The following is a 52,670-nucleotide window of genomic DNA, read 5'->3' as shown; positions in this document are numbered from 1 at the left end:
GTCGGCGCCGGCCACTTCGCCAAGATGGTCCACAACGGCATCGAGTACGCCATGATGCAGGCCTACGCCGAGGGCTGGGAGCTGCTGGAGAAGGTCCACTCGGTCACCGACGTGCGCGAGGTGTTCCGCTCCTGGCAGGAGGGCACCGTCATCCGCTCCTGGCTGCTGGACCTGGCCGTCAACGCCCTGGACGAGGACGAGCACCTCGACAAGCTCAAGGGCTACGCGGAGGACTCGGGCGAGGGCCGCTGGACCGTCGAGGCCGCCATCGACCAGGCCGTGCCGCTGCCCGCGATCACCGCGTCCCTCTTCGCCCGCTTCGCGTCCCGCCAGGACGACTCCCCGCAGATGAAGATGATCGCCGCGCTGCGCAACCAGTTCGGCGGCCACGCCGTCACCACCGCGGCCGACAAGGCCTAGTCACCGCCGGAGCCCGCGCCCGTCGGCGCGGGCTCCGCACATTCCCACCCGCACCGCCACCCCCACTGCCTCACCCGCACCACCCCTCCTGCTCCGTGCCGAAAGTGGATGAACGACCATGGGCGACCTGCTCCTGCTCCGCCACGGCGAGACCGCGTGGACCCTGTCCCGGCAGCACACCAGCCACACCGACCTGCCCCTGACACCGCACGGCGAGGGCGAGGCCGCCCGCGTCGCCCACCTGCTCGGCGCGCACGACATCGCCCTCGCCCTGAGCAGCCCCCTGCGCCGCGCCGTACGCACCGCCGAACTGGCCGGGGTGTCCGGCGCCGAGATCGACCCGGACCTGAGCGAATGGGACTACGGGGGCTACGAGGGGGTCACCACCGCGGAGATCCACCGCGCCCGCCCGTCGTGGAACCTGTGGACCGACGGTGTGGCCCCCGGCCCCGCGGACCATCCCGGGGAGAGCCCCGAGGACGTCGGCCGCCGCGCCGACCGCGTGCTCGCGCGCGTGGAGCCGCTGCTGCGCGACCCCGGTGCGGGCGACGTTCTGCTCGTCGCCCACGGCCACATCCTGCGCGTCCTCACCGCCCGCCGCCTCGGACTGCCGCCGTCCGCCGGCTCGCTGTTCGCCCTGGACACCGGCACCGTCAGCCGCCTCGGCACCGAGCACGGCCGCCCCGTCATCAAGGCCTGGAACACCACGGGCGCCCGTGCCGCGGGAGCCCCGTCCGGCACCGTCCCCCGGCAGCGGCGCCCCGCTCACGACACGTTCCCGGGCTGACGGGGCGCCGCCCCGTCAGGGCCCGCCGAGGACGGCCGGACCGAACCCGGGCCCCCCGCGCCGCTGCTCGCACGACTCGCGCGGCTCAGTGGAGTCGCTGTCGGGTCCAGACAGTGAGGTCGCTGCTGGTGGCGACGGCCAGGGTGCGGCCGGAGGGGGAGAACCCGGCGGTGCGAAGTTCTGAGTGCTCCGAGTGGAAGACATGCCACCATGCCTCTCCCGCCGGGCCTTTGCGGGTCCCGCCGTCAGCGGAGAGGATGACGCGGTCGTGGGGCCATTCCGGGCTGACGACGTCCAGCGTCCAGCCGTCGGGGGTGGTCCTGTGGAGGCCGCCGCCGAAGAGACCGGCGATGCGGATCTGGGTGCCCTCGATCGGCCCGAGACCGGGGCAGGCGAGGTCCGGGTGGGCGTCGGGGGTGCTGGTGGCGGGGTCGGGGTCCCGGTCGCGGGCGATCTTCTCGCCGGTGACCGCGTCGAAGAGCCCGTGGCCGTCGCCGGAGACGACCATGACGAGGTCGTGCCCGCTGTCGGGGTGGGCGGCGAAGCCGATGCCGAGCAGGCCGCCGATGGGGGTTCCGCGGTCGAGCACCGGCTGCCACGGTTCCGGGGCCGGCATGACGGGGGCGCCGAGGTAGCGCTCGCGCAGCCTCTGCTGGTACTCCGTGATCAACTCGTCTCCTCGGTGGGATTCGCGTCGAGGATCTCTCGCGCGGCGGCCCAGGTCGACTCGAATTCGTGCCGGGTGGTCTCGGCAGGGCCGTCAACGTCCTGCCACCCGTGCGGACTGCCCTCCGCGAGGACTCGGTACGGCAGCCGCAGCCGCCACGACTCCGGGCTTTCTCCCGTGCCTTCGACGTTTCCGGGAAGGGACGGGGCCACCGGCCGTGCGGCTGCCCTACGGTGGGGCAGGTGAAGGTCCTCATCGTCGGCGGCAGCGGCTTCCTCGGCAGGGAACTCGTGCGGCAGGCCGTGGCCGCGGGGTTCGAGACGGTCGCGACGTACCGCTCCCGTCGCCCCGGCGGCGTTCCCGGCGTCCCGTGGCACCACCTCGACCTCCGCGCCCCCGGCGATCCGGCCGAGGTGCTGGCCGAGGTCGCCCCCGACACCGTCGTCAACGCCACCAGCGGGTACAGCGACTGGGAGGTCACCGCCGACGGATCGGTCCGGGTGGCGCTGGCCGCGGCGGAACGCCGCTGCCGCCTGGTCCACGTCTCCAGCGACGCCGTCTTCTCCGGGGCCCGGGTCCACTACGACGAGACCTGCCTGCCCGATCCCCTCACCCCGTACGGCGCGGCGAAGGCCGCCGCCGAGACCGCGGTGCGGCTGCTGGTGCCGTCGGCCGTGGTCGCGCGCACCTCGCTGATCATCGGCGACGGCGGATCCGTCCACGAGCGCCTCGTCCACGACCTGGCCGCCGGGGTGCGCGACGGCGGCCTGTTCACCGACGACGTGCGCTGCCCGGTGCACGTCGTGGACCTCGCCGCCGCCCTGTGGGAACTCGCGGTGTCCGACGCGTCCGGGGTGTTCCATCTCGCCGGGGCGGACGCCCTCAGCCGTCACGAACTCGGCGTACTGATCGCCCGCCGCGACGGACTCGACGCCACCGCGCTGCCCACCGGGCGCCGCGCCGACGGCCCCGTGCCCGGGCCCCTCGACGTCCGCCTCGACAGCAGCGCCACCCAAAGGCTCATACGGACACGTCTGCGCGGCGCCCGGGAGTTCCTCGGCCCCCGGTAGGGCGCGGGCCCGACGGCCCATCGGATGGAAACGGACGGCGCGCGGGCCGTGTCGCCGGGAACGGCGGCCACCCGGGGGCCAAGCTGGTGTGCCAGTCGTCCCGGCACACGAAAGGGCACACCATGGAGGGCATCGCCGACATGGGGGGCACCGAGGGATGGGGCCCCGTCCGGCCGCCGCGACCCGGCGAACCGGTCTTCGCGGAGCCCTGGCAGGCGCGGGCGTTCGCGCTCGCGCTCCTCTCCATCCGGGTGTCCGGCTACAACGTGGACGCGTTCCGGCACGCCACGGAACGCCTGGACCGGGCCGCCTACCTGGACGAGGGCTACTTCGGCCGGTGGCTGAACGCCGCGGAGCTGGTGCTCACCGAGACCGCCGTCCTCGCTCCCACCGCCGTCGAGACCCGTGCCCGCAACCTGCGCGGCGAGCACGCCGCGGAGCCCCCGGCGCCCGAACCGGTCCGCCCCGACTACGCCCCCACCGCCCCGGGCTCGCTCCGCACCGTCGACACCCCCGCGGCCTTCGCCGTCGGCGAGCGGGTCCGGGCGAGGGACATGTCCCCACCCGGGCACACGCGGCTGCCGGGCTACCTGCGCGGACGCAGCGGCGTCGTGGAGCTCGTGCAGCCCTCCGCGCTGCTGCCCGACACCAACGCGCACTTCCTGGGCGAGAACCCGCAGCACGTCTACTCGGTCCGGTTCGACTCCCGCGAACTGTGGGGCCCCGGCACCGAACCCTTCTCCGTCACCGCCGAGCTGTTCGAGAGCTACCTGGAGACCCCCTCATGACCCCCACCAGCGGTCCCGACGACCGCCTCGCCCCGGCCCTGCGCACCGAGGCGCTCGAGCAACTGCTCACCGAGCGCGGCCTGATCGACCCGGCGGCGATGGACGCGATCATCGCCACCTACGAGACCCAGGTGGGCCCGCTCAACGGAGCCAAGGTCGTCGCCAGGGCGTGGACCGACCCGCAGTACAAGAGCCGGCTGCTCCAGGACGGCACCGCGGCCATCGCGGAACTGGGCTTCACCGGCCCCCAGGGCGAGCACATCGTCGTCGTGGAGAACACCCCCACCACCCACAACGTGGTGGTCTGCACCCTGTGTTCCTGCTACCCGTGGCCGGTGCTCGGCCTCCCGCCGAGCTGGTACAAGGACCCCGCCTACCGCTCGCGCGTGGTGCGGGAGCCGCGCGCGGTGCTCTCCGAGATGGGACTCGACCTCGCCGACGGCGTACGGATCACCGTCCGCGATTCCACCAGCGAGGTGCGCTGGCTGGTGCTGCCCGAACGCCCTGCCGGAACGGAGCACTTGACCGAGGAGGAACTCGTGCCGCTGGTGACCCGGGACGCCATGGTCGGCGTGGCGAAGGTGACGGCGCCGTGACCGCGCCCCTGGACGTCGACGGACCGGCCGCCCCGCCCCGTTCCAACGGCGAGCTGGTCTTCGCCGAGCCGTGGGAGAGCCGCGCCTTCGGCATGGCCGTGGGCCTGCACGAGGCGGGGGCCTTCGCCTGGCCGCGGTTCCAGGCCGCGCTGATCGCCCGGATCCGGGCCTGGGAGGACGGGCGGGCCGCGAACGAGCCCTGGGACTACTACCGGCTCTGGCTGGCCGCCCTGGAGGACGTGCTCACCGAACAGGACGTGATCCGGGCGGACGAGGTCACCACGCGCGCCCGGTCCCTGGCCGCCCGCCCCGCGGGCCACGACCACGGCGACCACGGTGATCACGGCGACCACCACGACCACGACCGTCCGCGCTGACGGCCGGCCCGCCCGCTCCTGGCCGGACCCGTCAGTCGTCAGCCCTCCAGGATGGGCAGGTCCAGCGAGACGGTCTTCCCGCGGCCGTTGGGCGAGGTGTTCCACTGCCCGGCCAGGGCCTCCACGATGAGCAGGCCCCGGCCGTGCTCGGCCTCGGCGTTCCGCTCCGCGTCCAGCGCCAGCGGCGAGGGGACGGGCGGGTTCCCGTCGGAGTCCCGCACCTCCAGCCGCACGTGGTCCTCGAACGCCCGCAGCCTGACGTCGACGTCGCTGCCCGCGTGGACGAGGGCGTTCGTCACGATCTCGGACGCGATCAGCTGCAGGGTCTCCGACAGGCCGGTCAGCTCCCACGAGCGCAACTGCCGGTCGACGAACGCGCGGGCCGCCTTGACCCCGTGCAGATCGCGGCGCTGCACGTGCAGGCTCGCCGTCCGCGGTGCGCCCCTGCCCACGGCGCCCTCGTAGCGGGCCAGGAGCAGCACGGCGTCGTCGCGGCGCCACCGTGCGCCGGAGACCTCGGCGACCAGACGGTCGGCCAGCCGTTCCAGGTCGGCCCCGGCCTCTCGGCCGCCGGCGCGGAGCAGGTCCTCGGCGCAGGTGCCGGGGTCGCGGGTGGCGGAATCGGTCAGGCCGTTGGAGTAGAGCATCAGCACGGATCCGGGCGACAGCGTGTGCTCACAACTCTGGTAGGCGTGCCGGGCGGTGACGCCCAGGGGGAGGTTCGCCGGCGCGTCGAGGGTGCCGACGCCTCCGTCGGGCCGTCGTACGAGCGGCGCGGGATGGCCGGCGAGGGCCACCTCGGCGGTGCCGTCGCCGGTGTCCAGGGCGACCACGCAGCACGTCACGAGCTGCTCCGTGCCGAGTCCGGCGAGCAGCCTGCCCGTCCGGTCGATCACCACGGCGGGCCGGTGGCCCTCGGTGGCGTAGGAGATCAGCGCCGTGCGCGCCTGGCCCATGACGGCGGCGCTGTCCAGGTCGTGGCCCTCCACGTCGCCGACGACGAGCACCATCCGCTCGTCCGACACCTTGATCACGTCGTACCAGTCGCCGCCCACCTGGACGGTGGTCACGGCGGGCCGGTAGCGCGCGGTGGTGGCGAGCCCCGGCAACTCGGAGAGCCCGGACGGAAGCAGCCTGCGCTGCAGGTGCTCCGCGACCTCGCGCTGCCTGGTGCCCAGTTCGACGCGCTCCACCGCCGCTCCCAGCATGCCGGCCATCATGCTGAGCACCGTCCGCTCCTCGGGCGGGAATTCGCGGGGTCCCGCGAACTCGAGGCAGCACACGCCGACGACGTGCGGGTGCACCTCGGATGCCACCGCGACGGACCTGCCCCCGACGACGAGCGGCAGGTAGGCCTCGCCCGGCGGCCCGGCATCCTGCCCGCCGGAGCCCGCCTCCGGCGGCGGGCCCCCCGGCAGGAAGAGCGCGTGCCCGCGGACGGCCTCCACGGCGGGAGTGCGCGCACCGAGCCGGGTGCCGTGCAGGGCGCGGACCATCTCGGAGGACGGTCCGCTGTGCCCCAGCACCCACAGCCGCCCCGCACCCACCGAGGCGAGCACCAGGGCCCGGGCGCCGAACGGGGACATGATGGAGTCCCGGGCCGCCGCGATGAGGTCGTCCACCGTCGTGGTCTGGTTGAGCCGCTCGGCGAAGTGACGCAAGGGGTACATCAGGCTGGCGCCGGCCGAGCCGGGGACACCGCGCACTCCCCAGCCGGGGGTGCGGATGCTCGAGTGGAACACCGGCACGAGGGCGGGTGTGGCGCCGGCCATGACGGCGGTGCCGGCGCGTGCGAGCCCGGCGAGGTCCGTCGCCAGTGCGTCCGCGATCTCCTGCAGCACCCTGCGGTCGGTGGGACCGAAGCCGCCGTGGCTCTCCAGGCGCAGCACGGTGAGCGCGCCGAAGCGGCGCCCTCCGGCGGTGACCGGGGCGGCCAGCGCCGCGTAGGGATACGGCAGCGCGTACGTCTGGTCCTCGTCGGCCGGATCGGGATCGGGCAGGACCGCCACCTTGCCCGTGGCGACGGCGCGGGTGGAGGCCCGAGGCATGTCCATGCTCATCCGGCAGGGCATCGTGAAGCAGGAGGGCGGGCTCCCGGCGATCATCGCCGCCCGTACCTCGGAGGCGTCCCGGCTCAGCAGGTAGACCGCCGCGGACACGGCGTCCATCCGGAACAGGGCCTCACGGACAACACCGTGCAGGACCTCCTCGAGACCCCTGCCGTCGGTCCGTGCGGGCCCGCCTTCGCGGCGGTGTTCTCCGAGCGCGCTGTTGCTCGTCATCGAACGGCTCCCTCTTCGCGAGTATAGGTGCGCGGGAGGCCGGTCGCCCTTGGGCGGGACACGGCGCCCGCGGGTACGGAGGCGGCCCGCGCCGCAGGCGGCCGCCTTGCCGCCCGGGCAGATAGGCGCATATGCTCGTAATTGATCGGATGGCGGCGCCGCCCCTCGGCGCCGCGTGCGCCACGGGCCCCCGGGGCCCCATCCGTCACCTCGAAACCAGCCAACCCAGAAGGAGGCCGCCCAGATGGCTGCCGGCAATCTCGTCCTCGTCACCGGTGTCGGCGGCGTGGGCCGTACCGTCCTCGAACTCCTGCGTGCGCGGGACGTACCGGTGCGCGCGATGGTCCGCCGCGACGATGAGCGGGCGGACGCGCTGCGCGCGCTCGGCGCCGAGGTGGTCATCGGCGACCTGACCCGGCCCGAGACCGTGGCGGCGGCGCTGGAGGGCGCGCGGCGGATGTACTTCGCCATGCCCGTCTCGCCGGACCACCTGGTCGCGGCGACCGTGGTCGCGAGCGTCGCCCGCGAGTACGGGCGGCTGGACGCGCTGGTGGGCATGTCGCAGATGACGGTGTCGCAGATGACCGCGACCAGCGCGGGGGAGTCCTACCAGCAGCGGCTGCACTGGCTGGCGGAGCAGGTGCTGGACTGGTCGGGCCTGCCGGTGGTCCACGTCCGACCGACCTCCTTCCTGGACAACCCGCTGTTCACCGCGCTGGCCGCACGGTCCATCCGGGAGAACGGCACGATCGCGCTGCCGTTCGGCACCGGGCGCACCTCGCCGGTGGCCGTGGAGGACGTGGCCCGGGTCGTCGCCACGGTGCTGCGCGACCCGGGCCCGCACGTCGGCCGGGTCTACGAGCTGACGGGACCGCGCACGGTCGACATGACCGAGATGGCGGAGGAGTTCTCGCTGGCCCTGGGGCGTGAGGTGCGGTACGTCGACGTGCCGCCGCAGTGGTGGGAGACCGAGGTGCTCGGCAGGGCCGGGCTGCCTCCGCACGCGGAGGCGCACATCGCCACCATGGGCCGGCTGCACCGGGAGAACCGCTACGACCGGGCGTCGCAGGATGTCGAGCGCGTGACGGGCGTGCCCGCGCGCACCGTCGGGCAGTTCGTCGCCGCCCGCCGGGACTTCTACCTGGGCTGAGCCCGTGTGAGCCGCTCCGGCATCCGGCGGGGGATGCCGGACGGAGGGCGCGGCGTGCCCCCTTCGGTGGGGCCGCCGCGTTCGTTTTGATGGGGAATCAAGCTACTTGCACGTACAAGTGTCCGAATGTTCTAATTGCTTGACCGAGCAAATAGTATGCGGGGGGCTCGGCGCACGCTGGGGGATCGCCCCGATACGAGTGCCGCACCCGAGGTGGCGAACCCACCACGAGGTCGCGTGCACCGGGAGCGCCGGACCGACACCACCCTTGTCGGGACCGGCCGGCAGGCCTCGAAGCGCCTGCCCCGACGCGGAATGCCGGACGGCCGACAGGCCCGACCGCATCCGTCCGCACCGGAAGTCTCCTCAGGCCGCCGGCCGTCCGCTCGGCATCGCCGCCCTGAGGCGCGCGGACCGCCGCTCCCCGGACCCAGGGGAGCGCGCGCGTCCCCGCGAAGCCCGGCCTCCCGCACTCGTGCCACCCAGAACAGGATGAACATCTACATGTCAACGACCAGCAGGCGGACCGTTCTCGGCATGGCCGGGGCCACCGCCGCCGCCGTCGCCGTGGCCGGCACCGGAGTCCTCGGCTCCACCGGCGTCTTCCAGGGCACGGCGGAGGCCGCCGACGCGCTGCAGGGCGTGAACGAGCCCACGTTCACGACGCTGAAGCCCTTCCGCGACCCGCTGCGCGTCCCGCCGACGCTGCGCCCAAAGAGCCATGGGATCACGGAGATCGACATGGTCGAGTCCCGGGTCCGGCTCCACTCCCAGATGCCGGCCACGCGGATGTGGACCTACGCCGGCCACTTCCCCGGCCCGACCCTCGAGGTCCGCAGCGGGGAGCGGGTCCGCATCGCCTGGAACAACAAGCTCAAGGGCAGGACGCCGCTCAAGGCGGTGTGGGTGGAGGCGGAGGGCCCCGGCCCCGGTCTGCTGCCCTACAACCGTCCCGGCTCCGAGGGCGCTTCCCCGCGCCCCGAGGTCGAGCGGCTCACCGCATGGACCACCGTCCATGTGCACGGCGGTCACCAGAACGCCCTGAGCGACGGTGCCGCGGAGTTCGGAGTCACCTCCGGCAACGGGCAGTTGGGCGAGTACGCCAACGACCAGGCGGCGACCCACCTCTTCTACCACGACCACGCCATGGCGGTGACCTCGCTCAACGTCCAGTCCGGCCTGGTCGGCAACTACCTGGTGCGCGACGCGGAGGAGGACCGGCTCGGTCTGCCCCGCGGCGAGCACGAGATCCCGCTGACCATCCAGGACGTGAACTTCGACACCGACGCCCAGGGCCGGCTGACCGGCCAGGTCCTCGCCAAGCGGATCCTGGGCCCCGGCTCGATGCCGATGCCCGGCACCATCCCGCCCGCCCTGGCGAGCCTGGCCCCGTTCACCATGGTCAACGGCGTGGTGTGGCCGTACCTGGACGTCCAGGCCCGCGCCTACCGCTTCCGCCTGGTCAACGTCTCCGGCGCGCGCGTCTACCGCCTGGTCGTCGTCGACGAGGAGACCGGCAAGGTCGTCCGCGGCGCCATGAAGCTCATCGGCACCGACATGGGCCTGCTCGGCAAGCCCCAGACGATCGACGAGGCGCTCTCGCTGTCGCCCGCCGAACGCGCGGACGTCGTCATCGACTTCGCGGCCCACCCCGGGAGGAAGCTCAAGCTCGTCAACACCATCCCGGGCCAGACCCCCGGCGCCGACCTGCCCGACTTCCTGATCCCGCACGCCGAGGTCATGCAGTTCCGCGTAGAGAAGAAGCGCCGCGCGCTCCACCCGCTGCCGACAACGTTGTCGAAGTCGTTTCGCAGGCTCACCCTCACCGATGTGCCCAAGGACGCCACCGAGCGCTTCGTCCTGCTGAGCTTCGACAAGACCGGAGCCATGCCCCAGATCTGGGAGATGGAGGAAGTCCCGTCCGGCACGGCACCCGGCGCCGGCATCGTCACCGTCGACATGCCCGGCGGCACCCGGACGCTGCGCCGCACGGGCACCATGTTCGAGGACACCACCACCTTCTTCGCCGCCGCCGGCACCTGGGAGAAGTGGCACTTCATCAGCGCCGCCCCCGAAGGCGTGCCCATCTACCACCCGATGCACATCCACCTGATGAACTTCCAGGTCGTCGACCGGCGGGCCGTCGACGCCTCCGGGCTGGACTTCGCCACGGCGCAGACCAGGAAGCCCATCACCCTCGGCGCACCCGTCCCGGTCGCCCCGGAGGAGTCCGGCTGGAAGGACACCATCACCGTCAACGCCAACACCCTGGTCACCGTGGCGGGACGGCTCGCCGACCAGACCGGCAAGGTCATGTACCACTGCCACCTCCTCGACCACGAGGACGAGGGCATGATGCGGCCCTTCGTCGTCATGCCGTCGCCGGTCCACGACATCCACCGGATGCTGATGGACATGGGCCGGGGGATGGACGCGCACGACATGAAGCACATGAAGATGTAGCCCGCCGCACTGCCTCGTGACGAGCGGGGCGGTCCCGCCCGAGGCGGGACCGCCCCGCTCGTACCCCGGACTACAGATCCAGCAGTGCCTGCTCGACGGCCTCGGTGAGCGCGGGGTGGATGTACAGCACGTCCCGGCCGACCTGGTCGGCCGTCTGCCCCAGCGACATGGCCTGGATCAGCGGCTGGATCAGTGTCGCGGCCTGGGGACCGATGATGTGCGCGCCCAGGATGCTCCGGTCGTGGGGGTCCGCCAGGACCTTCACGAAACCGGTGGTGTCCTCCAGCGCCCATCCGTAGGCGGTGTCCGCGTAGTCGCGGACGCTCACCAGGTACTCCACGCCCCGGCGGCGCGCCTCCTGCTCCGTCAGCCCGACGCTCGCGATCTGCGGGCTGGTGAAGACCGCGTGCGGAGCGACCTTGTTGGACAGGGTGCGCAGGTCGTCCGGGTGGAGCAGGTTGTGCCGTACGACGCGGGACTCGGCGTTGGCCATGTGCTTGAGCTGGAAGTGGTTCACGACGTCGCCGAGGGCCCAGACCCCCGGTACGGACGTGCGGTAGGAGTTGTCGGTCACGATGTGGCCGTGCCCGTCGAGTTCCAGACCGCCGGCCGCCGCGTCCAGCCGGTCGCTGTTGGGCCGGCGGCCGGTGCACACCAGCAGCATCTCGGCCTGGACGACATGGTCGCCGTCGGCGCAGGTCATGCTCACCTCGACCCCGCCGGGGCGGCGCTCGACGGCGGCGACGGTGGCGCCGAGGAGGAGGCGGTGCCGCCGGGACGCGAGCTCGGTGAAACGCTCGGACACCTGCTCGTCCTCCGCCATCAGCAGGCGCGGCCCCCGCTGGATGATCGTCACGTCCGAGCCGAACGCGCTGAAGACGTGGCCGAACTCGGCCGCGATGAAACCGCCGCCGAGGATGACCAGGGAGGCGGGGGAGTCCTCGATCCGCATGATGGTGTCGGAGGTGTGGAACGGCACGGAGTCCAGTCCGGGGATGTCCGGCACGAGGGGCCGTGAGCCGACCGAGACGACGAAGGTGTCGGCGGTGATCCGCTCCGCACCCACCTGCAGAACCTTCGGCGCGACGAAGCGAGCCTCCTCGGAGTACACGTCGATGCCGTTGTCGCGGCGGTAGTCGACCGCGCTGTCGTGGAGCGGGTCGATGCGCCGGAACACCCGGTCGCGTACGGTCTTCCAGTCGACGGGTTCGACGGTGGCGTGCACCCCGAGCCGTGCCGCCGCCCGGGCCTCCTCGGCCGCGTCGGCGGCGACGACGAACATCTTGCTGGGGATGCAGCCGCGGTTCAGGCAGGTACCGCCGAACCGGCCCGGTTCGACGATGGCGCAGCGCAGGTGCGCGAACTCCTCGCCGAACAGCATGTTGCCGCTCCCCGCCCCGAGGATCACAAGATCGTAGTGCGGCATCTCCGCCCACCTTCCGCCGGTCGGATGTCCGGGCCGCGGGGCATGGCCCTCGCGCGGGGCGATCCGCCCGATTTGTTCCCGTTCGGTCCCTGAGGTTCATATCACGGGCACGGGGCGTCGGGGACGCACCATCGGTGCGACACAGCCGGCGGAGGTCAGTCCGACGATGCGGCGGCCTGTTCCTTCATGCGCCGCCGGTAGGCCCGCATCGACGCGCGGGAGGCGCACCTCGGGCCGCAGTAACCGGCGGAGCTGTTGCGCGTCCGGTCGAAGAAGCAGAAGTGGCACGGATCGTGGCGGCACGCCCGCAGCCTGTCCCACAGTCCCGCGTGCGCGAGTTCGGTGACGCTCGCCAGTGCGGTCCCGAACAGCCCGGGGATACCGGTCTGGGTGCTCGTCAAAGTGGCGCCCGTGGCCGTGACGACCGTGGTGAGGGGGTACCGGACCGCGATGCCGCGCAGGTGCTCCTCCGCCTGTGCGAGCGCGTCGGGTGTGGTGTTCGGGTCGCCCGCGTGCGCCAGCAGCACGGTGATCAGGGCGTCGCGCAGTTCGCGTGCGCCGGCCGCGTCGGCCTCGGTGACGTGGGTGGTCTCGGTGCCCAGGCCGTGCTCCAGCAGCCATGCCTGCATGGTCCGGGCGTCCGCGAAGCGCTCGGGGAGCTGCCGGGGTCCGGAGGCGTGGGTGTTGAGGAACCGCAGGAGTGTGTCGGCGGCCGCCGGCTGGTTCAGCGGACTGCGTTCGGTCGCGGGTGCGGGCATCGTACGGACCTCCTTTCCCGCTCATTCTAGGTTGCTCCCCGTTAGGTCTGAAACAGATACGGTCCTCGCCCTCTTCCCGCACGGTGAGGTCGGTCACGAAAGCCGGAATTCGGCCATCCGGGCTTTGTGCGTTGTTGGCTAATCGTCTACGGTCATAACCACGAGGACAGGCTGAGCCGCTCCTGGAGCCGGGCTCGAAGCCTTCGGCCCCCGACCGGCACCCCGCCGTGTGGCGGCGCCCGTGCGGCCCCGCCGTCCTCGTCCCCCGGAACGGTGACCCGCCCACGTGCGGCGCACCGTCGTCAATCAAGAAGGACCTCCCCATGTACATGAAGCTCGAAGTGGTCGTGCTGCCCGTGTCCGACGTCGACCGGGCCAAGGCGTTCTACGAGGCGGCGGGATTCCGCCTGGACATCGACAAGTCCGCCGGCGCGGACTTTCGCGCGGTGCACCTCACCCCGCCGGGCTCGGAGTGCTCGGTGATGTTCGGCACGGGGCTCACCCCGGCCGAGCCGGGCTCCGTCCAGGGTCTGTACCTGGCCGTTCTCGACATCGAGGAGGCCCGTGCGGAGCTGATCGCCCGCGGCATCGAGGTGAGCGAGGTGTTCCACGACGCCGGCGGCTTGCTGTTCCACGGCCACGCCGGCGGTGACACCACCCACCTGCTGGAGGGGCAGGGGCGGCTCGCCGGTCTGCACCCCGAGCGCGCCTCGTACGGCTCGTTCGCCACCTTCAGCGACCCGGACGGCAACGGCTGGGTGCTCCAGGAGATCAAGCAGCGCTTCCCCGGCCGCTGACCGGCGGCTGACGCCGGCTCCCTCCCGCAGTGGGGGCCGTACGTACGCACGGCCCCCCTCTGCGCCCCAATACGCGCACATGCTCGTTCATAGCGAAAGGAATCCCCCCGTGAACATGCCCCCCGTCGAGCCGCCGGGGCAGGACGGCCACGCCCCGAAGCCCGCGTCGCACCGTGCCCCGCGCGGACTGTCGCGACGCACCTTCGTCGGCGGTGCGGCCGCCTCCGCCGCCACCGTCGCCGGCCTCTCGCTGGCAGGCGGGCTTCCGTCGGCCTCCGCCACCCAGCCCGCGCGGACGCCGCACGCGTTCGGGACGGTCTCCTCGGCGCCCCGGCTGCCGGCCGGGTTCACCCGGACCTTCCGCAGCCGCTTCGTACAGGCCGGCGGGCTGCGCCAGCACGTCGTCGTCGGAGGTGAGGGGCCGCCGCTTCTGCTGGTGCACGGCTGGCCGCAGAACTGGTACGCCTGGCGCATGCTGATGCCGGAACTGGCCCGGCACCACACCGTCGTCGCCGTGGACCAGCGCGGCATGGGACTGACCGACAAGCCCCGCAGCGGGTACGACACCGGCACCCTGGCGGACGACCTGGTCGCGCTGATGGAGGCCCTGGGCCACGAGCGCTTCGCCGTCGTCGGCCACGACACCGGAATGATCATCAGCTACGCGCTGGCGGCCGACCACCCGGATCGCGTCGCCCGCGTCGCCCTCGCCGAAGTCCCCGGCCCTCCGCGGCAGTCCGCCTCACCGCCCCTCTTCCTGGACGAGCGGGACAACAACAGGCTCTGGCACATCCCGTTCAACCGGGTCGACCACGAGCTGATCGAAAAGCTGGTCAGGGGCCGCGAAGAGGACTTCTACGGCTACGAGTTCGACATCCAGGGCGGGGAGCGGCTGCCCCGGTACGCACGCGAGTACTACGTGCGCCTCTTCTCCGACCCCGTGACCCTGCGCGGCAGCTTCGGCTTCTACCGCGCGTGGGACGCCACCACCAAGCAGAACGAGAAGCGCGCGGAGAAGAAGCTGACGATGCCGGTCCTGGCGATCGGCGGATCCGAGAGCTGGGGCGCCGGCGTCGCGGACGCGATGCGGCCCCTCGCCGAGGACGTACGGGGCGTGGTCCTCCGTGGCGCCGGCCACTGGGTCGCCGAGCAGGCGCCCGGCGAGATGCTCACGGAACTCGGCACGTTCCTCGCCCCGTACCGCCGCGCCGCCGGCCGCCGGTAAGCCTCGACCGGGACCCACCCGGGCGATCCCCACCCACAGACGGGAGGCGCGGTGTTCTCCGACATCGGCCCGCTGGAAATCCTGACGCTGCTCGTGGTGGCGGTCGTCCTCGTCGGACCGGACAAGCTCCCCGGGCTGGTCTCCGACACCGTGCGTGCCCTGCGCGGGCTCCGTGAGCTCGCGCAGGGCGCCCGGGCGGGCCTGCGGGACGAACTCCCGCCCGAGATACGGGACCTGGACCTCACCGACCTCGACCCACGCGATCCGCCCGCCGGCGGCCGGCGGTAGTGACGGGGTCCGTCCCCCCCGGCCGTGCAGACGCGTGCGGCACCTCAGCACCTCAACACCACAGCACCCCAACACCTCGGCACCTCAGAAAGGAAATCCCCATGTTCGGCAGGCTCGGAGCACCCGAGATCCTTCTCATCCTCGTCGTCGTCCTCCTCCTCTTCGGCGCCAAACGACTCCCCGACATGGCCCGTTCCTTCGGGCAGTCGCTCCGGATCCTCAGGAGCGAGACCAAGGCCATGCGCGCCGACGACGGCGACGAGGCCGCAAGCCCCGCGCCGGCCCCCGCCCTCGCGACCGGTGACGGGACCCCCCACGCGGCGTCCGAGGCCGTCGCGGCGGACGCGCCCCACCGGCGCTGAAACGCCCGGAAGGAGCGGCGATGACCACCGGCACCCCGCAGGGCCCCGACGGGATGACCCTCCGGGAGCACCTGCGCGAACTGCGCAACCGGCTGCTCAAGGCCGTGGGGGCGATCCTGCTCGCCACCGTCGTCGCGGCCCTCTTCCACCGGCAGCTGATCGGCCTCCTGATCGACCCGCTGCCCGGTTGCGCCCCCGGCCGCCTGACCGGCGTCCCAGGGGTGGACGGTGCGGGGCACTGCGGCGTGATCGCCCTCAACGGCCTCCTCTCCCCGTTCAGCCTCGTCCTGAAGGTGTCGATCACCGCGGGAGTGGTGGGCGCGAGCCCGGTGTGGCTGTACCAGCTGTGGGCCTTCGTCGCGCCGGGTCTGCACCGCCACGAGAGGAAGTACACGCTGGCCTTCCTCGGGGCCGGCATCCCCCTGTTCCTGACCGGCGCCGCGGTGGCCTACCGGACGCTGCCCACGACCACCCGGGTGCTGATCTCCTTCACCCCCGACGACGCCACCAACATCCTGCCCGTCGACGACTACCTCGACCTGGCCACCCGCATGGTCGTCGTCTTCGGCCTCTCCTTCGAACTCCCGGTGCTCCTCGTGCTGCTGAACCTCGGCGGGGTGATCAGCGCCCGGCGGATGACCGGCTGGTGGCGCGGCATGCTCATGGGCGTCGCCGCCTTCGCCGCGGTCGCCACCCCCAGCACCGACCCGGTCAGCATGCTGCTGCTGGCGACCCCGATCGGCCTGCTGTACGGGGCGGCGTGCGCTCTGGCCTGGTGCAACGACCTCCGCCGCCGTCGGCGCGACGGGTCCGGGCGCCCCGACCCGGCCGCGGACGCCGCCCAAAGCCCGGACGACACCGTCGTCAGCCGGTCATGAGGTGCCCCGTCGGCGGCCGCTCACTCCGCCCAGGGTTCGAAACCGGTGTCCAGGACGGCCTCGAGGAACCCGCGCAGCCGGGCCGCGTCCTCGGTACCGAAGCGCTCCTCGAACCGGGTCTGCACGTCGTACCACAGGGGGAGCGCGGACTCCATCCGGGCCAGGCCCTCCGGTGTGATCGCGACGATCCGGGCGCGGCGGTCGGCTGCCGAGGTCTCGACGGTGACCAGGCCCTCCCGCGCGAGCGGCTTGAGGTTGGAGGCCATCGTCGTGCGGTCCATGGCGATCATGTCGGCGAGAGCGGTGATCGTCAGCTCCCCCCGGGCCCCGAGGTGCTGCAGGATGCTGAACTGCGTCGCGCGCAGGCCGACCGGGGCGAGCGCCTTGTCGTAGGTCGCGCCGAGGTACCTGGCCGCCTTGCGCAGCGCCAGGTTGTTGCACAGCGCGGCTTTGGACTCCGCAGCGCTCATGGTCGCCTCCCAAGCATCCTCCCCATGATACGAGCATCTGCTCCCACACGGGAACGCCGGCCCCCGCCGCGTGGGCCCCCGCCGCGTGGCCGCGAGCCCGTCGCGGCAGGCGGCACCCCGTGGCCGAACGAAGACAGAACGACAGGAGAAACGATGGACACGACGGACACCCAGCCGGCACGCCGCACCTACGACGTGGTGGTCATCGGCGGCGGCCCCGTCGGCGAGAACGTCGCCGACCGCGCCGCGGCGGCGGGGCTCAGCGCCGTGATAGTCGAACGCGACCTGCTCGGCGGCGAGTGCTCGTACTGGGCCTGCGAGCCGAGCAAGGCACTGCTGCGACCGGTGGTGGCACGGGCCGACGCGCTGCGCGTGCCCGGGCTGGACCGCGCGGTGGCCGGTCCGCTGGACGCCGCCGCGGTCCTCGCGCACCGCGACGCGATGGCCGCGTATTGGAAGGACGAGGACCAGGTCGCCTGGCTGGAGTCGGTGGGCGTCGACCTGGTCCGCGGCCACGGCCGGCTCGCCGGTCCCCGCACGGTCGCCGTGCGCACACCCGAGGGGGACGGTGTCGAGCTGACCGCCCGGCACGCGGTGGCGGTCTGCACCGGCACGGGAGCGGCGGTGCCGGACCTGCCCGGTCTCGACGCCGTCCGTCCGTGGACGAGCCGCGAGGCGACGACCGCCGACGCGGTGCCCGGGCGGCTGGTCGTGGTCGGCGGGGGAGTGGTGGCCGTCGAGATGGCCACCGCCTGGCAGGGCCTCGGCTCCCGGGTGACCATGCTGGTCCGCGGCGAGGGCGGGCTGCTGCGGGGGATGGAGCCGTTCGCCGGCGACCTGGTCGCCGACCACCTGCGCGAAGCCGGCGCAGAGCTCCGGTTCGGGGCCTCCGTGGCCTCGGTGACCCGTACGGACGGCGAGGTGCGCGTCACCCTCGCCGACGGTGCGGAACTGGTGGCGGACGAGATCCTCTTCGCCACCGGCCGCACCCCGCAGACCCTGGACGTGGGCCTGGAGACCGTCGGCCTCACCCCGGGGGACTGGCTGCACGTGGACGACGACTGCCGTGTGAGCGCGGTGGCGGGGGACTGGCTCTACGCCGTGGGCGACGTCAACAACCGCGCCCTGCTGACCCACCAGGGCAAGTACCAGGCCCGGATCGCCGGCGCCGCCATCGCCGCCCGCGCAAGGGGCGAGGCGATCGACGGCACCACGTGGGGTGCCCACACCGCGACCGCCGACACCGTCGCCGTCCCCCAGGTCGTCTTCACCCACCCCGAGATCGCCACTGTCGGCCTGACCGCACGTGAGGCCGAGCGCACCGGGCGGCGGGTCACGGTCGTCGACCACGACCTCTCCCGCCTCGCGGGCACCCACCAGTACGCCGTCGGCTACCGCGGCCGGGCCCGCATGATCGTCGACGAGGACCGCGGCACCGTCGTCGGGGCCACCTTCGCCGGCCCCGGCGTCGCAGAGCTGCTCCACTCCGCCACCGTCGCCGTCACCGGGGCGACACCGATCGACAGGCTCTGGCACGCCGTGCCCGCCTTCCCCACGATCAGCGAGGTCTGGCTTCGGCTGCTGGAGAGCTACCGCGACCGCCCGGTGCCGGTGAAAGCGGGATGAAACGCTTCATGATCTCAGATCCATGAAGATTCCGGTTCCCTTGTTAGGAAGCGTTCACATCCTTCGCGGCGCAAGTAAAGTAGAGGCATGTCAGACGTCATGCCGCGGCAGGAAGCGGCCCCCGAGGCGATGGTGCCGCTCACCCCGGACGAGGAGTCGGTCGTCCGGTCGCTGAGCCGTGTCATCTACGCCCTGCCCCGCGCCCTGGACACTGACCTGGTCCGCGAGCAGCGGCTCCCGCTCATCGAGTACCTGGCCCTGATGTACCTCTCCGAGGTGCCCGAGCGGCAGATGCGCATGAGCGACCTCGCGCGGGCCTGCGAACTGTCGGTGAGCGGGATGACGCGTGTCGTCCACCGGCTGGAGAACGAGGGGCTCGTCCAGCGCGTCAAGTGCACGCAGGACGCCCGCGGCTGGAACGCGGTCCTCACCGACGCCGGCCTCGCCCGGCTGCGGGAGGCGTGGCGGACGAACCTGTCGTCGGTACGCCGGCACTTCCTCGACCACCTCGAGGGCCTGGACCTCAAGGCGCTCGGCGCGGCGCTGAAGAACGTCGCCACCTGACCGCCCCGCACGGCCGGGGTGGCCGCGCCGCCCGTGACGCGGCAGCCACTTCGCCGTGGCAGAGGCGTGCCCCTGCCACGGCGTCCGGTCAGGCCTTCGCCGCGACCGGTTCCCCGGCTTCGGACGCTGCCGCGCCCGCACCGTCACCGGCGGTGCCGGCCGACGGCGTGACGGGGGTGTAGAAGACACTGCCCTGGCGGCGGGACCGTTCGGCGAGCCCCTTCGCGACCAGCGCCTCGAGGGCGTTGCGCACGACGGGGGCGGTCGGTGCGGAGCGGTCCGGGTGCCGCTTGGCCAGCGCGTCGACGAACTCACTGACCATGCGCGGTTCGTTGTCGTCGGCGAGGACGTCCGCGACGAGGCCGCGCAGGGTCGGCTTCTCCTTCTCTTCGGCCGGCGCCGCCTTCTTGCCGGCCTTCCGGGACTTGGCCCCCGCGGCGGGCTTCCGCGCGCGCGGGCGTGGCACGGCCCGGGCCTTGCCCTCCTGAGGCGCGCGGGCCGCGACGGCGGCCGGCGCCTCCACGACAGGCGCTGCCACGACCGGCACCTCCTCCGCCGGTTCCTCCTCCGCCGGTTCCTCGCGAGCGGTGGCGTCCGGTCCACCGGTCGCCACGGTGCCCTCCAGCCTGGTCAGCCAGGCCCGCTCGTCCTCGAGCCGGGTCAGACGGGCCTGGAGCTCCGCCACCTGCTCCCGGACCGCTTCCTGTTCCTTGGCGTTGCTCTCCAGGTCCTCTGCGAGACGCGTCGCATACCGGTCCTGAATGGTTGTGTTGTGGGACACGACAGCCGCTTTCTCGTGTATCGGATGTTGCTGCCGGATGGTACCGATTCTTTGCCCCCATCGTCCGGAACCGCCCCGTTCTCAGCGAGTTGGCACTTTCTCAACCCCGGTCGTGCGGGCCGAACGCCCCCGCCTGCGCAAGTCCCAGTCCCAGCAGGCTCGCGGACAGTCCGGGCCAGGTGTGCACATCCCAACCGGTCAGCTCCCGCCAGCGGTTGAGGCGGTACTTCACGGTGTTGGGGTGCAGGTGCAGCGCCCGGCCCGTCGCGCTGAGGGAGAAGCCGTTGTCGGCGAAACCGCGTACGGTCAGGGCCAGTTCGGGATGCGACGCGGCGGGCCCGACGGCAGGTTCCAGCAGTGGCGCCAGCCTGTCGGCCTGCGGGAACAGCGTCGCCGCCAGCCACGCGCCGTCGAAGGGGACGGCCGGCCCGCCGGTCCCGGCCAGCGCGAGCGCCGCCTGGGCGTCGAGGATGGTGGCGGCCGCGCCGGGCAGGCCCCGGCGCTCGAGACCGGTGCCGATCGGCAGCCGCGGGACCAGGTCGCGCATGGCGTCGATCACCGTGCCGGCGGGCATGCCCTGCACGACGGCCACCATGGAGGCGCCCCGGTTGGCGCACCGGGCGGTGCCCGTACGGCGGTTGAGGCGGCCGCGCAGCTCCGTGAGCTGCTCGTCGGTCCACGCCGGGGCGCACACCGCCCGGAAGGCCCCGGCCGGGGCGTAGCCGAGAGCGCGCGCCAGCTGTGCCATGTCCGGCTCTTCGGGCGAGCGGGCGTACAGGCCCTGGAAGAAGCGGTAGGTCAGGCCGAGTTGGACGGCGTCCTGGGCCCGCAGCGCGTCGTTGTACGCCTCCGCCGCGGCACCGGTGATCTGCTCCACCCAGGTCCACACGGTGCCGACGAGACGGACCAGCTGCCGCCCCGGACCGTCCTCGTCGTCCGCTCCGGCGCGGGAGAGCAGGATGTTCCAGATCTCCCGGTAGCCGACGTGGAAGGCGGCGATCAGGGACTGCAGCGGGAGCCCCTCGCGGGCCCGCTCACGCCCCAGCGCCCTGACGTGCCGGCACTCCTCGGGGGACGGGCCCCGGCGGGTGACCAGGCCGCTGAGCAGCCCCTCGCACTGCTGGAGGACGCCCGCCTCGTGCTCGGAGCGCGGTACGAGGTGGTAGTCCGGGATCTCCTCGCGGATGCGGTCGGTGATGCCCGCGGTCAGCTGGGGCAGCTCCGCACGGACCGCCGTGCACAACGCCGCCAGGTCCCGCCAGTCCTCCTGCGGGGACGGGGCGGGCGGGGAGGCAGCCGTCATGGCCGTTCACCGCCTTCTCCGCTTTCTCGCGGCTCGTTTTTCCACGCGTTTCCGCAACGATCGGCTGTTTCCCACCATAAGTCCGGTACGCGTTCTGCCGCACTGGGTGTGACCTGCGGATTTGCGGATTCCACAGGGTGGCGGCGACGGAATTCTCGCTTTCGGTGGGCCCGGCGGACGTCCCGCGGAGAAACGCTGGAAGGGGATTCCCGGCACTGCGGAGGCGATACGGATGACAGACGACCCCCCGGCCACCGTGGCCGACCACCTGCTGGACCGGCTCGCCGACCTCGGCGTCTCCCACGTCTTCGGCGTCCCCGGCGACTACAACCTCGCGTTCCTCGACCGCGTCCTCGCCCACCCCCGCATGACCTGGGTGGGCACCGCCAACGAACTGGGGGCCGCGTACGCGGCCGACGGGTACGCCAGGATCGCCGGCTTCGGGGCGCTGCTGACGACGTACGGGGTGGGCGAACTCAGCGCGATCAACGCGGTGGCCGGCAGCTACGCCGAGTACGTCCCGCTGCTCCACGTCGCGGTCGGTCCCGCGCGGGCCGCCGAACGCAGCGGAGCCGTACTGCACCACACCTTCGGCGACGCCGACTTCGAGCGGTTCGCCCGCGCCCACGCGGAGGTCGTCTGCGCGCACGCCACCCTGCGTCCCGGCACCGCGGCGGACACCATCGACCGGGTCCTCGGCACCGCCGCCCGCGACAGCCGCCCCGCCTACCTGCGGCTCCCCTCGGACGTCGGGTCGGCCCCCGTCACCGCCCCGGCCGCCCCGGCCGCCCCGGCGCGCCCGTCGCGCTCCTCGGCCGCGGGCGACGGCACCGGCCTGGCCGCGTTCACCCGGGCCGCGCGGGCACGGCTGGAGCGGGCCGGAACGGTCACCGTCCTGGCGGACTTCCTCGTCGACCGCTTCGGGGCACGCGCCGAACTCACCCGCCTGCTGGCCGCCGGGCCCCTGCCGCACGCCACGCCCGTCTCCGGCAAGGACCTCCTGGACGAGGGGAACCCGCTCCACCTCGGCGTGTACTCGGGAGCCTTCAGCGACCCCGTGGTCCGCGCGCTCGTGGACGACGCGGACCTGCTGATCAGGGCCGGAGTCGTCCTCGCCGACACCACCAGCGGCGGACTCACCCACGGCTTCGACACCGCGGCCGGCATCGGACTCGGCCCCCACAGCGCCAGTGTCGACGGCCTGGTCTTCCCCGACGTGCCGTTGCGCGCGGGGCTGGCCGTGCTCGCCGAACTCGTCGCGGACCGGGAGACGCCGCCCACGCCCCACCGGACCTTCCCCACCGCCGGGGCGCCCGCGGAGGACGGCCCGCTCACGCAGGACCGCCTGTGGAACGCCGTGGCCGCCGCTGTGCGGCCCGGTGACGTCGTCGCGGCCGACCAGGGCACCGCGTACTACGGCATGGCCACGCGGCGGCTGCCGGCCGGCACGCGCTTCCTCGGGCAGCCCCTGTGGGGTTCGATCGGCTACACCCTGCCCGCGCTGCTGGGCGCCCAGCTGGCCGACCGCTCACGCCGCGGCGTGCTGCTCATCGGCGACGGCTCGGCCCAGATGACGGTGCAGGAACTGGGCACCTTCGGGCGGCACGGCCTCGCACCCGTGATCGTCCTCGTCAACAACCGGGGCTACACCGTCGAGCGGGTCATCCACGGCGCCCGCGCCGCCTACAACGACATCGCCGCCTGGGACTGGCCCGCCGTCCCCGCCGCCCTCGGTGTCCGTGACCCGCTGGTCGCCACCGTCCGCACCGGGCGGGAACTCGACGCGGCGCTCGACCGGGCCGCGCGGACCTCCGGCCGCCTGGCCTTCATCGAGGCGGTCACCGGCCTCGACGACGTGCCACCGCTGCTCGGCAGCATCGCGCACTCCCTTAACGACCGGAACACCGCCCCCGCCTGACCGCCGGGCGGGCCGCGGCAAGGGCAGGACGACCCCGCACCCGAGGACTCCGGGGCGCCCCCGGCGGCGGATCGTCACCGGGCACAGCTCTTCGAGCAGGACGTGCACCACGGGACGGTCGCCCGCGCCGCGGCCCCGGCCCGCCCACCCGAGCCCGCCGGCGCCGGGCTCGCTCAGGCCCGCCAGATGTTGTCGAAGGCCGCCTGCTCGACGTCCTTGCGCTGCCGCACCGACTGCAGCTCCTCGACGGCGTCGTGGACCGCCGCAAGCACGGTCGCCACGGCGTCGTCCGTGACCTCACCGGCCGACGGCGCGCCCTCGCCCCGCTCCCCGGAGATCCCGGCGGCGGCGGCCAGGGCCGACAGGACCGGCTCCCCGGACGTCCAGCGGGCGAGCGCCGCCCCGCGCTCGGGGGAGTCCAGCAGCACCGGCTCACCGGTGACCCAGGGCCGCCAGCGGGGGCTGTTCACGGCGGTCAGACCGGTCGCCCGCAGCCCGGCGCGGTAGACCGAGGAGAGGTTGCGGCCCCTGCGCCACAGCCAGTCCTCGACCGACTCGTACGGCGCCTGGTCGGCGAGCGCGGACGCCGCCTGGTCCAGCAGATGGTCACCGGTCACCGGCCCGGCCACCGGGACCAGGCGGTCACCGTCCAGGGTGACGGCCCGCGCACCCAGCAGGTCGATCACCTCGGCCCCGGCGAGCGCGAGCGAGAGATCGCCCGGCTCGACGGGCGGGCTCGAGGCCACGTCCATGCTGACGATCATCAGGTCCTGCGGCGTGCTCATGGCGGCTCCCGTCGAAGAGATCGACAACGATACGTCGCCCGCCGCCGCGGCCCGCCGTTCCCGGCCCACGGCGAGCCGTCCCGCACGGCGCGCACACGTCCGTCCCGTGCGTGGTCAGGGGTTCGTCCAGGCGCTCGGGGGCTCCGTCAGCGCCAGGACACCGCGCGGCAGTTCGGCCCCCGCGACGTCGGCGAGGGACACACCTTCCAGGATCTCGCGCACGTTGGACCGCAGCGCGATCCACAGCGGCAGCAGCGACTCCGCGGGACCGGTGTACGCCAGGTCCGGGGGGCGGACCCCGCGGACCGAGACGAGCGGTCCGTCGACGGCCCGGATGACGTCGGCGATGCTGATCGACGCGGCGGGCCCGGCCAGGCGGTAGCCGCCGTTGCCGCCCCGCCGGCTGACGACGAGACCGGCACGGCGCAGCTCGTTGAGGATGCCCTCGAGGAACTTGTGCGGGATGTCCTGGGCGGCGGCTATGGCCTCGGCCTTCACCGGCGCCGCCTCCGCGGACGCGGCGAGCTGCAGCGCGGCGCGTACCGCGTAGTCCGCCCTGGCTGAGATCCGCATGGGCGCATTATCCCGTCGGGTGCCGGTGGCGTGGGCCGCGGGTCACACCGGCAACGTGAACGGCGGGTGCGTGCCGTTGAGGTAGTAGTCCCCGACGTCGCGGAGGCGGGGGGCGACGGGCTCGTACAGGGTGTGGGCGCGCGCGTTGCGCCAGAAGCGGTCCAGGCCCAGACGCGCGGACGCGGAGCGGGGGCCGATGACGTCCAGGGCGCGCGTCGTGCTCTCCCGTACGGCCGTGGACGCCGCGACCTCGGCCACGGCCGCGAGCGCCGAGATCTCCGCGCACTCCTCGTAGCCGAGGTCGTCACCGCGCGCGAGGCCGCCCTGCAACGCCTCCAGCGCCTGACCGGCGAGCGCGGAGGCGGAGCGGGTGAGGACGGTCAGCTCGCCGTACGCGGCCAGCACATGGGGGTCCTGGGGCGATCCGGCCGGCCACTCCGGCTGCCACGGCCGCCGGCCCGCCCTGCTGTACTCGCGGGCCTCGGCGAGCACGCCCTCGGCCAGGCCGAGCCGCAGCTGCACCGACATCAGACGCCCGAGCGGCGAGGCCAGCGAGGCCATGGGGGACAGGACGTCCTCTTCGGCGGACAGCGAACCGAGCACGTCGTCGGCGGTGACGGCCACGGAGGCGAACTCCACGCCGCCTCCAGCCGCGAGGCGCTGGCCGAACGGGTCGTCCTGCGCGTCGACCGCGACCCCGTGCCGGGCGGGATCGACGGCGACGGCGAGCGGTTCGCCGGTGCCGGCCCGCACGGCGCGTACGGCGATGCGGTCGGCGACGAGAACGCCCGTGACGTAGCTCTGCCGCCCCTCCAGCCGCTGGCCGCCCGCGGTCCTGGCCAGGATCAGCGGCGGATCCTGCCGCGCGAATCCGCCGCCCCAGCACCACTGCTCCGCCGCGGAGCGCCGTTCCAGCTCCGCGGCGGCGGAGGGACCGGTGAGGAGGCGTGCGCTCCACGACACGAAGTAGTGGGTGCCGAGCAGCTGGGCGACGGCGGCGTCGGCCGCCGCGATCTCCCGGACGACGGCGTACGCCGTTGCCCAGTCCGCGCCCCCTCCGCCGGACCCGGCGGGTACCAGCAGCGACAGCAGCCCCGACTCGCGCAGCCGGGACACCTCGTCGAACGGGGGCTTGGCCGCCTGGTCCCTGGCGACCGCGTCCGTGGCCAGGTCGTCCGCCGTCTCACGGGCCACGCGCAGCCAGTGCGTCCGGCCCGGCCCGGTCGGTTCCCGCTCCGGTTCCGCCTGCGGCGCGGAGTCGGACGGCGCGGCGGTCTCAACGTCCATGGGCGTCTGGGGCACGTCTCTCATCCTGCGCAGCCTGACGGAGCGCCGTCAACGTTTTCCCATCAAGTCACTAGGAAATACCCGGCGGTGGGTGGAGCGCGGGGCCTCACGGTGCCTTCGTGGCGGCTTTTGCGGCGGTCGTTACGGAGGTCTTCGCGGCGGTCTTCCGGATGGCGACGCAGGCGATGTCGTCGTTGAGGCTGCCGTCGCCGTGCCGGAGGAGGGCCTGGTGGAGCAGTTCCAGGAACCCGGCCGGTGACGTGGTGGCGGCCTGCCGGGTCCAGTCGGCGAGCGGGAAGAAGGCGCCGTCCGGGTCGCGGGTCTCGCTGACGCCGTCGGTGTAGAGCAGCAGCAGGTCGCCGACGGCGAGGGGGACGCGGTCCACGTGGTAGCCGGAGCCCAGAAGTGCCGCCAGGTTGACCGGCGGTGAGGGGACGGCGGGCTCGATGGCCCGGGTGCGGCCGTCGTGCACCAGCAGGGCCGGAGATGCCCGCAACTGAGCACGCGGGCATGGTCGGCGCCCGGCGGGATCTCCACGATGACGGCGGTGGCGAAGCGTTCGCAGTCGTCCTCCGCGGGCACCGCGGCGGTGTACCGGGCGATGGTGGTCTCCAGGCGCTCCGCGAGGTGCGCCAGGTCCGGGGCGTCGTAGGCCGCCTCGTGGAAGGAGCCGAGGAGCGCGGCCGAGACGCCGACGGCGGGCAGGCCCTTGCCGCGGACGTCCCCGAGGATGAGGCGCAGACCGTGGGGCGTGTCGGCCGCGGCGTAGAAGTCGCCGCCGATGCGGGCCTGGGGCGCCGCGGCGAGATAGAAGATGGCGATCTCCAGATTCCCGACGCGCCGCGGCACAGGCCTGAGAAGGACCTCCTGCGTCGCGTCTGCGACGGCGCGGACCTGGGCGAGGGTGTGTTCGCGCTGCAGGCGCAGATGGCTGGCGTAGGCCGCGGCCAGAGTGACGGCGCCGATCGCGCCCGCGGTGTACAGGGCGGACATGTCGGAGAAGGCGAGGGCGTAGCCGATCACGGGGAGCAGGCAGATCATCCCGAGGGTGAGTGTCGCCCGCACGGACCAGACCGACGCGGCGAGCGCGGGCGCCGCCGGCAGCAGCCGGGTGAAGGGGACGTCCTGGGGGGTGAGGACCGCCAGGACCCCGATGACCGCGGTCAGCACGGCAGGGGACAGCAGAACGGGGTCCCGACGCCGCAGGTTCGACCACATCGCCCGATATCCGGCCAGAGCGCTCATGGCTGGATCGTAGGCGATCCTTGATCGTTTCCCGCGGGTGCGACATCTGATGCCGCGTTCCGCCGTGGGTTGCCCTCCGCGGGCCGCGGCAGTCGCGCGTAGCGGTCAGAAGGGCGGTTCGAGATCGCCGCGGCCGTCGTTGTGCGGTCCCTGGTCCCAGGGCTCCTCCCGGAAGGGTTCGGGGCTGGGGACGTCGTGACCCCATGCTTCGAGGACCCTCCGGGCGAAGCGACGGTTGGGGTCGTGGCCGCTGGTGTCCAGGACGCGGCGCGCGTGCACGGCGAGGTGATCACGGTGCTCGGCGAGTGCGGGGTGCTCGGCGAGGACGAGCGCGGCGATGACGGCTGCTTCGCGCACGTCCTCGTGGCTGTCCTGCAGGAAGGGCGCGACCGCCCGGTAGAGCACCGGCCGCAGGTCCCGGAAGGCCGCCATGGTGGTGCCGGGGGTGAGGAAGCCGGGGAACCACTGCTCGATGCGGCCGGCGATCTCGTCTGAGGCGTCGTAGGACGTGGAAGCCAGCCAGTTCAACAGCGCCGCGCGGATGGGGACGTTGCGATAGGGCCGCGGGGTCGTAGCCGCCGGGTGGGTGAGGATGCCGGCGACATACATGGCCACGGGGGCGGTGGCCTCGTAGATGGTGCTCTGGTGGTTGACCATCTCACCCAGCTCCGACAAAGCGGTGACCTGGACCTTGGGATCGGGCTCCAACAGCCGCGCCAGAATGGTGGGAAGGTCCTCACCGTTCCCGAAAGCGGTCTCGAGCGAAGCCCAATCAGTCTCTGCCAGGACTACCTGGTACGGCGGCAGGTCAGGCTCGCGGGACGCCCCGGCGCCGGAACGGCTGTCGTGCACGGCCCCAAACCTAGACCAGACCTCCGACACGATTCCCCTGCGGGCGGCTCATCCGGACGGCGGTCCCGCCGGGGGAGGCTGCCGCACGTGTGCATGCCACCAGTTTGGAAGGGGTGAAGGCCCGGACTACGTCGTACCTGAGCCCTGCCGGGTACGTCAGTCGGCCGCATCGGGCCGATGGCGGTCAACTGCTGGTGGGGGCCGCCGTATTTCGCCTCTAGAGGGTGCCTGCGCTCGGGGTCGCTGGTCCTGCCGATTAGGCTGCGCTCGTGTGGAAAGCTGCTGCTGCAGGGGCTCTGCCCAACGTCAGATTTCGACCGCCCGTGGACGGGACCGCTCTCGCTGAGGCGGAGCAGCGGCTCGGCAGAGGCCTGCCGGCGCAGCTGGCAGCTCTGCTGCTGGAGACCGACGGGGTAGTCGGCGCCTACGGGAAGGACGTCGTCTGGTCCCTGGACCGGATCGTGAAACAGAACCTGCTGTTCTGGTCCCCCGATGCTTTCCCGGGCCTGTACATGCCCTTTGACCCCCTGCTGTTCTTCGGCGACAACGGCGGAGGTGACCAGTTCGCCTTTGTGCTGACGCCTGACCGTCCGGACATCTTCGTCTGGGATCACGAGGACGACAGCAGGCTGTGGGCAGCCCGGGAACTGGAGGACTATCTGCACCGTTCTCTCACGAGCGGCGGCGACTGGTATCGGTAACCCTCGCAGCATGACCGGTCCGAACGCGTGGATCAGCCCGTAATCGGACTCGGTCATGACGCCCCCACTGATCGAGTTCGTAGCGGAGACATCGCCGGAGCAGATTGACGAACTGCTGACCTCGGTTGGGGCACCCGGTGGTTCGTTCCAGTCCTCAGTGAGCGGGCGGCCAGTTGGGTGTGGCGGGAGCGTCCGGTCGACGCTCGCTTACTGGCTCCTTCGTCGCGGTCAAGCGCCCGACAGAGAGGGCCATCATGACTGCGGCGCCAGTCGCGAGCACGCGAAAGCATGCGGGTTGGCATCGTCACCGGCCTGTCGGCCTGTCGTTGACGCGGTCCGGTGAACGAGGCCATCCAGTAGGGTTCCGACGCCATGATCACTCCAGCCGTGGCGGGATCGCTCCATGGCCGGCCGAGCCGTCCGGAAGGTGCGTCAGGGCTCCGGGAGGAAAGTTGCGAAGGGGTTTACGATGACCAAATTCTCTGCGGGTTCGGAGCCGAACGCCTGCTCCGCCTGGGCGGTTGTCGACTGGTTCTCCGATGCCCTCGACAAGACCTTTTTCGAGGAGAAGTTCGTCGGCAACATGTCGGCCCTGGCGGTCAGCCCGGAGGGACGCATAGCCGCCCTCGCGGACCGCTCCTTGCTCTTCCACCTGGACGCCGCCACCCACGAGCCCGTCGAAGTCGTGGCGCTGTACGACGAGAACGGGAAGGAGACGGACTTCGAGGCCTTGGTCTTCGATGAGGACGGCACGCTCCTGATCGCCTCCGAGGAACCGGCCGTTCGTCGCTACACCCCGGAGGGAAAGTTCATCGACAGGCTGCCGGTGCCGGACAGCCTCCTCATCGCGCCCGCAGGCCGGGCCGTGGTCAACGAGACCTTCGAGGGCCTCGCCATGCAGCCCGGCGGTCTCACCCTGGTGGCGTCGATGGAGGGCGCGCTGAGGGGTGACGAGAGCAGCTACGTGCGTTTCCAGGCGTGGGAACGCGAGACGACCGGCGACGAGTTCCGGATCGGCGTGCAGTGGGGCTACGAGCGCGACGGGGGCCTGTTGCTGTCGGACATCTGCGCGTCCGGTGACGGCAGGCTCCTCGTTCTGGAGCGAGGTTTCGACAAGAGCGTCGGCAATATCATCCGGGTCTATCTCGCCGACCCGCGCGAAGCGGACGACGTCACCCACGTCGAGAACCTGTCCGGCCAGGACGATGTTGCCCTGATGGACAAGACCCTGCTGGTCGACATGGTCAACTGCCCGCCACTCGGAGCCACGAACAAGCAGTCGCAGGCCAACCCCCTGCTCGGCAACATCGAGGGAATGACGATCACCGGGACCACCCCGGACGGTCGTCTGAAGGTCCTCATGGTCACTGACGACAACCAGAGCGACATGCAGACCACCCGGCTGTACGGGATGACCATACGGTTGCCTGAGCTCTGAGCTCTGAGCTCTGAGCTCTGAGCCCTTGCATCCTCGTGTGGCCAACGCCGGTCGGGTACGGCGAGGGTTGGCCTGCTGCCACAGGGACGCTCGCACGGCTGGGCCCGCCGGCCGCGAGGGGCCGACGGGCTGCCGCTGGCGGTGCGGCCGGCGGGCCGCCGATCAGCGTTCGGCGAAGATCGGCGTCCAGTGCCCGGCCGCGCCGTCGAGCCCCTTGGTGATGCCGCTGAGCGGTGCGACCTCGTCGCTGCCGATCGTGACGAGCACGAGCCGGAGGGAGGGCGACTTCACGTCCGGTGTGAAGTCCCAGGCGATCAAGTGCTTGTTGTCGACCCAGGCGAGCAACTCCGCCCCGCGCACCGTGGTGACCTGCTTGCCGGTGTAGGGGTCGAGGAGCTTGGAGCGGGACTGGCCGACGGGGCGGGTGCCCCGCAGGAAACCGCCCCCGGCGAACTTGCCGTCCGGGGAGAGCCCCGACTCGTTGCGCCAGGACGCGTACGCCTCGTTCGCGGGCACGGCGACCTGCTGGCCCGCGAAGTCGTAGTACTGCCTGTAGGGAGCCGAAAAGAGTCCGGATTGGACCAGCTTGCCGTCGTGGTTGAAGGCGAAGTCCTGGCGGACGCCGAGTTGGTCGGCGCCGGCGACCTCACTCCAGGATCCCTCCCCGGAGGCCACGTCCAGGATGTAGAAGCCGGTCCGGCTCGACTGGCCGGGGGCGTCGAGTCCCAACGTCCAGTCCTTTTCGCCGTCGCCGTCGTAGTCGTACTTCGCCTTCTTGTACCTCAGGTCGGGGTTCCTGCCGTACGTCGTCGCGACGAGCTTGCTGCCGTCGGGGGAGAACTCGACGCTCGCGACGCCGCGGTCGACCGGGATCCAGCGCTCGACCTCGCCGGTGCGCAGGTCGAGCAGGCCGATCCGCCTGGCGGGCAGGTTCCTTTCCAGGACGGCGGCGGTCCGCAGGCCGGGAGCGACGGCGACACGGGACCACTTGCTCGTCTTCACGTAGGTGCCGGTCTTCGGGTCGAGGATCCGGTAGGCGCGAACGGGGGCACCATGGGCGTCTGTCTCCCAGGTGTAGTAGGCGGCCAGTGCGAGGTCTCCCGCGGCGATCATGTCGCGCGGCGGCGTCTGCTCGGGGTGGGCGGAGACGTGCGCGAGGCGCGTGTCGTCTTTGCCGGTGTTCATGAGTGGGACGGCCATCGCGATGGTGACCATGGCGGCGGTGGCTGCGGCGGCGGCCGCGAGTGCGCGGGTTCGGCGGCGTCGTCGGACTGTCAGTACGCGGTCGGCGAGGCCCGGCGCGGGTGTGGGTTGTTCGGCGGCTTGTTCGCGCAGGGAGTCGCGTACCAGTTGGTCGATGTTCACGGACGCACCTCCACGGGCGAGTAGTCGTGGGACGGCTGCTGTTCGGCGTCCGCGGGGCCGAGTGCGGCCAGTTCGGGGGCCAGTTCTCGTAGCCGGGCCAGGGAGCGGTGTGTGGTGGAGCGCACCGTGCCGATGGAGCAGCCGAGCAGGTGGGCGACGTCGGCTTCGGGGAGGTCTTCGAAGTAGCGCAGGACCAGGACGGTGCGTTGGCGGGCGGTGAGTCGGGCGAGGGCTGCGCGTATGACGATGCGCAGGTCGGCTGCGCCGGGTTCGTCGTCGGTGGTGTGGCGCGTGGGGTTTTCCCGTGGTTCGGGGACGCTCAGTTCGCGCCGTGGCCATTTCAGGCGCCAGCGGCTGACTTGCTGGCGGTAGAGGATCTGCCGTACGTAGGCTTCGGGCTCTTCGATGCGGTGCCAGCGTCCCGCGGCTTTGATCAGTGCGTTCTGCAGGAGGTCCTCGCCCGCGTGCCGGTCGCCGCCGCTGAGCAGGACGGCGGTCTTCAGCAGCGCGGACGATCTGCTTTCCACGAAGTCCCTGAAGTTTTCCTGGGCCTCGGCATCCATCGCCACCTTCTCTGTTCGTTCCGGGATCTTCCCCGGCTGGCTCGCTGTCCTTGATGACGTCCGCACCGGCCCCCCGCTATGCCTGTGTGCGCGCAGGAAATGGACGCGTGTGCTGTGACGACGTCTCGTCAGCCGGTGACGGGCGGTTGGTTCTGCCGACCGTCGAGGACGCCCGACCGGTTCCGACAGGTGCTGGGAGGCGATCGGGTGCTACCTGGAGGAGCCCATCGAGGACAACCAGCTGGTCACCGATCTCGGCGAGCCCATGGGCGGCGACGGTCCGATCGGCACTGCGGAGATGCACCGCGAGGTACTGGAGTACTTCCAGGCCGGCGACCGGGGAGTGGAAACAGGCTTGGAGCGGTACAGAAAGCTGCGGTAATCGAAGGCGTTCCCACGCCGCAGAGCCCCCGTTTGAGAGGGCGGTCGGAGATCTTCGGGAACGAGGTCGGGAGGTCGGCACTCCTTACCCATCCGTACAGGGCGCCGGGGCGGATCTCCGGCTGGTCGTCGTAGCCCCGGCGTAAGGGCAGGGCGCCCACTTCCAGGCTGGGCGTGGGGGCGCGGGTGGACTCGCGGTTGCGGTCGGGATTTGCAGCACTGAGCGTGCGGACCCGGGGTGCCCCGTCGCCTCCAGTTCGCCGCGTGCCGGCGCAGCCCGTCGGCCGGCGGGAAGGCGGCGGCCGCCAGCCACGCGACCCCGCGCCGGAAGCGGTGTGGCGCCCCTGCGTGTCCGCCGTGGTGGGGCCTGTCGACGGCCTCGCCGGTAGAGAGTATATGCTCGTATTTCAGTGGCTCGGCAAAATCGCTGGTCACATCCCGCTCGGCGGTCAGGCGGAGGCGGAAGCGCACGCTTCCGCCGCGGCGGCACATGTCGATCTGTGCTCCCGGTGCAGTGTGCTCGCCTGAGCATCGGGAGGCGAAGGAGGCCACGTCAATGGACGTGACACGTGCACCCGGGCCGCCGGGGGTGCTCGATGACGAGTGGGAGACCCTCCGGCCCGCCGTCTTCGGGGCGGCGTACCGCTTGCTCGGCAGCGTGGCCGATGCCGAGGACGTGGTCCAGGACGTGTGGCTGCGAGCAGCCACAGCCGACCTGCGCGACGTCCGTGACCTCCGGGCCTGGCTGGTCACGGTGGCGGCGCGACGGTCGTACGACATCCTGAAGTCCGCCCGCGCCCGAAGGGAGACGTACGTCGGGCCGTGGTTGCCGGCGCCTCTGCTGACGGGGCCGGACGCTTCTGAGCCGGTGCTGGTCGACGAATCCGTCGGATCCGCGATGCTCCTGGTGATGGAGGAACTGAAGCCGCCCGAACGTGTGGCCTTCATCCTTCATGACGTGTTCGGTCTCGAGTTCAGCCACATCGCCGACGTGCTCGGCACCTCCGTTGCGGCCGCCCGGCAACTCGCCTCGCGGGCACGGCGCAAGGTGGCCGCGGCCAGGCAGTGCACCGTACACGCCTCCCCGGCGGAGCGTGAGCGCCTGCTCATCGCCTTCCGCAACGCCTACGAAGCGGGGGACATGGCCGGCCTGGTACGTCTCCTCCACCCCGACGCCGTGTACGTCACAGACGGTGGCGGCAGGGTCGCTGCGGCGCGCAAGTTCATCCGGGGCGGCGAGCGCATCGCCATGGTGTTGGTGCGGGCGGGACGCCTGTTGCGCACGGACAGCATTGAGGTCATCGAGGTCGGGGGTGAGCCGGCGCTCCTGCTGCGCCTGGAAGGGCGGCCCGTCTCCGTGGACACGATGGAGATCAAGGACGGCCTGATCACCGCCTACCGCAGGATTCTCAACCCGGACAAGCTCGCGCACGTGTGACACCCCGGGCGGGTCGCCCCAGGAACGCACGTTCCTGAGTGTCTTCGCAGGAATCGGCGGGTATCGGGGCTGACAGTCCTCGGCACCCGCCGCGATGTCGCGTACCTCGCGGTCGCGTCGCCGTGACCCCTTGGGTGACCTCTGCGCGGTGGCGGCGAAGCCGCTGCCCTCGCTCGGCCATCAGCCGTACGCCGTGCGGCGCCGCCACCCCGTTCTGCATCTGGACGTCCAGCCCCCAGGTCGTGCGTGGGCACTGCGCAGTCGATCTGGAGCGGCGGCAGCAGCACCGCAGGGGAGGACCTGTGCGACGGCCACGTTGCTGCGTGTGCCTCGGAGTTCGGCGCCGCCGCCATACCGGCTTTCACGGAGCCCAGCCCTGCGTCTTCAGCCTCGAATGCCTCGAATGCCCCGAAGTCCGGCGCCGACTATCGGCCTTCGATGGCACCCAAGCGCTGTCCTTCATTAACTCCCCAGCCAAGCCCGTCACATTGGCGAGAGCTGTCTCGTCCACTTGAGGAAGCGGCAGCAGGGCGAGGGTGCATCGCGCCGCCCCGCCTGTCTCTGCGCGACTGCCGACCATATGCACAAAGGGGTGGCCAAGTCGCAAGTCAGCGCACCGAGTCACCCGTAACGATCGCAGGAAGGGTTCAACCATCGTGGGTACCGTTGCGCGCGCTGCAGGCGCCACGCACGATACGACGTCAAACTCACTACGGCCAACAGGGTCGGTAAAACTCCGTAAGGCAATGACGAGGTTCGGTTGGGTCGTTGCCGGACTCATGTGCGACTTCGCGATGAGTTACGGGGTCATACCTGCTTCATGGGATGGAACACGGCCCGAGATTCGTCGTGACGGGAACCCGAATCACCGTTGATCCGCGGCCTGATGCGGCCCCCGCGGTCATGTCCGGGGCCATCCACTCCGTACAAGTTGCTCGCGGATCGGCCGCTACGCCCGGTCGAGGAGCCTGACGAACCAACCCAGCCGATGGGGTGGCCGGTTTCGCGATGTGTCGCGGGCCCGAGGGGACTGCTGTGACGCCTTTCTTCCATGCCAATCCAGGCCAGATTTCGAGGAACCGATGACTTTTTCCTTGGCCGAGCTCGACTCACACGACCCGCACTGGAACAGACGCGGCGCGATCTACGTACCGTCAGGCAAGGGCCCGACGGTGTGGGCCGCGGGCGATGTCTACACGATCAAGGCCACCGGGGCGCAGACCAATGGCGGAATGGGCTTCATCGAGGCCACTGTTCCGGCCGGCGGCGGACCCGTTCCCCACGCGCACCCCGAGCAGGAAGAGACGTTCTACATCCTCGACGGGGAACTGGAATTCCTCGACGGCGACCACCTCTTCACCGCGGTCGCCGGCGATTTCGTCCACATCCCGCGGGGAGTCCGCCACCGCTTCAAGAACAAGGCCAGCCACGCGGCAAAGATGATCTTCATCTTCACGCCTCCGGGCCTGGAGCAGATCTTCGTCGATCACGCCCTCCCGGCCAGGCCCGGCGAGGCACCTCCATCGGTCATCGACGACGACCAGATCGCGCGGTTCGACATCATGGCCGGGCTGGCGAAGTCGATCATTCTTCCCGAACCGTCCTGAACTCCCCACCACCCCACGGTCCGATCCGCGTCACGGCGGCGCCAGGCGGTCGTCGGCCGCGGGGCATCCGCCGGCAGGGCCGGCGCACACCCGGTCACGGCCCGAATCCCGCGCACGTGACCGCATCGCACACAGGAGAACCAAGCATGATCGAAGGCTTCGAACACGGCTATGCCGAGGTGAACGGCACCCGGCTGCACTACGTCACCGGAGGAGAGGGCGAACCGCTCGTCCTCATGGACGGATGGCCGCGCACCGTACACGCTCTGCGCGAGATCCTCCCCCGGCTGGCGCAGCGCTTCCGCGTCATCGCCGTGGACTACCGCGGCCAAGGCGCGTCGGACAAGCCCGCCGGCGGCTACGACAAGAGGAACATGGCCAAGGACGTCTACGAACTGATCCGCGGCTTGGGCTACGAGCAGGTCAACATCGCCGGTGGGGACATCGGGGCGATGGTCGCCTACAGCTTCGCCGCGAACCACCCCCAGGCCACGAAGAAGCTCGCCATCTGGGAGGGAGGACCCTTCTCCCAGATATTCATCGACTTCATCAGCTCCTTTCCGCAGCCTGATCAGCCGAACCCCTGGTGGTATCCCCTGAGCCAGGTCGACGGCCTGCCCGTCAAGCTGCTGGCGGGACGGTTCCGGCACATCATCGACTGGTCGGCCGAGCACCTGGCGCTGCACCCGGAGCGGATCAGCGAGGAGAGCCGGGCCCTGTACACCGCGGCCTACGACGCACCCGAGGCGGTCGCCGCGGCCTTCGGCGTGTACCGGACGTTCCACCAGGACCTGGCCGACAACAATTCCTACCCGCCGCTGACCATGCCCGTTCTGGGCCTCGGCGGACAGTACGTCGCCGTCGTGCAGGCGATGATGGAAGGCAAGGCCGACGACATCCGGTTTGGCACCATCGCCGACAGCGGTCACTACATCGCGGAAGAGCAGCCGGCCGCGCTCGCCGCCGAGCTGGAGAAGTTCTTCGGCTGACGCCGTCGCACACACGCCGCGCGTCGTCACATCCGTGGGGGCGACCTCGTCTCCTTGACGGGGCGCAGACCTCACGAGGGTCGACGACCTCACCCCGAAGTCGATGACCGACGCATACAAGGAACCGGCATGCGACGACTGCTCGGCATGGCAGCGGACATGGTCACCCGTGTCGGCGGCATCGGGGCGGGCGTCACTACCGTGTCGACTGCCACCGAGGCGGCGTGAGCCGCCTCGCGGAGGGCGGTCCTCGCGGACCGCGTCATCCCGCCCGCCACCATCTGCGGAGCGCGTTACAGCCGTAATCCCCGGGTGGAGAAGCACCACCTGACACATCAGCGGCCCCCAGACCGCCGAATGGGGGCCGCCTCCCCGAGCCCGGGCCGCGTCGGTCGCCGCTCGGCCGTGGGCGGGGATCTCGTGCCGGCTGCCTCGTCCTCCCGGCCGGAGTCGAATACGCCGGCGGGCCCGCGGACGGACCTTCGAAGTGGGCCTCCGTGCATTTCGGCGGGTCGGTCACGCCTGCGCGGCCGGAGCCCCGCGCCGCTCCGGACGCGCCGAACAACAGAGTCACCCCAAGTTTTCCGATCGGAGAAATACCGTTGCGTTCCTTTGCCCTGCACGCCGGATCGATGTTTGACGGATACACCCTGTCGGGTCCGGCCACTGTGTACGTCTCGGGGGACCGGATCGTGCGCGTGGACCGAACCGGCGGGCTGCCCGCCGACGGCAGCGAGGTCATCGACTTCGGCGTCTCGGCCTGCCTGCTGCCGGGCCTGATCGACACACACGTCCACCTCGCCTTCGACGCCGGCACGGACCCCGTCACGTCCCTGGTCTCCACGTCGGACAGCGACCTGCTGACGCAGATGCGGACCGCGGCCCGCTCCGCCCTGCAGGCCGGCATCACCACCGTGCGCGACCTCGGCGACCGCGGCTACCTCCTGCTGGACCTCGTGGAGGAGATGTCCGTGCACCCGGAACTGGGCCCGGAGATCCTGGCCGCCGGTCCTCCGCTGACCACACCGGGCGGCCACTGCCACTTCTTCGGCGGCGAGGTGGAGGGCACTGAAGCGCTTCGCGCCGCCGTACGCGAGCGCCACGCCCGCGGCTGCGGGGTCGTCAAGATCATGGCCAGCGGAGGCCACATGACGCCCGGTTCGGTGCCGCCGCACGCGTCCCAGTACAGCCTGGACGATTTGCGTGCCGTCGTGGACGAAGCACACCGCCTCGGCCTGCCGGTGGCCGCCCATGCCCACGGCATGCAGGCCATCCGCGACGCCGTCGAGGCGGGCGTCGACAGCGTGGAGCACGTCTCCTTCCTCACCGCGGACGGCATCGCCGCCGACCCCGACCTCATCGACGCCATCGTGGCGAAGGGAACCTTCGTCAGCGTGACGCTGGGGCTGGACCCCGAAGAAGTCGAGCGGCTGCCCAAGCGTCAGGCCGACTACCTCAGCGCCGTCATGGACGCCTACGGCAACCTGCACAAGCACGGCGCCAACGTCGTCATCGGATCGGACGCCGGTATCGGGCCCGCGAAGCCCCACAACGTCCTCCCGCACGGCGTGGCCAACCTCGCCGGACTGGGCGTCGCCCCGCTGGATGCGCTCAGGTCCATGACCAGCTCGGCGGCCCGCCTGTGCCGCGTGGAGGGCCGCAAGGGCCGCATCTCCGCCGGCGCCGACGCCGACCTTCTCGTCGTCGACGGTGACCTCGCGCACGACCCGTCGGCCGTCCTCGACGTACGGGCGGTCTTCCGCGCCGGTACCCGCGTGCGGTGAGCTGACGGGCTTGCGCTGGACCACGTTCCACAACCTCGGTACGAGGTGCTTGCGACAACGCCCGGCGACGTCGGGGACCGGATTCCCCGGGAGCCGAGACTTCGGTGCACCGGCCGCCGGGCGACCCGCATGGGTAGGGGCCTCCCGAGACGCCCGGTCGATCACCGGGATTCACAGTGGCGCCATCAGAGCACGCCGATAACGGCGCCGGAAGAATCGCTGAGCCAAGAGCAGTGCCGGGAACAGGATGCGCCACGGACCGTGTGGAGCGGCACGGGTCAGGGAGCGGATCGTCAGCGCGACCGTGCCGTCCGCAGAGCGGTGGACGACGAAAGCCTCCTCGCCGCAGACGGGATGCCCGGGCAGGGTCCCGTAGGCAAAGCCGCAACGGTCGGGCCTGTCGACCACGGCCACCACCCGCACCGGTTCCCGGACCGCGAATGGGCCGAATCCTGCCGTGATCCTGTATTCGGCTCCCGCGGCGACCTGCTCCCCGGCACTGCCACAGGCCATGACGGCGAAGCCGCTTCGCCGCTTGACACCCCAGTGCAGAACGGCGTCAGCCGCGGCGCGCCAGTCTGCGTCCCCGTGTCCGATGACGACGGTGCAGGAGAAGGGGCGCAGACCTGTGCCCTCCGCCGACCAGCGCTCCTCCGCGGGTCGCGTCGCGCCGGCGGGGCCGTACGTGAGCGGGCCCGTCGCGGGGCGGGTCGTACTGCGGTCGGACATGGAACTCCTGCTCACGGTGAGCGGGCGGTCACTCCTGTGCTTCACCCAGCCGCAAAACGACCTGTCCCGGGCCGTATCGCAGACTACAACGCGTTTCAGCGGATCGAGAGCGGTCCCGCAGCGCGAAACGCTTGAACGTCTGCGGTGCGTACTTCCGGTGCGGTCGCGCCGAAGGTACTGCCAGGGCTGCCCGTGGGCCCGGTTCGTACACCGGGGGCCCGCCGGCCGGGAGGGGCCGACGGGCTGCCGATCAGCGTTCGGCGAAGACCGGCGTCCAGTACCCGGCCGCACCGTCGAATCCCTTGGTGATACCGCTGAGCGGTACGACCTTGTCGCTGCCGATCGTGACGAGCACGAGCCGGCTGACGGAACCGTCCGAGCCCGGGCCCGGTGTGAGGTCCAGGGCGATCAGACGCTTGTTGTCGACCCAGGCGAGAAGTTGTCTCCCGGGCACCGTGGTGACCTTCTTGCCGGTGTAGGCGTCGAGAAGCTCGGTGTGCGTCTTCGTGTAGCTTTTCGACATGGTGCCCCCTGAGAGGCCCCCGAAGAGCTTGCCGTCCGGGGACAGCCCCACGCCGCGGTACCGCTCCGCTTGAACCTCGTTCGCGGGCGCGGCGACCTCATCACCGGCGAAGTCGTAGTACTGCCGGAAAGGACTTGAGGTGGTCCCGCAGTAGACCAGCCTTCCGTCGTGGTTGAAGACGCAGTCCTCGGGCCCGCCGCCCCTGCCGACGTCGGTGACCTCGCTCCAGGATCCCTTCCCGGAGGCCACGTCCAGGATGTAGAAGCCGGTCCGGCTGCTCGGCTTGCCCGGCGGTGACTCCCAGTCCCCTTCGCCGTCGCCGTCGGTGTCGGAGCGCGACTTGACCCGCAGTTGCGGATTCTTGCCGTACGTCGTCGCGAGGAGTTTGCTGCCGTCGGGGGAGAACTCGACGCTGGCGACGCCGCGGTCGACCGGGATCCAGCGCTCGACCTCGCCGGTGCGCAGGTCGAGCAGGCCGATCCGTTTGGCGGGCAGGTTTCTTTCCAGGACGGCGGCGGTCCGCAGGCCGGGAGCGATGTCGACGACGGACCACTTGCTCGTCTTCACGTAGGTGCCGGTCTTCGGGTCGAGGATCCGGTAGGCGCGGACGGCGGCACCATGGGCGTCGGTCTCCCAGGTGTAGTAGGCGCCAAGTGCGAGATCTCCCGCGGCGATCATGTCGCGCGGCGGCGTCTGGTCCGGATGGGCGAGGATGCCGTTCCGGTTTGTTCTGCTCGCGAGGCGTGCGTCGTCGTTGCCGATGTTCAGGAGCGGGACGGCCACCGCGATGGCGACCACGGCGGCGGTGGCCGTGGCGGCGGACGCCAGTGCCCGGGTCCGGCGGCGGCGTCGGACCGTCAGTACCCGATCGGCGAAGCCGGGCCCCAGTGCCGGCTGTTCGGCGGCCTGCTCGCGCAGGGAGTCGCGCACCAGTTCGTCGACGTTCACGGACGCACCTCCACAGTCGAGTAGTCACGGGACGGCTGGTGCTCGGCGTCCGCGGGGCCGAGTGCGGCCAGTTCGGGGGCCAGTTCTCGTAGCCGGGCCAGGGAGCGGTGTGTGGTGGAGCGCACTGTGCCGACCGAGCAGCCCAGTATCCGGGCGACGTCGGCCTCGGGGAGGTCTTCGAAGTAGCGCAGGACCAGGACGGTGCGCTGACGGGCGGTGAGTCGGGCGAGGGCTGCGCGCATGACGATGCGCAGGTCGGCCGCGCCGGGTCCGTCGTCGGTGCCGTGGCGCGCGGGGTTTTCCAGCGGCTCGGGCACGCTCAGTTCGCGTCGCGGCCACTTCAGCCGCCAGCGGCTCACCTGCTGGCGGTAGAGGATCTGACGGACGTATGCTTCGGGCTCCTCGATGCGGTGCCAGCGTCCCGCGGCCTTGATCAGCGCGTTTTGCAGGAGGTCTTCGCCCGCGTGCCGGTCGCCGCCGCTGAGCAGGACTGCGGTCTTCAGCAGCGCGGACGATCTGCTTTCCACGAAGTCCCTGAAGTTTTCCTGGGCCTCGGCATCCATCGCCACCTTCTCTAGTTGCTCTGAGATCTTCCTGAGCGGGCTCGCTGCTCTTGATGACGTCCGCACCGGCCCCCCGCTATGCCTGTGTGCGCAGGAAATGGATGGGAGGCCGGCAGGGCCGATCCGGGCGCCGCCGGCACCTCCGGGGTCCGCGGCACGATCACTTCGCCGGCAGCGTGCGCTGCGGCGACGGCTCGTCAGCTGGTGGCGGGCGGTTGGTTCTGTCGACCGTCGAGGACGGCCACAAGGTCCTCAAGGACCCCGACCAACTCCGCAGCCGCGATCTCGGCCACGAAGATCTCGCCCGCGTGCTCGGGATGCCTGCGCAGGTGATCCTCTCGCCGGAACTGCAGCGTGATCGCCAAGCGGTCCCCGTCGCGGAAGAGGTGGGCCGTCACGTTGTCCGTCGTGGGGCCCCAGTGCAGTGTCGAGAACCGGCTGCGCAGCTCGTATTCGGCTTCGGTCTCGTCGTCATCCCCGGCGTGGAGCATGAGGTGCCGGTGTGCGGCTGCCGGCGACTGGCCGTCGAACGGCGGCGGAGAGACCTGACCGGAGCGCAGCCACATGGCCGTGTCCAGTACGGCGAGCCGGAACTGCTTGACGAAAGCCATGTTGTCGTCGCAGGTAAGCCACTGCCCGGCAGCCCACAGGTCCACTCGGCGCAGCCCGTGGTCCCACTCGCCGACCTCGGCGGCGAACCTGCTCCTGTCCCCGACGACTACGGCCACGGCGTGACTCTCGCAGGTGACCCTGTCAGCCGCAAGCAAGGTCGGGCACGCGCATGTCCGGCCATGCGGAGGCGTCCGCCGGGCGGCGTGGGTACTCCACGGCGCCCGGCGGACGCGCGGAGGGTCACTCCACGAAGTGGCCCGGGCCGACGACCTTCCACTGGCGGGTGTCCGGGTCCTCGATCGAGGCGTAGGGGGCCTTGAAGACCAGCACCTGCTCGGTGGAGCGCTTGATGGTCCACAGCTCGGGGGTCCTGCCGGAGCGGTCCCAGGCGATGGCCTGGCCCTCGACGTCGGGCAGCTTGACGGTCGCCACCCAGCGCAGGTCCGAGGCCTCGGACGGGACGTCCATCACGTACGCCTCGTCGTAGTCGTGGCCGGTGATCCACAGCCGGCCGTCGGGGCCCCACGAACCGCCGGAGTTGCTCATCGGCCGGACCCTGTCGAGGAGTTCCTGCGGCAGCGTCCAGGCCTCCACGACCCGGAACCGGTCGTCGAGTTTGACGATCTGGGTGTTGTCGGTACCGCCGTACGGCTCCGTCGAGCCCGCCGGGGGCTTGTCGTAGTTGGCGAAGGCCGCCCACCACGCCCCGTCGTGCCGGTCCAGCCAGGTCAGCGAGCCGCGGTCGATGCCGAAGCTGAAGGTGTCGATGTGCTTCATCGTCCGGGTGTCGAACACCTCGACGGAGCTCTTCTCGGGCGTGATGTTGTAGTTCGAGGTGGCCGCGTACAGCTTGTCACCGACCACGGTGGCGCTGTCCATGTGGATGATCGGGCCGTCTGGGTCGCCGACGAACTGCAGGAGCGGTTCGCCGGTCTCCTTGTCGTGCTTGGTGATGGTCTGGTTGTTGACGGCGTAGAAGTACTTCCGGTCGACGGCGACACCCTGCCGCGCGTCGAAGGCGGCGAAGGTGTGGCGGAGTTCGGCCGTGTACTCCGCGGGGGCCGCGACGGCCGCCTTCGCGACCGCCGGGGTCGAGGCCTCGGCGGATCCGAGGCCGGTGGCCGCCATGAGTGCCGCCGCCGCCAGGCAGGCTGCCGCGGCTGAAGCGATCTTGGTCCGTGCGCGCATGGGTTCCCTCGGTCGATCCGGTGACAGGGCAGGGTTCGACCCTGACCCGGCCGAAGATCGTCCACGCGAACTCCCGGGGAGCGGCGGGTGAAAGGCAGACCGACCCGTGCCCTCGCCCCGGCCGGCCCGCGCGCCCGCGACCGCCCGTGCGCGGGGCCGCTGTCGGTGGCGGGTGGGAGACTGCCCTGCATGATCGAACCGAATCCCAAGGCGGATCTCCTCCGGTACCTGCAGGACGCGCGGGAGACCCTGCTGTGGAAGATGGAGGGGCTCTCCGAGTACGACGTCCGCCGCCCCCTGACGCCCACGGGGACCAATCTCCTGGGGCTGGTCAAGCATGTCGCCGGTGTGGAGCTGGGCTACCTGGGCGACACCTTCGGGCGGCCGTTCTTCGGGGACGCGCGGCCCTCCTGGTACCGGGAGGACGCGGAGGCCAACGCCGACATGTGGGCCACCGCGGACGAGTCGCGCGAGGAGATCACCGGGCTGTACCGCCGTGCCTGGGAGCACGCGAACGCCACGATCGAGGCGCTGCCGCTGGACGCGGTCGGCAACGTCCCCTGGTGGCCGGAGGACCGGCGGGCGGTGACCCTGAACCATGTGCTGGTGCGCGTGATCGCGGACACCCAGAGGCACGCCGGCCACGCCGACATCCTCCGCGAGCTCATCGACGGCAGCACCGGCTTCCTGCAGGGCAACGACAGCATCCCGCCGGGCGACGGCGCATGGTGGGAGGAGTACCGCGGCCGGGTCGAGCGCGCGGCCCGCGAGGCCGGTGGCTGAGTCCGGGCGCGCGCGGCCGCCCGCTCAGTAGCCTGGCGGCATGACGATGCACATGACCGGCCCGGTGAGTGTCGACGCGATGATCGAGGACCTCAGGACGCTCGTCGAGGTCGAGTCCCCGTCCCGTGACGTCGACGCTCTGACGGCGTCCGCCAAGGCCGCCGCCGGTGTCCTCGAAAGGCGTCTCGGCGGTCAGGCCGTCTGCGTGGAGAGCCCGGGCGGGCCGCATGTTCGCTGGTCGGGCGGGGGCGACCCGCGGGTGCTGATCCTGGGGCACCACGACACCGTGTTCCCGCTCGGCACCCTCGCCCGGCGCCCGTTCACCGTCGCCGGCGGCCGTGTCACCGGCCCCGGCGTCTTCGACATGCTGGGCGGTCTCGTCCAGGCCGTCCACGGCGTCGCTCTGCTGGAGGACCGGTCGGGCGTCGAGATCCTCGTGACGTCCGACGAGGAGGTCGGCTCCCCGCATTCGCGGGCCCTCATCGAGGAGCGGGCCCTCGCCTGCGGTGCCGTACTCGTCTTCGAGGGCGCCGCCGAGGGCGGGGCGCTGAAGACGGGCCGCAAGGGGTGCGGCACGTTCGAGGTCACCGTCACGGGCCGGGCCTCGCACGCCGGACTGGAGCCCGAGGCCGGGGTCAACGCGCTCGTCGAGGCCGCGCACCAGGTACTGGCCGTCGCGGCGCTCGGCCGGCCCGAGGCCGGTACGACCGTCACCCCGACGGTGGCGTCGGCGGGCACCGTCGACAACGTGGTGCCCGCCCGCGCGACCGTCGTCGCCGACGTACGGGTCGCGACGGCCGAGGAGAAGGACCGCGTCGAAGCCGGGTTCGCCGCCCTGACCCCGCACGTCGAGGGAGCGGGCATCTCGGTCCGCGGCGGCGTCCGGCGGCCCCCGATGCCGGAGTCGGCCTCCGCCGGACTCTTCGCCCTGGCGCGGCGGTTGCGCCCCGGCATCGAGGGCAGGGCGGTGGGCGGCGGCAGCGACGGCAACTTCACCGCCGCGCTGGGCGTGCCGACCCTCGACGGCCTCGGAGCCGTCGGGGGCGGGGCGCACGCCGACCACGAGTACGTGGTCGTCGACACCATGGCCGACCGGGCCGCCCTCGTCGCGGGCCTGGTGGAGGCCATCCGGAACACCTAGCCGCCCGCTCCCGCCAGGCGCCGCAGCCCGAGTCCGCACCGGTGTCACGGACACGGGGGCCGGCCGGTCATGGTTGCGGGGGACGACCGCCCGTGCGCCGCGGCGCACCGCGGCGGCGGATCGACACGACTGGAAGAGGGATTCTCGATGCGGACGGTGGACCTCGGCGGTCAGGGACTGCGCGTACCGGTGCAGGGCCTGGGTGCGATGGGGATGAGCGTGGACTACGGGGCGGGCGACGAGCGGGAATCCGTGATCACGCTCAACCGCGCGGTGGACCTGGGCGTGACGTTCATCGACACGGCCGAGTCCTACGGCCCCTTCGAGAACGAGAAGCTGATCGCCCGCGCGCTGGGGCACCGCCGGGACGAGATCATCCTGGCGACGAAGTTCGGCCTCGACTTCGCCGACGACGGCACGCCCGGCCCGCTGGACGGGCGGCCGGAGCACATCCGCCGGGCCGTGGAGCGTTCGCTGCGCCACCTGGGCACCGATGTGATCGACCTCTACTACATGCACCGGGTCGATCCCGGCACACCCGTCGAGGACACCATCGGCGCGATGGCCGAGCTGGTCACCGCGGGCAAGGTCCGCTGCATCGGGCTGTCCGAGGTCTCCTCGGAGACCATCCGCCGGGCCCACGCCGTCCACCCCCTGACCGCGGTCCAGTCGGAGATGTCGCTGTTCACGCAGGACCTGCTGGACAACGGCCGCAAGGCGACGATGGACGAACTGGGCATCGGCCTGGTCGCCTCCTCGCCCATGGGCCGCGGCTTCCTCAGCGGAGCGATCCGCAGCGTCGACGACCTGGCGCCGGACGACGCGCGGCGCGGGCTGCCCCGCTTCTCGCCGGAGAACATCGCCGCGAACCTCGTCCTGGTGGAGCGGGTACGGCAGATCGCGCAGGCACGCGGCGCGACACCGGGACAGGTCGCGCTCGCCTGGGTCAACGCCCAGGGGGCCGTCGCCATCCCCGGCACCAAGCGGCGGAAGTACCTCGAGGAGAACGCCGCTGCCGCCGACCTCGTCCTGTCGCAGGACGAGCTCGCCGCGCTCGGCGCCGCCGTCCCGGCCCGGGAGGTGAGCGGCGCGCGCTACACCGCGCGGGCACTGAAGTCCACCAACCGCTGACGGACCGTGCGCCGCGGCGGCGGCCCCCGTACCGGGGACCGCCGCCGCGCCGGGCTGGTGAGCGGATCAGAGCCCGGCGAGCACCGCGAACGGGTCGGCCGCGCCGCCGTTGCCGACGGCCGCGATCCGGCGCCGCAGGGTGAACGCGGCGCCCGCTTCTATCGTCACCTGGCGCTGGGTCATCACCCAGATCCCGCAGGCGTACGCGGTGAAGCCCGGCTCGTCGTAGAGCAGGCCGTACGTCTGGCCGTCGGAACCGGTCATGCCCACCCACGGAGCCGTCGGCTCGAAGTCGGCCGGGGCCGAGGCGGTCACGGTGCCGTGCCCGGCGACGCCGCTGCGCTGGCCTGCGCCGTCGTGGTCCAGGACGTCGCCCAGCCAGAAGGTGCGGGCCTGCGTCCCGCGGTTGGTGAAGACGCTCTCGGCGGTGACCCAGGGCTCGCCGTCGCCGATCGTGAAGGTCGTGACGACCTCGACGTCGGGGACCTGGGTGGTGGCGCCGGTGGCGCGCGCCGAGGCGACCGGGCCGCCGGCGGAGAGCACCTCCAGGGCGGTGGACCGTACGGTCAGCTGCTGCCAGGCGTTGCTGCCGCGCGGGCGCGCCGTCGAGGCGTACGGCAGGTTCATCCAGTCCAGCTGGTCCAGGTGGCCCACGGCCGCCAGGTCCAGCGGCTTGCCCAGGGTGACCGCGGGCAGCTGCGGGTCCTGGGAGCCCGCCGAAACGGCCAGCGACAGCATCCCGTTGGACAGTGTGACGTCCGTGGCCGCCGCCTGCGACTGCGGCCCCGGCACCGGACGGCCGGTGCCGGCCCGTACGGCGGCACGCGTCAGGGCGACGTCGCCCCGGGTCTGCACCCCCGCCCGCACGGTGGCCGTGGCGGTCCCCGGCTCGTAGCCGACGCCGTTGACGGCGACCGAGTACCGGCCGGGCGGCGCGAACGCCAGGTACTCGCCGGTGGTGTCGGTGGTGACGGCCGCGAACCGGGTGCCGTCCTCCGCCGTGACCGTCACCTGGACGTTGGCGGCCGGCTTCCCGGTCACCTTGTCGGTGATCCGGCCCACCAGCCCGTCGCCGGCGTCGATCCGACGGGCCCCGGGGAGCCCGTCGCGGACCTCGAAGGCGGCGATGGTGAAGGCGGGGGAGGCGGCGTCGTCGCCCTTGAGGACGATGCGCAGATCGGCACGCCAGCGGTCGGGCGTCACGTCGCACATCACGTAGCCGCGGTAGGTGCCGTTGTAGAACTTCACGTGCGGGTTGGCGACGAGGCCCGCGCGGACGTCCGCGTCCCATCCGGCGCCGGAGGAGATCGACGTGCCGACGAACTCGGTGGCGACGACGGGGGAGCGGGGGTCGTCGAAGTCGGTCTTGAGGTCGTTGACCCAGTGCGTGTGCCAGTCGCCGCTCAGGACGACCGGGTTGGCGACGTCGCGGTCGGCGAGGAAGTCGAGGATGCGGGCGCGGGCACCCGCGTACCCGTCCCACTGGTCGAGGTTGACGATCTTCCCCGGACCGAGGTCGTAGTCGAAGGCGGCCATGATGGTCTGCTGGGCGATGACGTTCCACCGCGCCTTGGAGTGGTCCAGGTTGCCGAGCAGCCACTTCTCCTGCTCCGGACCGGTCATCGTGCGCTCCGGGTTCCACACCTCGGGACCCGGCTCCTTGCGCCCGTCCCCGTACGCCTGGTCCGTGCGGTACTGGCGGGTGTCGAGCACGCTGAACTCGGCGAGCTTCCCGAACCGCACCTGACGGTACATCAGGGCGTCCGGGCCGGTGGGCCGCTGCTCCGGCCGCAGCGGCAGGTGCTCGTAGTACGCCTGGTAGCCGTTGCCGCGGCGCTCCAGGAAGGGGCGGCCGTCGCCGGCGCCGCCCGGCACGTCCGCCGCGTAGTTGTTCTGGACCTCGTGGTCGTCCCAGGTGACGAAGAACGGGAACCGGGCGTGCGCCGCGCGCAGTTCGGGCGAGGTCTTGTAGAGGGCGTGCAGCCGGCGGAACTCGGTGAGGCTGCCGCCCGTCGTCTCGTAGATGTAGTCGCCGAGGTGGAGGACGAAGTCGAGGTCCTGCTCCGCCAGGTCGCGGTAGGCGGGGTAGGCGCCGCCGGTCCACGACTGGCACGAGACGAACGCGAACCGCATCCGGTCGGCCTTCGCCCCGGGCGGCGGCATGGTGCGGGTGCGGCCGGTGCGGCTGCGGACCTCGCCGTACTGGAAGCGGTACCAGTACCAGCGGTCGGGGGCCAGGTCGTCCACGACGACGTGCACGGTGTGCGCGGACTCGGGCAGCGCCGTCACCGAGCCGCTCGCGACGACCTTCCCGAAGGACTCGTCCTTCGCCACCTCCCACCGCACCTCGACGGGCGTCGCGGGCATGCCGCCGGTCTCCGCGTCGAGCGGGTCGGGCACCAGACGGGTCCACAGGACGACGCTGTGGTGGTCCGGGTCGCCGGAGGCGACGCCGAGCGAGAAGGGCGCGGGGTCCAGTTCCGCGGCGCGCGCGGTGAGCGCCTCGGTCAACTGGCCCGCGGCCAGGACGCCGAAGGTGCCGCCCGCGAGGGCGAGGAACCGGCGGCGGTCGAGGGTGCGCAGGGCAGGGCTGGTAGTCACGTTCCAAGATCGTGCAGCGCCCCGTGACCGGGCGGGTGTCGGCGCCGGGAAGGGTGGGTGACCACCACGTGTCGGGAGGCCGTCGCCGCCGGGGCGGGGGGCCTCCCGGCGCACGCCGGTCGCCCGGAGGGCCCGTCAGGACCGGGTCCACGGCCTCCGGGCACCCCGGGCGGCCGGCACGACGCCGGCCGGTGCGATGGCCGCAGACGGCGTTGCTACCGTGGCGTGGTGCCACTCCTGGGACCGGCCGATCCACTGCCCCACCGTCCGCGGCGGGTGCTCGTCGCCGGCACGTCCGGCGCGGGCAAGACGACGCTCGCCGCCCGTGTCGCCGCCGCCCTGCGGGTGCCGCACGTGGAGATCGACGCGCTCTTCCACGGCCCCGGCTGGACCAGGCGCCCCTCCTTCGAGGCCGACGTCCATCGCTTCAGCGCCGAACCCGCCTGGGTGACCGAGTGGCAGTACGGCGCGGTGCGCGCCCACCTCGCCGCCCGCGCCGACCTGCTGCTCTGGCTCGACCTGCCCCGGCGCCGCGTCATGCGCCAGGTGGTCCGGCGCACCCTGGTGCGCCGCCTGCGCCGGCAGGCCCTGTGGAACGGCAACGTCGAGCCACCCCTGTGGACGGTCCTCACCGACCGCGAGCACATCGTCCGCTGGGCGTGGAACACCCACGGCGAGACGGCGGCGCGGGTGCGGCGACTGCTGGTGGAGCGACCGGAGTTGACGGTCGTGCGCCTCCGGAGCCGGGAGGAGGCGGCCCGCTGGGCGAACGGGCCGCTGCGGGAGTCCGTCACCGCGCGTCCGTAGGACGGACGGCAGGTGCCTTCCGGAGGGCCGGAGGTCTCCGGCTCGCCGAAAGTGTCACCGAGTCGTGGTCGAGGGGTCACGGTTCGACTCAACTCATGGTCTGGCAGCACCAGTTGGCGCAGGATGGCATGTGCGCGCGGCAAGCGGCGAACGGTGTTCGGCGAGACGGTGCGACGGTGCGACGGTGCGACGACTGTGATGGGGTGGCTTGGGAGTGGGCGGACGCAGACCGGTCCTGCTCGCGGCGGCGGGTGCGCTGCTGCTGGCGGGGTGCACGAGCGAGGGAACGCCGGGTGAGGGCACCGCGACCTCGGCGGGGGCGGGCCCGAGCGGGCGGAGCGGTGCGAGTCCGGCCCCGTCGGCGTCGGCGGTGAACGACGCGTACACGCTGGCCGAGAGCGCGGCGCCCAGGACCCGGGCGCAGGCGGCCGCGTTCGTCCGGGGACTGACCGTGCGGCCGGACTTCTTCGGCCCCGGGTACCGCAAGCGGGACCCGTACGAGACCGGCCCGGGCACCTGGACGGTACTGGGCGAGGACTGCGTGTGGCGGCGCGAACCGCTCGCGGGCACCGTGCTGGCCAGCCTGACACGCTCCTTCGTCCGGCCGGACACCGACGGCAAGGGCCCGGTCTTCGTGTCCCTGACGGTGACCGTGCACACCTCGGTGGTGGGCGCGCGCCGGGACATGGCGGTGTCGCTGGAGGAACCGCTGCGCTGTCCCAGGCAGCAGCTGAACGCCACGGAGCGGGTGCAGGGCATGACCTCGCGGGGCGACCCGTACGACGAGCAGCGGACCGCCACCTCCGACGACGACCTCGCCGAGTTCGGCGAGTACGTGGTGGACGGCGACGGGAAGCCCCGCCGCTTCGACTGGTTCAAACACCGCCTCGGCCCGGTGACGGTGGCCGCGACCGTACGGCACGCCGTCGGCGCCGACGAGGCCGAGAAGACGAAGGTCACGCAGGACGCGCTGGGGGGAGTCACGTTCGTCACGGCGGACATCGACCGGCTCGGCGCCGAGCAGGCGAAGAAGGCCGGGGTGTCCGGCGACGCGGCGGAGGGTGCGGGCGATGAGTGAGCCGATGCGTCCGGCAGACCCGGCGTCCGTCGGGGGCTTCCGGCTGCTGCGCCGGCTCGGTGCCGGCGGCATGGGAGTGGTGTACCTGGGGCGCTCCGGGGCGGGCGCGCTGGCGGCGGTGAAGGTGATCCGGGCGGAGAGCGCCGCGGACGACGAGTTCCGGGCCCGGTTCGCGCGCGAGGCGCAGCTCGCCGCGCGCGTGGAGAGCCCCTGGGTGGTTCCCGTGCTCGGCGCCGACGCGGACGCGCCCGAGCCGTGGCTGGCGACCGCGTTCGTACCCGGGCCCTCGCTGGGCGAGGCGGTGGCCGAGCACGGTCCTCTGCCGGGGTCCGCCGTGCGGGTCCTGGGGGCGCTGCTGGGCGAGGCCCTCGGCGCCGTGCACGGGGCCGGGCTGGTGCACCGCGACGTCAAGCCCGGCAATGTGCTGCTGGCCCTGAACGGCCCCCGGCTCATCGACTTCGGCATCGCGCGCGCCGCGGACGACACCGCGCTCACCGCCTCGGGTCTGGTGATCGGCACCCCCGGCTTCCTCTCGCCCGAACAGGCCCGCGGGGACCAGGCCGGCCCGGCGGGGGACGTGTTCGCGCTGGGCTGTGTGCTCGCGTACGCCGCGACGGGCCGCCCGCCGTTCGGCACCGGCACGCCCGACGCCCTGCTCTACCGGACCGTCCACGACGAGCCCGACCTCGACGGAGTCGCCGGCGAGCTGCGCGAGGTCCTCGACGCCTGCCTGGCCAAGGACCCGCAGGACCGGCCCGCTCCGGAGGAACTGCGGCGGCTGTCCGAGGACGCCACCGAGGACGCCGTTCCCGAGGGCGCCACCGCGTCGCCCTCGGCATGGCTGCCGGACCCGGTGGCCCGTACGGTCGCCGCGCGTGCCGCGGAGAGCCTCGCCCTGCCGGCCGTCGAACCCACCGTGGTGGACGAGCCCGGTGACGCAGCGTCGGCGGCGCGGCGGCCGCTGACGTCCCGGCGCCGGCTGCTGGCCGTCGGAGGGGCGCTGCTGCTGGCGAGCGGCGGATCGGGGGCGGCACTGTGGGCCGCGGGACGCGACGACCCCGGCGCGAAGCCGGTCCCGGCAGCCGAACCCACGTACGTGCTCGGGGTGCAGGTCACCCGCGGAGGCGCGGACGCGGCCCTGGCCAGAGCCTGCGAGCGGGCCGCGCGGCTGGCCGCCGCGGAGCACAACGCGGATCCCAGGCGGGCCTACTCCGTCCGCGTACGCGTCCTCGACGACGGCGGTACCGTCGACCGGGCCACCTCGGTCGCCCACGAATTCGCCGCCGACCGCGATGTGTTCGCCGTGCTCGGCCCGACCGGCGAGGTGACCCTGCGGGCCGCCTCACGCGTCTACGCCGCCGCGAAGCTGACGCACGTCTCCAGCACCACCGGGCAGAACGACTACTACGTGTGGTCCCCGGACGTCACCTTCCAGACCGGCGCACCCCACCAGGCCGAGGGCACCGCGATCGCGCTGAGCGCGCTCGTGACCGGCAGGATGGGCCGGGCCGGGATCGTCATCGACCGTTCCGGCGGATCCGCCATGCACGACCAGGGCGGCGTGCTCGTGACCCAGTGGCGCGACACCTTCGGCGGCGAGGTCGTCCCCCGCGTCGTCGCCGAGGGCACCGGCGACGGAGCGGCCGCGGTCCGCGACCTGCTCTCCCGCGACCTCGACGCCTTCGTGTACCTGGGCCCCCTGGAGGCGACCGCCGACGCGGCCCGGCAGCTGGCCAGGGCGGGCTTCACCGGCCGGCGCTGGATGTCCCACCTGCTCTACGGCTCGGACTTCCCGCGCCTGGCGGGTGCCGCCGGCGAGGGGTGGTACGCCGTGACGCCCGCCGTCGACCCGGCCCAGCTCACGACCGGGGAGGCCGGGCGCCTCACCGCCGCCTGGCGGAAGGAGTACGGGAGCACCCCCGAGCCGTACGCCACCGAGGCGTACGACAGCACGCGCATGCTGCTGCAGGAGTTCGCCCGCACCGTGCCGTCCGGGGGCGGGCGCCCGGCCCGTCCCGCCCTCGCCCAGCGCCTCGCCAAGGCGACCTACCACGGTGTCGCGCGCACCTACACCTTCAACGACTACCACCAGTACGCCATCACGAACGAGACCCTGGGCGGCGAGACGTACGTCCACCAGGTGCGTGACGGACGCTTCCGGCAGATCGGGCCGATCGTGCCGAAGCAGGGGAGCCAGTAGGGCCATGGACCGGCTGCTGCCCGCCGACCCGTCGTGGATCGGCGGGCACCGACTCGTGGCGCGCCTCGGCGCCGGCGGGATGGGCGTCGTCTACCTGGCGCGCTCCCCGCACGGCGCGTGGGTGGCGCTGAAGGTGATCCGCGCCGAGTTCGCCGAGGACGCCGGCTTCCTGGCCCGGTTCCGCCGTGAGACGGAGCTGGCGACCCGTCTGTCGAGCCGGTGGACGGTACCCGTGCTGACGGCCGACGCGGACGCGCGTTCGCCGTGGCTGGCCACCGCCTACGTCCCGGGTCTGCCCCTCAACGAGGCCCTCGCCCTCCACGGGCCGTGGCCGCCGGCGCAGGTCCGCACGCTGGCTGCCG

Annotated in this window: 47 protein-coding genes and 2 pseudogenes (1 of these 49 only partly in view); 29 read left to right on the top strand and 20 right to left on the bottom strand. The window is 72.3% G+C overall.

Translation table 11 applies throughout. The annotated features are described in order from the left end of the window. Positions 1-420: pseudogene (locus CHF15_RS36505) on the top strand (6-phosphogluconate dehydrogenase); the annotation flags it as partial. A 118-nt stretch (positions 421-538) separates the two neighbouring features. Further along, a complete protein-coding gene (locus CHF15_RS36500; RefSeq protein ID WP_089228223.1) occupies positions 539-1,207 on the top strand; it encodes a histidine phosphatase family protein in 669 nt (222 codons plus the stop codon). Positions 1,208-1,292: 85 nt separating this feature from the next. Here the strand turns inward: CHF15_RS36500 and CHF15_RS36495 are convergent, their stop codons facing one another. Beyond that, complete coding sequence (locus tag CHF15_RS36495) at positions 1,293-1,877, bottom strand: hypothetical protein (protein ID WP_089228222.1); 585 nt, start codon at positions 1,875-1,877, stop codon at positions 1,293-1,295. Between the two features lie 239 nt (positions 1,878-2,116). Here CHF15_RS36495 and CHF15_RS36485 point away from each other — a divergent pair, with 239 nt between their 5' ends. From CHF15_RS36485 to CHF15_RS36470, 4 genes are all read left to right on the top strand, one after another. Beyond that, positions 2,117-2,944, top strand: a complete 828-nt coding sequence (locus CHF15_RS36485) for an SDR family oxidoreductase (protein WP_179280119.1) — start codon at positions 2,117-2,119, stop codon at positions 2,942-2,944. Positions 2,945-3,066: 122 nt separating this feature from the next. After that, on the top strand, positions 3,067-3,732 hold the full coding sequence (gene nthB / locus CHF15_RS36480; protein ID WP_089228219.1) for a nitrile hydratase subunit beta: 666 nt from the start codon (positions 3,067-3,069) through the stop codon (positions 3,730-3,732). Then, the gene (nthA, locus tag CHF15_RS36475) at positions 3,729-4,328 is read left to right on the top strand and encodes a nitrile hydratase subunit alpha (protein ID WP_089228218.1); all 600 of its coding nucleotides are present in this window, start codon (positions 3,729-3,731) and stop codon (positions 4,326-4,328) included. The genes nthB and nthA overlap by 4 nt, the downstream gene beginning before the upstream one ends. Then, positions 4,325-4,705, top strand: a complete 381-nt coding sequence (locus tag CHF15_RS36470) for a nitrile hydratase accessory protein (protein ID WP_089228217.1) — start codon at positions 4,325-4,327, stop codon at positions 4,703-4,705. Before nthA ends, CHF15_RS36470 begins: the two co-directional genes overlap by 4 nt. A 38-nt stretch (positions 4,706-4,743) precedes the next feature. On the opposite strand, the gene CHF15_RS36465 is transcribed toward CHF15_RS36470, so the two are convergent. Beyond that, a complete protein-coding gene (locus tag CHF15_RS36465; RefSeq protein ID WP_089228216.1) occupies positions 4,744-6,987 on the bottom strand; it encodes a SpoIIE family protein phosphatase in 2,244 nt (747 codons plus the stop codon). A 244-nt stretch (positions 6,988-7,231) separates the two neighbouring features. Here CHF15_RS36465 and CHF15_RS36460 point away from each other — a divergent pair, with 244 nt between their 5' ends. Further along, on the top strand, positions 7,232-8,137 hold the full coding sequence (locus CHF15_RS36460) for an NAD(P)H-binding protein (RefSeq protein WP_089228215.1): 906 nt from the start codon (positions 7,232-7,234) through the stop codon (positions 8,135-8,137). A gap of 504 nt (positions 8,138-8,641) precedes the next feature. Then, positions 8,642-10,600, top strand: coding sequence for a multicopper oxidase family protein (locus CHF15_RS36455; protein ID WP_245939232.1), 1,959 nt, complete (start codon positions 8,642-8,644; stop codon positions 10,598-10,600). A gap of 70 nt (positions 10,601-10,670) precedes the next feature. Here the strand turns inward: CHF15_RS36455 and CHF15_RS36450 are convergent, their stop codons facing one another. Both CHF15_RS36450 and CHF15_RS36445 read right to left on the bottom strand, forming a co-directional pair. After that, a complete protein-coding gene (locus CHF15_RS36450) occupies positions 10,671-12,026 on the bottom strand; it encodes a mycothione reductase (protein WP_089228213.1) in 1,356 nt (451 codons plus the stop codon). 155 nt (positions 12,027-12,181) lie between these two features. Continuing rightward, entirely contained in the window at positions 12,182-12,784 is a 603-nt protein-coding gene (locus CHF15_RS36445; RefSeq protein ID WP_089228212.1) for a CGNR zinc finger domain-containing protein, read from the bottom strand. 323 nt (positions 12,785-13,107) lie between these two features. Between CHF15_RS36445 and CHF15_RS36440 the strand changes: the two genes are divergently transcribed. The 5 genes from CHF15_RS36440 (at position 13,108) to tatC (ending at position 16,334) form a co-directional block, all read left to right on the top strand. Further along, a complete protein-coding gene (locus tag CHF15_RS36440) occupies positions 13,108-13,581 on the top strand; it encodes a VOC family protein (RefSeq protein WP_089228211.1) in 474 nt (157 codons plus the stop codon). Positions 13,582-13,696: 115 nt separating this feature from the next. Continuing rightward, on the top strand, positions 13,697-14,806 hold the full coding sequence (locus CHF15_RS36435; protein WP_322975715.1) for an alpha/beta fold hydrolase: 1,110 nt from the start codon (positions 13,697-13,699) through the stop codon (positions 14,804-14,806). Positions 14,807-14,857: 51 nt separating this feature from the next. Then, complete coding sequence (locus CHF15_RS36430) at positions 14,858-15,094, top strand: twin-arginine translocase TatA/TatE family subunit (protein ID WP_089228209.1); 237 nt, start codon at positions 14,858-14,860, stop codon at positions 15,092-15,094. 101 nt (positions 15,095-15,195) lie between these two features. After that, the gene (gene tatA, locus CHF15_RS36425; protein ID WP_089228208.1) at positions 15,196-15,456 is read left to right on the top strand and encodes a Sec-independent protein translocase subunit TatA; all 261 of its coding nucleotides are present in this window, start codon (positions 15,196-15,198) and stop codon (positions 15,454-15,456) included. Positions 15,457-15,476: 20 nt separating this feature from the next. Beyond that, positions 15,477-16,334 carry a twin-arginine translocase subunit TatC gene (gene tatC, locus CHF15_RS36420; RefSeq protein ID WP_089228207.1) on the top strand — a complete coding sequence of 286 codons (858 nt, stop codon included), beginning with the start codon at positions 15,477-15,479 and terminating at the stop codon, positions 16,332-16,334. Between the two features lie 20 nt (positions 16,335-16,354). Here the strand turns inward: tatC and CHF15_RS36415 are convergent, their stop codons facing one another. Continuing rightward, entirely contained in the window at positions 16,355-16,804 is a 450-nt protein-coding gene (locus CHF15_RS36415) for a MarR family winged helix-turn-helix transcriptional regulator (protein ID WP_089228206.1), read from the bottom strand. 153 nt (positions 16,805-16,957) lie between these two features. Here CHF15_RS36415 and CHF15_RS36410 point away from each other — a divergent pair, with 153 nt between their 5' ends. Continuing rightward, on the top strand, positions 16,958-18,430 hold the full coding sequence (locus CHF15_RS36410) for a dihydrolipoyl dehydrogenase family protein (protein ID WP_089228205.1): 1,473 nt from the start codon (positions 16,958-16,960) through the stop codon (positions 18,428-18,430). A gap of 87 nt (positions 18,431-18,517) precedes the next feature. Continuing rightward, positions 18,518-18,994, top strand: coding sequence for a MarR family winged helix-turn-helix transcriptional regulator (locus CHF15_RS36405; RefSeq protein WP_245939231.1), 477 nt, complete (start codon positions 18,518-18,520; stop codon positions 18,992-18,994). Between the two features lie 88 nt (positions 18,995-19,082). Here CHF15_RS36405 and CHF15_RS36400 read toward each other — a convergent pair whose 3' ends face one another. Both CHF15_RS36400 and CHF15_RS36395 read right to left on the bottom strand, forming a co-directional pair. Next, the gene (locus CHF15_RS36400) at positions 19,083-19,775 is read right to left on the bottom strand and encodes a hypothetical protein (protein ID WP_089228203.1); all 693 of its coding nucleotides are present in this window, start codon (positions 19,773-19,775) and stop codon (positions 19,083-19,085) included. Positions 19,776-19,875: 100 nt separating this feature from the next. Next, on the bottom strand, positions 19,876-21,078 hold the full coding sequence (locus CHF15_RS36395) for a PucR family transcriptional regulator (RefSeq protein ID WP_089228202.1): 1,203 nt from the start codon (positions 21,076-21,078) through the stop codon (positions 19,876-19,878). A gap of 232 nt (positions 21,079-21,310) precedes the next feature. Between CHF15_RS36395 and CHF15_RS36390 the strand changes: the two genes are divergently transcribed. Next, positions 21,311-22,996, top strand: a complete 1,686-nt coding sequence (locus CHF15_RS36390) for an alpha-keto acid decarboxylase family protein (RefSeq protein WP_089228201.1) — start codon at positions 21,311-21,313, stop codon at positions 22,994-22,996. Between the two features lie 173 nt (positions 22,997-23,169). Here the strand turns inward: CHF15_RS36390 and CHF15_RS36385 are convergent, their stop codons facing one another. From CHF15_RS36385 to CHF15_RS36365, 5 genes and pseudogenes are all read right to left on the bottom strand, one after another. Beyond that, positions 23,170-23,781, bottom strand: coding sequence for a GOLPH3/VPS74 family protein (locus CHF15_RS36385; protein WP_089228200.1), 612 nt, complete (start codon positions 23,779-23,781; stop codon positions 23,170-23,172). A 114-nt stretch (positions 23,782-23,895) separates the two neighbouring features. Then, on the bottom strand, positions 23,896-24,354 hold the full coding sequence (locus CHF15_RS36380) for an RrF2 family transcriptional regulator (RefSeq protein WP_089228199.1): 459 nt from the start codon (positions 24,352-24,354) through the stop codon (positions 23,896-23,898). A gap of 42 nt (positions 24,355-24,396) precedes the next feature. Next, positions 24,397-25,641 (bottom strand): acyl-CoA dehydrogenase family protein, encoded by a 1,245-nt coding sequence (locus CHF15_RS36375; protein WP_089228198.1) that lies wholly within the window; start codon positions 25,639-25,641, stop codon positions 24,397-24,399. A 106-nt stretch (positions 25,642-25,747) separates the two neighbouring features. Further along, positions 25,748-26,634: pseudogene (locus tag CHF15_RS36370) on the bottom strand (PP2C family protein-serine/threonine phosphatase). A gap of 357 nt (positions 26,635-26,991) precedes the next feature. Then, complete coding sequence (locus CHF15_RS36365; RefSeq protein ID WP_089228197.1) at positions 26,992-27,738, bottom strand: hypothetical protein; 747 nt, start codon at positions 27,736-27,738, stop codon at positions 26,992-26,994. A gap of 323 nt (positions 27,739-28,061) precedes the next feature. Between CHF15_RS36365 and CHF15_RS36360 the strand changes: the two genes are divergently transcribed. Together CHF15_RS36360 and CHF15_RS36355 are read left to right on the top strand one after the other, a co-directional pair. Then, positions 28,062-28,439 carry an SMI1/KNR4 family protein gene (locus CHF15_RS36360; protein WP_245939230.1) on the top strand — a complete coding sequence of 126 codons (378 nt, stop codon included), beginning with the start codon at positions 28,062-28,064 and terminating at the stop codon, positions 28,437-28,439. A gap of 469 nt (positions 28,440-28,908) precedes the next feature. Beyond that, on the top strand, positions 28,909-29,877 hold the full coding sequence (locus tag CHF15_RS36355) for an esterase-like activity of phytase family protein (protein ID WP_089228195.1): 969 nt from the start codon (positions 28,909-28,911) through the stop codon (positions 29,875-29,877). A gap of 162 nt (positions 29,878-30,039) precedes the next feature. Here CHF15_RS36355 and CHF15_RS36350 read toward each other — a convergent pair whose 3' ends face one another. Then, complete coding sequence (locus CHF15_RS36350; protein ID WP_089228194.1) at positions 30,040-31,242, bottom strand: YncE family protein; 1,203 nt, start codon at positions 31,240-31,242, stop codon at positions 30,040-30,042. After that, on the bottom strand, positions 31,239-31,805 hold the full coding sequence (locus CHF15_RS36345) for a SigE family RNA polymerase sigma factor (protein WP_089228193.1): 567 nt from the start codon (positions 31,803-31,805) through the stop codon (positions 31,239-31,241). The genes CHF15_RS36350 and CHF15_RS36345 overlap by 4 nt, the downstream gene beginning before the upstream one ends. 937 nt (positions 31,806-32,742) lie before the next feature. Between CHF15_RS36345 and sigJ the strand changes: the two genes are divergently transcribed. The 4 genes from sigJ (at position 32,743) to CHF15_RS36325 (ending at position 38,004) form a co-directional block, all read left to right on the top strand. Further along, the gene (sigJ, locus tag CHF15_RS36340) at positions 32,743-33,624 is read left to right on the top strand and encodes an RNA polymerase sigma factor SigJ (protein WP_089228192.1); all 882 of its coding nucleotides are present in this window, start codon (positions 32,743-32,745) and stop codon (positions 33,622-33,624) included. Positions 33,625-34,718: 1,094 nt separating this feature from the next. Then, the gene (locus tag CHF15_RS36335) at positions 34,719-35,231 is read left to right on the top strand and encodes a cupin domain-containing protein (RefSeq protein WP_245939229.1); all 513 of its coding nucleotides are present in this window, start codon (positions 34,719-34,721) and stop codon (positions 35,229-35,231) included. Between the two features lie 146 nt (positions 35,232-35,377). Beyond that, on the top strand, positions 35,378-36,220 hold the full coding sequence (locus tag CHF15_RS36330) for an alpha/beta fold hydrolase (RefSeq protein ID WP_089228190.1): 843 nt from the start codon (positions 35,378-35,380) through the stop codon (positions 36,218-36,220). 692 nt (positions 36,221-36,912) lie between these two features. Next, positions 36,913-38,004, top strand: a complete 1,092-nt coding sequence (locus tag CHF15_RS36325) for a metal-dependent hydrolase family protein (protein ID WP_245939228.1) — start codon at positions 36,913-36,915, stop codon at positions 38,002-38,004. 171 nt (positions 38,005-38,175) lie between these two features. On the opposite strand, the gene CHF15_RS36320 is transcribed toward CHF15_RS36325, so the two are convergent. From CHF15_RS36320 to CHF15_RS36300, 5 genes are all read right to left on the bottom strand, one after another. Next, positions 38,176-38,733 carry a DUF1990 family protein gene (locus CHF15_RS36320; RefSeq protein ID WP_089228188.1) on the bottom strand — a complete coding sequence of 186 codons (558 nt, stop codon included), beginning with the start codon at positions 38,731-38,733 and terminating at the stop codon, positions 38,176-38,178. A gap of 250 nt (positions 38,734-38,983) precedes the next feature. Then, positions 38,984-40,204: a YncE family protein gene (locus tag CHF15_RS36315; protein WP_089228187.1), complete on the bottom strand. Its 1,221-nt coding sequence runs from the start codon at positions 40,202-40,204 to the stop codon at positions 38,984-38,986. Then, positions 40,201-40,767 (bottom strand): SigE family RNA polymerase sigma factor, encoded by a 567-nt coding sequence (locus tag CHF15_RS36310; protein ID WP_089228186.1) that lies wholly within the window; start codon positions 40,765-40,767, stop codon positions 40,201-40,203. Before CHF15_RS36310 ends, CHF15_RS36315 begins: the two co-directional genes overlap by 4 nt. Before the next feature lie 197 nt (positions 40,768-40,964). Beyond that, positions 40,965-41,495: a hypothetical protein gene (locus CHF15_RS36305; protein ID WP_089228233.1), complete on the bottom strand. Its 531-nt coding sequence runs from the start codon at positions 41,493-41,495 to the stop codon at positions 40,965-40,967. 124 nt (positions 41,496-41,619) lie between these two features. Beyond that, positions 41,620-42,567 (bottom strand): NHL repeat-containing protein, encoded by a 948-nt coding sequence (locus CHF15_RS36300; RefSeq protein ID WP_089228185.1) that lies wholly within the window; start codon positions 42,565-42,567, stop codon positions 41,620-41,622. A gap of 189 nt (positions 42,568-42,756) precedes the next feature. On the opposite strand from CHF15_RS36300, the gene CHF15_RS36295 reads away from it, so the two are divergent. From CHF15_RS36295 to CHF15_RS36285, 3 genes are all read left to right on the top strand, one after another. Continuing rightward, the gene (locus CHF15_RS36295; RefSeq protein WP_089228184.1) at positions 42,757-43,350 is read left to right on the top strand and encodes a DinB family protein; all 594 of its coding nucleotides are present in this window, start codon (positions 42,757-42,759) and stop codon (positions 43,348-43,350) included. Between the two features lie 40 nt (positions 43,351-43,390). Further along, on the top strand, positions 43,391-44,491 hold the full coding sequence (locus CHF15_RS36290; protein WP_089228183.1) for a M20 family metallopeptidase: 1,101 nt from the start codon (positions 43,391-43,393) through the stop codon (positions 44,489-44,491). Between the two features lie 147 nt (positions 44,492-44,638). Next, positions 44,639-45,622 (top strand): aldo/keto reductase, encoded by a 984-nt coding sequence (locus tag CHF15_RS36285; protein ID WP_089228182.1) that lies wholly within the window; start codon positions 44,639-44,641, stop codon positions 45,620-45,622. Positions 45,623-45,688: 66 nt separating this feature from the next. Here CHF15_RS36285 and CHF15_RS36280 read toward each other — a convergent pair whose 3' ends face one another. Next, on the bottom strand, positions 45,689-48,223 hold the full coding sequence (locus tag CHF15_RS36280) for an alkaline phosphatase D family protein (RefSeq protein ID WP_179280118.1): 2,535 nt from the start codon (positions 48,221-48,223) through the stop codon (positions 45,689-45,691). A gap of 228 nt (positions 48,224-48,451) precedes the next feature. On the opposite strand from CHF15_RS36280, the gene CHF15_RS36275 reads away from it, so the two are divergent. The 4 genes from CHF15_RS36275 to CHF15_RS36260 all read left to right on the top strand — a co-directional run. Further along, entirely contained in the window at positions 48,452-49,030 is a 579-nt protein-coding gene (locus tag CHF15_RS36275; protein ID WP_089228232.1) for a P-loop NTPase family protein, read from the top strand. Between the two features lie 214 nt (positions 49,031-49,244). Continuing rightward, positions 49,245-50,108 carry a hypothetical protein gene (locus CHF15_RS36270; protein ID WP_245939227.1) on the top strand — a complete coding sequence of 288 codons (864 nt, stop codon included), beginning with the start codon at positions 49,245-49,247 and terminating at the stop codon, positions 50,106-50,108. Next, positions 50,101-52,308, top strand: a complete 2,208-nt coding sequence (locus CHF15_RS36265; protein WP_089228179.1) for a bifunctional serine/threonine-protein kinase/ABC transporter substrate-binding protein — start codon at positions 50,101-50,103, stop codon at positions 52,306-52,308. The genes CHF15_RS36270 and CHF15_RS36265 overlap by 8 nt, the downstream gene beginning before the upstream one ends. 4 nt (positions 52,309-52,312) lie before the next feature. Beyond that, on the top strand, positions 52,313-52,670 hold the 5' portion of the coding sequence (locus CHF15_RS36260) for a bifunctional serine/threonine-protein kinase/ABC transporter substrate-binding protein (RefSeq protein ID WP_089228178.1). It continues 1,763 nt past the right edge of the window; only the first 358 of its 2,121 coding nucleotides appear in the window; it begins with the start codon at positions 52,313-52,315; its stop codon lies off the right edge, out of view.

Origin of the sequence: Actinacidiphila glaucinigra (assembly GCF_900188405.1) — a bacterium.
GTDB lineage: Bacteria > Actinomycetota > Actinomycetes > Streptomycetales > Streptomycetaceae > Actinacidiphila > Actinacidiphila glaucinigra.
Note: the sequence above shows the minus strand (reverse complement) of the source record. Positions and strands in the feature narration are given on the sequence as shown.

Coding starts and splice junctions, on each gene's coding strand:
- sigJ (WP_089228192.1), top strand. CDS start 32,743: ATGGACGTGACACGTGCACCCGGGCCGCCGGGGGTGCTCGATGACGAG.
- tatA (WP_089228208.1), top strand. CDS start 15,196: ATGTTCGGCAGGCTCGGAGCACCCGAGATCCTTCTCATCCTCGTCGTC.
- CHF15_RS36385 (WP_089228200.1), bottom strand. CDS start 23,781: ATGAGCACGCCGCAGGACCTGATGATCGTCAGCATGGACGTGGCCTCG.
- CHF15_RS36265 (WP_089228179.1), top strand. CDS start 50,101: ATGAGTGAGCCGATGCGTCCGGCAGACCCGGCGTCCGTCGGGGGCTTC.
- CHF15_RS36460 (WP_089228215.1), top strand. CDS start 7,232: ATGGCTGCCGGCAATCTCGTCCTCGTCACCGGTGTCGGCGGCGTGGGC.
- nthB (WP_089228219.1), top strand. CDS start 3,067: ATGGAGGGCATCGCCGACATGGGGGGCACCGAGGGATGGGGCCCCGTC.
- CHF15_RS36355 (WP_089228195.1), top strand. CDS start 28,909: ATGACCAAATTCTCTGCGGGTTCGGAGCCGAACGCCTGCTCCGCCTGG.
- CHF15_RS36290 (WP_089228183.1), top strand. CDS start 43,391: ATGACGATGCACATGACCGGCCCGGTGAGTGTCGACGCGATGATCGAG.
- CHF15_RS36390 (WP_089228201.1), top strand. CDS start 21,311: ATGACAGACGACCCCCCGGCCACCGTGGCCGACCACCTGCTGGACCGG.
- CHF15_RS36445 (WP_089228212.1), bottom strand. CDS start 12,784: ATGCCCGCACCCGCGACCGAACGCAGTCCGCTGAACCAGCCGGCGGCC.
- tatC (WP_089228207.1), top strand. CDS start 15,477: ATGACCACCGGCACCCCGCAGGGCCCCGACGGGATGACCCTCCGGGAG.
- CHF15_RS36320 (WP_089228188.1), bottom strand. CDS start 38,733: ATGTCCGACCGCAGTACGACCCGCCCCGCGACGGGCCCGCTCACGTAC.
- CHF15_RS36380 (WP_089228199.1), bottom strand. CDS start 24,354: ATGCGGATCTCAGCCAGGGCGGACTACGCGGTACGCGCCGCGCTGCAG.
- CHF15_RS36500 (WP_089228223.1), top strand. CDS start 539: ATGGGCGACCTGCTCCTGCTCCGCCACGGCGAGACCGCGTGGACCCTG.
- CHF15_RS36465 (WP_089228216.1), bottom strand. CDS start 6,987: ATGACGAGCAACAGCGCGCTCGGAGAACACCGCCGCGAAGGCGGGCCC.
- CHF15_RS36415 (WP_089228206.1), bottom strand. CDS start 16,804: ATGAGCGCTGCGGAGTCCAAAGCCGCGCTGTGCAACAACCTGGCGCTG.
- CHF15_RS36300 (WP_089228185.1), bottom strand. CDS start 42,567: ATGCGCGCACGGACCAAGATCGCTTCAGCCGCGGCAGCCTGCCTGGCG.
- CHF15_RS36375 (WP_089228198.1), bottom strand. CDS start 25,641: ATGGACGTTGAGACCGCCGCGCCGTCCGACTCCGCGCCGCAGGCGGAA.
- CHF15_RS36310 (WP_089228186.1), bottom strand. CDS start 40,767: ATGGATGCCGAGGCCCAGGAAAACTTCAGGGACTTCGTGGAAAGCAGA.
- CHF15_RS36455 (WP_245939232.1), top strand. CDS start 8,642: ATGTCAACGACCAGCAGGCGGACCGTTCTCGGCATGGCCGGGGCCACC.
- CHF15_RS36395 (WP_089228202.1), bottom strand. CDS start 21,078: ATGACGGCTGCCTCCCCGCCCGCCCCGTCCCCGCAGGAGGACTGGCGG.
- CHF15_RS36440 (WP_089228211.1), top strand. CDS start 13,108: ATGTACATGAAGCTCGAAGTGGTCGTGCTGCCCGTGTCCGACGTCGAC.
- nthA (WP_089228218.1), top strand. CDS start 3,729: ATGACCCCCACCAGCGGTCCCGACGACCGCCTCGCCCCGGCCCTGCGC.
- CHF15_RS36435 (WP_322975715.1), top strand. CDS start 13,697: ATGCCCCCCGTCGAGCCGCCGGGGCAGGACGGCCACGCCCCGAAGCCC.
- CHF15_RS36285 (WP_089228182.1), top strand. CDS start 44,639: ATGCGGACGGTGGACCTCGGCGGTCAGGGACTGCGCGTACCGGTGCAG.
- CHF15_RS36345 (WP_089228193.1), bottom strand. CDS start 31,805: ATGGATGCCGAGGCCCAGGAAAACTTCAGGGACTTCGTGGAAAGCAGA.
- CHF15_RS36405 (WP_245939231.1), top strand. CDS start 18,518: ATGTCAGACGTCATGCCGCGGCAGGAAGCGGCCCCCGAGGCGATGGTG.
- CHF15_RS36330 (WP_089228190.1), top strand. CDS start 35,378: ATGATCGAAGGCTTCGAACACGGCTATGCCGAGGTGAACGGCACCCGG.
- CHF15_RS36295 (WP_089228184.1), top strand. CDS start 42,757: ATGATCGAACCGAATCCCAAGGCGGATCTCCTCCGGTACCTGCAGGAC.
- CHF15_RS36410 (WP_089228205.1), top strand. CDS start 16,958: ATGGACACGACGGACACCCAGCCGGCACGCCGCACCTACGACGTGGTG.
- CHF15_RS36450 (WP_089228213.1), bottom strand. CDS start 12,026: ATGCCGCACTACGATCTTGTGATCCTCGGGGCGGGGAGCGGCAACATG.